Consider the following 55,397-nt stretch of genomic DNA (forward strand, 5'->3'; position numbering starts at 1 on the left):
GAACGCGGCAACGCCGGGCGAGGACCCGCAGGTGCTGGCGATCCTCGGTCGGTTGTCCGCGGGGGCGTTCACCGCGCGGTCGCTCGTCGTCGCTGCCGCGGGGCTGCTCGACCAGGTCGTCGCGACGAACGAGCCGGGGGTCGGGGTCGAACACGCACTGCTGGACGCCGCCGAGAACGCGGTCTACCAGGCGCAGGTCGAGATCGGGCCGCGGGTACTGCGGTCGTGCTCCGAGCTGTTCGAGGTCGGCGGGGCGTCCGCTGCCGACCGGACGCGCGCGCTGGACCGGCACTGGCGGAACGCCCGCGTCGTGGCGTCGCACAACCCGGCCGTCTACAAGGAGCGGCTCGTGGGGGAGTACGCGCTCCACGGGCGGGGGCCGGTGGACGCATGGGAGAAGTACCACGAGGTCGGGCCGACGCGGTTCTGAGGGGCGCTGCCGCGCGCGGCGCGACTTTTCGCGGTGAGCGACAATTCTCGCGCTCGTGGGCCCGAGGAATGTCGCTGAGCCCGAAACTCGGGCGCCACCCGCCACCCGCCACCCGCCACCCGCCACCCGCCACCCGCCACCCGCCACCCGCCGGGTGCGCCGGGTGGGCGCCTACGCCCAGCCGAGCTCGTGCAGGCGCTCGTCGTCGATGCCGTAGAAGTGCCCGATCTCGTGCACGAGGGTGGTGTGCACCTCGTCCTTGAGCTCCTCGACGGTGTCGCACTCGGCCAGGTGCTGCTTGCGGAAGACGACGATCCGATCGGGTAGCTCACCGAAGCCGTACTGCCCGCGCTCGGTCGCTGCGATGCCGTCGTACACGCCGAAGAGCTCTTCGCCGTTCTCCGGTTCGTCCTCGACGACGAACACCACGTTGTCGAGCCCGTCGACCATCTCGTCGGGGAGCAGGTCGAGTTCGTCGGTCACGAGCTGCTCGAAGTCGTCGGCGGACATCTCCATCACGCAGGGATCGTCCCACACCGCCCTGACCACTCGCGGCGAAGCCGCACGGCGCCGGAGGCGCCCAGACAAACACAGAGGGAGAGCCCCGGTTGCGTCACACGCAACTGGGGCTCTCCCTCGACTGGGGTGAATAACGGGTCTCGAACCCGCGACCTCCTAGACCACAACCAGGCGCTCTACCAACTGAGCTATATCCACCATGCACACACCGGCGGACCGGCGCGACCACTCAATAGTAGTACATGCTGCGGGCGGTGCCGACCACCCGTGTCGTCACTCGGCCGCAGGCTGGGTCAGGCGCGGTTCCCACTTCTCGACGACCTCGGCCTGGACGGCGCGCACCTCGTCGGTGGTCGGCCCCGGCTCGGCGACGAAGCCCGCGCGGCGGTAGTACTCGAGCTCGCGGATCGACTCGAGGATGTCCGCGAGGGCCCGGTGCCCGCCGTGCTTCTCCGGCGAGTTGAAGTACACGCGCGGGAACCAGCGGCGGCAGAGCTCCTTGATGCTCGACACGTCGACGCTGCGGTAGTGCAGGTGGCCGTCGACGCGGGGCATGTACTTGGACAGGAACGCGCGGTCGGTGCCGATGGTGTTGCCGGCCAGGGGAGCGGTGCCCTCGGCGGGGACGTGCTCGAGGATGTACTCGAGCACCTGGTACTCGGCGTCCGCCAGGCTGACGCCGTTCGGGATCTCCTCGATGAGTCCCGACGTGACGTGCATGTTCGTCACGAACTCGTTCATGTTGTCGAGCGCGGACTGGTCTGGCTTGATCACGATGTCGAATCCGGGGTGCACGGGCTCGAGGTCGAAGTCGGTGATGACCACGGCCACTTCGACGAGTTCGTCGACCTCGAGGTCGAGGCCGGTCATCTCGCAGTCGATCCAGACGAGGCGGTCATTCGCGGTTGCCATGTGCACGATCCTATTCCCGGCCCGCGCGCGCCCCGTGCGCAGGTGGTGCGCGGCCGGTGCGCGGCCGCGTCCGCGGCTGCGTCCGCGGCTGGTGCGCGCTGGTGCGCGGTCGCGTCCCCGAACCCGCGAGCGGGCGAAATGCCCGGGCCGCGTCGCGAGGCACCCTGGTGTTTCGCCCGCTCGCGGGCGCGGCGGTGCCGGAGGCGCGTGGGGCGGTGGTGGTGACGGCCTGGAGGCCCGATGGCGGTCCGTCGGGCGGGTGTCGGGCCTCCCGGCTGGTCGCGTCCAGCGCGCGCACCGTGAGCGGGCGAAATGCCGGGGTTGCGCGGCGGGGTGGCGGGGTATTTCGCCCGCTCGGCGAGACGCTCGGGAGGGGGCTGCGCTCCGGCCACTCCGCGCTTCCGCGAGCGGGCGGAATGCCACGGCCACGGCGGGAGGCACCCGGGCATTTCGCCCGCTCGCGGAGGCGGAGGCGGAGGGGACCGTGGTGGTGACTGCCTGGAGGCCCGGTGGCGGTCCGTCGGACTGGCGCCGCGCCTCCAGGCTGGTCGCGCCCAGTGCGCAGAGCGCGAGCGGGCGAAATACCCGGGCCACGTTGCAGGGGACTCAGGCATTCCGCCCGCTCGCGGCCAGCTGGGCGGACGACGGAGGGCGGACGTGCGTGCGCCCAGTGCGCAGAGCGCGAGCGGGCGAAATACCCGGGCCGCGTCTGGAGGCACCCGGGTGTTTCGCCCGCTCGCGCAGGAGGGGGGCGGGGCGGGAAGGTGTGCGGCTAGGACATCTCGCCGGCGCCGATCGCCTCGGCCTCGACGCGCTCCGGCTCGGCACCGTCGTCCACGCGGCGCAGGACCTTCGTGGTGCAGAGGATCACGACGAACGCGACGGCGACGGACGCTCCGGCGAAGACGTAGGCGGCCGAGGGGGCGTACGCGTCGGCGAGCAGGGTCGCGACGGGCGGGGCGATGGCGCCGCCGATGAAGCGGACGGCGGAGTAGGCGCTCGAGGCGACCGAGCGGGGCAGGTCCGTGGCCTCCATGACGCACTCCGTGAGCACCGTGTTCAGCACACCGAGCACGAGTCCACCGATGATGACGCAGATGATGAGGCCGACCTGCGAGTCCACGACGACGGCCGCGGCGAAGAGGTCGAGTGCCAGCAGGGGCAGCGCGATCTTCAGCACCGTCGTCCTGCGGAGACGGGCGGTGAGCATCGGGGCGACCCAGACGGAGGTGATCGCGAGACCGAGGCCCCAGCCGAAGAACGTGAAGCCGATGCCGAGCGCACCGAAGCCGAGCGGGAACGGCGTGTAGGCGAGCAGGACGAAGAAGCCGATGTTGTAGAACAGCGCGGTCGCGGCGAGTGCGGCGAGCGCGGGACGGCCGAGGGCGCGGAAGGGCGCCGAGAGCTTCGTGGGCGTGGGCTTCTCGAGGCTGCCGGTCTTGAGGAGCGCCACGATCGCGATGAACGCGACGGCCATCAGGGTGGTGACACCGAAGAACGGGCCGCGCCAGCTCACCGACCCCAGCAGCCCGCCGACGAGGGGGCCGACGGCGATGCCGAGCCCGAGCGCTGCCTCGTACAGGATGATCGCCGAGGCGGTCCCGCCCGACGCTGCACCGACGATGGTCGCCAGGGCGGTGGAGATGAAGAGCGCGTTGCCGAGGCCCCAGCCGGCGCGGAAGTCGATGATGCTCCACACGCTGTTCGACGTCGCGGCGAGGACCGAGAACACGACGATGAGCGCCAGACCGATGAGCAGGGTGCGCTTCGCGCCGATGCGGCTCGAGACCCAGCTCGTGAAGAACATCGCGACGCCGGTGACGGCCAGGTAGCTCGTGAAGAGCAGTTCGGTCTGCGCCGGGGTCGCCTTGAGCGATCCAGCGATCGCGGGGAGGATCGGGTCGACGAGGCCGATGCCCATGAAGGCGACGACGCAGGCGAAGGCGATCGCCCAGACCGCTGAGGACTGCTTGAGGATGGAGCCGGACTGGCCGGCAGGTGCGTGGGCGTTCACGCGGTGGTCTCCGTTCTGGTGGTCGTACGCTGGGCGATCAGGACGGACGCGTGGTGCAGCACGTCCCAGTCGTCGTCGGTGAGGTCGGCGAACAACGGGCCGACCGTGTCGGTGAGCGTGGCGCGCCAGGCGGTGAGCCGGGCGCGGCCCGCGTCGGTGATCTCGATGAGCTGGCCGCGGGAGTCGTCGGGGTCGACGCTCCGCGTGACCAGGCCGTCGGCGAGCATGCCCGTGACGAGCCGGGTCATCGTGGGTTGCGCCACGCGCGAGGCGGCCGCCAGCTCACCGAGCCGGAGCGGCTCGTCGGACTCGAGGATGCCGAGCGTGCGCCAGACCGCGGCCGACGTGGTGTTGCCCGTCGACTGCGCGGCGCTGCGGATCAGGCGGTTGACGGAGACGAGGAGCGTCTCGATCGTCTGCGCACGCGTTGTTTCCATAGCTGAACTATATAGCAATGCTATGCATTGCGCAACAGGCCGCACCAGGCCGCAACAGGCACCGCCTGGTAGAAGGGATGCATGAGCGACATCACCATCCACGAAGGCGACGAGTACACCGCGATCTTCCACGGCGGACCCTTCGACGGCACGACCGACACCCGCACCGCGACGAGCGACGCGCTGGACGACGAGGTCACGGTGTTCGCTGACGTCGAGGGCCTGCAGACGGCCTTCACCTACCGCGCCACCAAGTCCCGTCAGGTCCTCGACCAGACCTCGGTCGAGTTCACCTACGAGCCGGGGGAGTCCGACCCGGTGGACGACCTCGCCGACCGTGGCGACCGCAGCGGCGAGTTCGACCGGGAGTAGAACCCCGCGCCGCCGCGTTGCACGGTCACATGCAGCTCGACCTCTGGACGTCCGCCTTCTGTGCGCCGTGCGCCGCCGCCCGCCGGGTGTCGGCCGAGGCGTCGGCGCTCGTCCCCGGGCTCGCCGTGACCGAACGCGACGTGGCGTCGTACCCCGACGACGCAGAGGACCTCGGCATCCGTTCCACGCCCACGATCATCGTGCGGCGGGATGACGGTGCCGAGGTCTTCCGTTCACCCGGGGTCCCCACCCGCGACCAGCTCCTGCTGGCGATCGCCAAGGCCCTCTGACCCGGCGCCCGCAGTGCGGTCGCCGCCCGCCGCGCTGACGGCGGCCGCCACGCGCTCGCCGCCCGCGCCGCCCGCCACCCGCTGCGACGTCGGCGCCGCCACCACGACCGGCTCCGGCGGGTCGACCAGCGCCCTGGCCTTCCGCGCCAGCCGCTTCGTCGTCCGGATCGGCGCCCCGATCAGGAGCGCGAGCCAGCCCAGCGCTGAGCGATCCGCTCCGCCCAGGGCGTTCTTCCGCTCCCAGGCCCGGCGCAGCACACCGCCCCGGCTGCGGCGTGCGGGTTCCCGGTCGAAGAGCGTCCCGGCGTCCCGCCGCACCATGAGCTCCGTGAGTCGGCGCTGCCAGTCGTCGTCCGACGCCGGGTGGAAGTAGTTGTCCTGCATCCAGCTCGGTCGGACCGTGCCGAACCGGCCGTCCACCAGGTCGACCGAGTCGCCCTCGAGGCCGCTCGACACGAACACCTCGTTGATGAGGTGGCGGCCGATGCCGAAGTCCGTCAGCGTCAGCGCGGGCACACCACGTGCGGCCGCTTCGAGCACCGCGGTCGAGCTGATCGTCACGAGGGCCACCGCACGGTCGAGGTGTTCGGCCATCGGCCCGCTCTCGACCACCAGGTTCGCCGGTGCGTCGGCCGGCACGAGGTCGGGGTAGGGGTGTTCCTCGCGGTGCGTCTGGTGTTCGCCGGCGGCCGCGCGGGTCTTGACCACGATGCGCCACTCCGGGTGCTGCCGTGCGGTCGCGACGAGCCACTGCACGACGAGGGCCCGGTCGACGCGCTCCAGCGGGACGCTCGGCTGGGCGGCGAAGACGACGGCGTCGCGGACGTGTGCGCCGGGCGCACCGGGCGCGCCCGTACTGGCGATCGCAGTCGCGCCCGTACTGGCGATCGCAGTCGCGCCCGTGCTGGCGCTGGCGCTGGCGCTCGCGCTCCGGGCGAAGGGCAGCGTGGCGAGCGCGAAGTGCGGCTCGACACCGCCCTCGATGGCCATCTCCTCGTACGCCTGCACCTCGCGGTGGCTGTGCAGCACGAACAGGTCGGCCCGCGCACGGAAGAAGATGCCCTTCCACTTCGCCGGGAACGAGATGCCCGGCAGGCCGGACACCAGCACCGGCCGGTCCGGGATCCGGCGGTGCACCTCGTCGATGACGAGTTCGGCGACCGGGCCGATCAGGGACACGAGGACGGCGTCGGGCGGATCGACGCGGAGCTCCTCGACGACGGCGTCGACGTCCTTCGGCGTCGGCGGATCCGTCCGCAGGTGCGCGAGTCGTGCGTCGAGCCCGCGGAACGCCGAGCGCAGCTGCTTCGCGCTGGCCGAACGCGGCGTCGCGACGGTCCGCAGGTCGAGGTCCCAGCCGGCCGGTGCCGCCGCGAGCAGGTGGGCGCCCCACTTGGCGAACGAGTCGGTGTCGACCAGGGCGACCACACGTCGGCCGCGGGGTGACGGGCCGGACGGGAGGCGCGCCTCCCGTCCGACGGTCGACGCACCCCCGTCAGCCGGCACGTCCAGGGCGCCGGTCTCGTCGACCGGGCCGCTCACGTGCCCTCTGCTCACGTGGTCTCCGCTCACGCGCCGACGCGGCGCAGCTTCGCGAGCGGCGCCCGCTCGCCGGCGGTCGGATGGGTGCTGCATACGCTCACGCGCCGACGCGGCGCAGCTTCGCGAGCGGCGCCCGCTCGCCGGGGAAGATCCGCTTCACCCCGTCACCGAGCGCGGTCTCGATGATCCGGATGTCCCGCGCCAGGGTCTTCAGGCCGTGCGGCTCGAGCGAGGCCGCGTGGTCCGAGCCCCACATCGTGCGGTCGAGCGTGATGTGCCGTTCGACCGCGGTGGCGCCGAGGGCGACGGCGGCGATCGAGATCTGCAGGCCCGGCTCGTGGCCGGAGTACCCGACGGGCACGCCCGAGTACCGGTGCGCGAGGGTGTCGATCATGCGCAGGTTCGCCTCCTCGGCGGGGAGCGGGTACGTCGACGTGGCGTGCATGAGCACGAGGCGGTCGGTTCCGAGGGCGTCGACGGCGGCGTCGATCTGCTCGAGCGTCGACATGCCCGTCGACAGGATGACGGGCTTGCCGGTCGCGGCGACGGCCGCGAGCATCCCGAGGTCGGTCACCGACGCCGAGGCGATCTTGTACGCGACGACGTTGAGGTCCTCGAGGAAGTCCACCGACGGCTCGTCCCAGGGGGAGGCGAACCAGTCCAGGCCGCGCAGCGTCGCGTGGTCGCCGATCTCGATGTACTGGTCGCGGTCGAACTCGACGCGGTAGCGGTACTCCAGGTAGGTCATCTCGCCCCACGGGGTGCTGCGGGGCGTGTTCTTCATGTGCTCGGGCGTGGAGATGGCCGGGGTGCGCTTCTGGAACTTGACGGCCTGCAGTCCGGCGTCGGCGGCGACGTCGATGAGCTGCTTGGCGATGTCGACGTCACCGTTGTGGTTGAGGCCGATCTCGCCGATGAGGTACGCGGGGTGGCCCGCGCCGATCGTGGACGTGCCGATGGTGACGGTCATGGTGCTCCGTTCAGTGCGGGGGCTGCCCGCGTCGGGGATGGGTCGTGGTCCGGGATCTGGGGAGCGACGACGTCGGCCGTGGCTTCGGCCGTGGCGTCCGCCGTGACTTCGGCCGCGATCAGGTCGGTCTCGTCGTCGATGTCGATCGCGCCGGCGGGGTCGACGGCGATGAGTTCGACGCGGCCGTGGAAGCGGTGCCGGTGCTGCCGGAAGCCGTCGGTCCGCATGACGTACGAGGCGCCGGTCTCGCGGTACTCGGCCACGCGGTCCTGACGACGCGGACGGGTGGCCGCGTCGTGGTTCACGGCGATGGCGGAACCGTCGTCGGCGATCCGCCACAGGAACGCGTGCGACGACGCTGCGGCGAACACGACGTCGGCGTGCCCCTCCGAGACGCGCCGGATCGCCGTGTCGAGGTCGTCCGGGTCGATGAACGGCGAGGTTGCCTGCAGGAACACCAGGACCTCAGGCAGCGCATCGCCGGCGGCCTCGAGCTCGTCGAGCACGTGGAGCAGCGCGGACTCCGACGACGCCTGGTCGCCCGCGAGGTCGGCCGGCCGCCGGACCACGTCGGCACCGGCCGCGCGGGCCTCGGCGGCGATGGCGTCACCGTCGGTCGTGACGACCACGGCGTCGATCAGTGCTGCGCTGCGTGCCGACTCCACGGCCCGGCGGACGAGCGACCGACCTCCGACCGTCCGGAGGTTCTTGCCCGGGATGCCCTTCGAGCCGGCGCGTGCGGGGACGACGGCGAGGACGGTGGCAGAGGAGTGCATCTCCCGGACGGTACGAAGCGCGGGTGTCCCGGAGGCGAACTGCGGGCAGACGACGGCCGAACCGTTCCGGAACCGCTCGAGCGGCGGGTCCCGGTTAGAATCGACGTCGCTCGCCTCCGTAGCTCAGTGGATAGAGCAGGTGGTTTCTACCCACCGTGCCGCGGGTTCGATTCCTGCCGGGGGCACGACGCGAACGGGCCGCCATCCGATCGGATGGCGGCCCGTTGCTCGTTCGTGGGGGTGCTGGATGCTGCGTGCTGCGTGCTGCTTGTCCGCGCCCGCTACTCGTCGTCGTCCGCGGCGCGGCGGCGGAGTTCGGAGGCGCTGATCGGCTGAGTGTGCGTCGCCTCGGACGTCTCGTCCGCGTCCGTGGGCTCTGCCGGCGCCTGGGTGATGCGGGTCGGGATCGACGTCGTGTTCGTCGTGCCCGGGGTCTCGACCCTCGGAGCAGGAGCGGACGCCGGGGTCGTCGGTGCGCCCGGGGTCGTCGGGACGTCGTTGGCGGGCGTCCGGTTGACGTGGGCGTCGGCCGAGGTCGGCGCCGGTGTCGCGACGGTGGACGGTGCGGGACGGTCGGTGCCGCGGGCCGGGGTCACCCGATCGGTGTCGCCGAAGGCCTTGGTGACGGCGTCGTCGTCCACCACCTCGGTGTCGTCGGTGCCGCGGCTCGGGGTCGAGCGTGCGGGTGACGTGGGCGTTCCGAGTGCCGGGCGCACGGGCGGTGCGGCCTCGTCACCGTAGACGCGGGTGGTGTTCTCGCCGTACGAGCGGGTGGCGTTGGCGTCCGACCCACCGCGGTTCACCGAGAACCCGGGTCCTGCGGTAGGAGCGGCGGCAGTGGGGGCGGACCCGGCGGCGGCAGCTGCGGCAGCGGGGGCGCCACCGGCGGGCGCCGACCCGGCGTTCGCCGGAGCCGACGGCGCGGAGGCGGGCGTGATTCCCGGACGCTGTGCCGGACGCAAGGAAGTCGTCGTCGGCGTCGGGCGCTCGACGGGAGCCGCCGGGGCGGGAGCAGCCTGGGTCGGGGTCTGCGGTCGGGCGGCCCCGTTCTGGTCGGCGTTCCAGTCCTGCTGGCGCTTGATCAGGTCGGCGTCCGGGTCGGGGGACTCGAACTTCCAGCGCTCGAGGTCGGCCTTGAAGAGCTTGCGAGCGCGGCCCGGACGGGCCTGCCACTCGAGCAGGCGGTCGCGGAACTCGGCGAGCGACTGGTCGGCCTGGAAGCTGAAGGTCGACGAGTTCTTCTTGATGTCGGCGATCTCGTGTTGCGCCCAGCTGGCGGCGAGGGGCGCACCCTGCACGGGGAGCAGCCGGAGCCGGATGTCGGCGTCCTCTGCCAGGTGGTCCGCGTACCCGCGTTCGTCGTGCCCGAGCGAGCCCCAGGCAGCGGCCTTGCGCGCCGCGGAGATGATCGCGGCGACGGCGGCGTTCTTCGACTCGCGCTCCTGCAGGGCGACGACCCGCTTGGTCGCACCCCGTCCGATGAGTGCCGCTATGACGCCGGCGACGACGATGGCGACGAAGGGGATCACGGCACCCGATATCACCCGCCACCCGTCGTCGGACGAAGTCCAGTCGGTCAGGTCGTTCCACCAGTCCATGCGCGCACCATACTCACGAAACGGTCAGGCCCCGGGGAGGACGAACGGCGTTCCGCGCATCCGACCCGAGATGATTCCAATCTGGAACATCATGACCAACGGAGGCAGTCCACGGCGTCGTCGGCGGACCACACGTTCGGCAGCTCGACGAACCGACGCTCGGTGGCGACGTAGCGACGGGCGCGGTAGGCGGTGTCACCGGCGACGTCGATGCGGTCGACGTAGCCGACGATCTCGCCGTTGGCGCGGGTCACGCGGCTCAGGTCATCGCGGACGTCGAGGATGCGGTAGTCGCCGCGCGACCGGGAGAGCGGGACGGTGCGGATCCGCAGTGCGGGTTCGGTCGTGGTCTGCATCGTGGCCTCCTGGTCGGTGTGGTCTCGACGCTACGGGCCACCACCGACACGCCGGGGCTCTGTCGACGCATCGTGGACGGCGGGACGAGCGGTGCGTGCTGTGGAGGGGGTGTCCCCTGTCCAACCCCGCACGGATGTCGGGGAGGTAGGTTGTGGCCATGACCACATTCGTGCTCGCAGGTGGGTGTTTCTGGTGTCTCGATGCCGTGTACCGCACGCTCCAGGGCGTGCAGGACGTGGAGTCCGGCTACATCGGCGGTCGGGTGGAGAACCCGTCGTACGAGCTGGTGTGCACGGGTTCGACCGGTCACGCCGAGGCCGTCGCGGTCACCTTCGACGAGACGGTGATCCCGGCCGAGGTCATCCTCGACGTCTTCTTCACGCTGCACGACCCGCGGCAGCTGAACCGGCAGGGCGCTGACGTCGGCACGCAGTACCGCTCGGCGATGTTCCCGGCGGACGACGCGCAGCGCGCGCTCTTCGAGCAGGCGATCCAGCGCGCATCCGACATCTGGGACGGCGGGATCGTCACCACGATCGAGCCGCTCACGACGTTCTACGCGGCGGAGGAGTACCACCAGGACTTCTTCGCGAAGAACCCCGGTCAGGGCTACTGCCTCGCAGTGGCGCTGCCGAAGGTGAACAAGGTCCGCAAGGCCTACAGTCAGTACATCCTGGCGTCCTGATCCTCGGGCGTCGGGGCCACAAGGAGGTGGTCGAACGATGACGAACAACACCGGGACCTGGGTCGCGATCGGTCCGGCGGGTGCGGTGGGCAGCATCCACCGTGCCGCGGACGGCTTCCAGGTCGAGCTCTACGGACGAGGGCGCACCGGCGGGCTCTACCCGTCGCTCGAGTCGGCGAAGGGCGCGGTCCACGCCGCGCTCGGCCCGCTCGCGGCGCGGCCCGAGTTCCGAGCGCACTAGCGGTCCAGGGCCGGACAGGAGGCCCGGGGGACTCGTCCTCCACAGGTCGCCTGATCGGGTCCACACGCCACAGATCGAGCCCGGGGCTGCTTCGACAGCCCCGGGCTCGATGACGATCGACGCATGAACGACATCATCACCGTCTGCGGAATCGTCGCCACGGAACCCCGTCACCTCGTCACCGAGACCGGCATCGCCATCACGAGCCTCCGGCTCGCCTCACCGTCACGTCGATGGGACCGGGCCAGCGCGGCCTGGGTCAACGGTGCGACCAACTGGTACACGCGTCACCGCGTTCCGCTCCCTCGCGTCGAACGTGTTCAAGTCCCTGAAGAAGGGCGACCGCATCGTCGTCTCCGGCCGCGTCCGGATCCGCACCTGGGAGCGCGACGGCCGTGGTGGAACGTCGGTCGAGATCGACGCCGACGGCATCGGGCACGACCTGGCGTGGGGCATCAGCAACTGGGTCCGGGTGCCGCGCCAGGTGAACGACACGACGTCGGGGCACGGCGGGGTGCGGGGCGTCGATCCCCGGACCGGCGAGGTGCACGGCGGCGGGCTGGGCGCGGCTCCTGCGCTCGACGGTCAGGCGCACGAGCACGAGTCCGACCCCGGGGCCGGAGCCGGCCACGAAGACGGTGACGCACCCGGGAGCGACCACGGGACCGGGGCCGGGATCGACGACGGACTCGACGAAGCCGACCCGGTCGGGCCGTCGGAGCGCATGCTCGAACAGGACGGTGCCGCGTTCGACCCCGAGTCGCCGGACGACGACGGACCCCTCGCCCGGGTCGCCGCGTGAGTCCGGTCAGACCCGCCGGACGGTCACCACTTCTGCGCGATCATCGCGATGCCGGACACCTGCTCGGTGTCCCAGTTCCCACCGCGCGGCAGCCCGGCGACCCGGCCGTCGATCTTGAAGGTCGCGCCCTGGATCCTCGGCTTGTTCGTCTGCGTCGCCTTCAGCCCGCGGAACGAGAAGCTCGTGTTCCACGTGCCGTTCAGGCCGGTCTGGCCCTTCCGGTCGCCGACGGTGATGCGCGTGTTCTGCACGGTCGAGTGCACGACGTCGCCATTGAGTCGGGCGTTCGCCTCGGCGTTGAAGAACAGCCGGCCGTCCAGGTTGAGCTCGAGGGTGCCGATCGTCTTGTGGTTCACGATCATCGTCGCGACGTCGTTCTTGTACCAGCGCATCCCGATCGGCGTGAGCTTGTTCGTCGCCGGACCGAGGTAGCCGTAGGTGAACTTGCCGTTCTGCACGCGCTCCCAGATGTAGCGCGGCTTGCCCTTGCTCTCGGGGGACCCCTTGTCCGACTGGATGCCGAAGGAGTAGGCGTTGTTGTGGGCGTCGTGGACGTTGATGTACGACGAGTAGCCCGTGCCGGACCCGTTGGCGCTGATGCTCGCCGTGTAGAGCAGGTACGGGTTCCCCTTCGGGACGGCACCGGCGGCCGATGCCGGCGCGGCCGGTGCGACGAGGGCGACGGTGAGCGCGATCGCTCCGACGAAGGGGAGCGCGAGTCGGCGCAGTCGTGTGGCGTGCCTGGTCATGGTTGTCATCCCGTCCGTGATCCTGGATCGGTCCGCGTCGTGGTGAGCGACGGTCCCCGAGGTGGTTGGCGAGGACAACCTACGTCGTCGCCAGGGATCCCGACAGACCCCCGTCCCGCCGGGTGCGCGAAGCGGCGATCCCGTTCCGGGCGCGCGACGCACCGACGGGGTCACTACACTTGGGGCCGATATGGCTGAGTACATCTACCAGATGGTCCGCGCCCGCAAGGCGGTCGGCGACAAGCTGATCCTCGACGACGTCACGATGTCGTTCCTCCCCGGCGCCAAGATCGGCGTCGTGGGACCGAACGGTGCGGGCAAGTCGACGATCCTGAAGATCATGGCCGGTCTCGACCAGCCGTCGAACGGTGAGGCGAAGCTCACGCCGGGCTTCACCGTCGGCATCCTCATGCAGGAGCCGGAGCTCGACGAGACGAAGACCGTCCTCGAGAACGTCCAGGAAGGCGTCGGCGAGATCCACGCGAAGCTCGCCCGCTTCAACGAGATCTCCGCGCTGATGGCCGAGCCCGACGCCGACTTCGACGCGCTCCTCGCCGAGATGGGCACGCTGCAGGAAGAGATCGACGCCGCCGACGCGTGGGACCTCGACTCGCAGCTCGAGCAGGCCATGGCCGCGCTCCAGTGCCCCCCGGGGGACGAGCTCGTCACGCACCTGTCCGGCGGTGAGAAGCGTCGCGTCGCGCTCTGCAAGCTCCTGCTCCAGAAGCCCGACCTGCTCCTGCTCGACGAGCCCACCAACCACCTGGACGCCGAGAGCGTGCAGTGGCTCGAGCAGCACCTGCAGCAGTACCACGGTGCCGTCCTCGCCGTGACCCACGACCGGTACTTCCTGGACCACGTCGCCCAGTGGATCGCCGAGGTCGACCGTGGTCGCCTCTACCCGTACGAGGGCAACTACTCGACGTACCTCGAGAAGAAGCGTGCGCGCCTCGAGGTGCAGGGCAAGAAGGACGCGAAGCTCGCGAAGCGCCTGTCCTCCGAGCTCGACTGGGTCCGCAGCAACACCAAGGGTCGTCAGGCGAAGTCGAAGGCCCGTCTCGCCCGGTACGAAGAGATGGTCACCGAGGCCGAGCGCACCCGCAAGCTCGACTTCGAGGAGATCGTGATCCCCGTGGGCCCGCGTCTGGGCTCGCAGGTCATCGACGCCGAGAAGCTGCACAAGCAGTTCGGTGAGCGCGTCATCATCGGTGACCTGTCGTTCACGCTGCCCCGCAACGGCATCGTCGGCGTCATCGGCCCGAACGGTGTCGGCAAGACGACGCTGTTCAAGACGATCGTCGGGCTCGAACCCCTCGACGGCGGCACGCTGAAGATCGGCGACACGGTCGACATCTCGTACGTCGACCAGAGCCGTGGCGGCATCGACCCGAACAAGAACCTGTGGGAGGTCGTGTCCGACGGGCTCGACTACATCCAGGTCGGCAAGACCGAGATCCCGTCCCGCGCGTACGTCTCGCAGTTCGGGTTCAAGGGCCCGGACCAGCAGAAGCGGGCCGGCATCCTGTCCGGTGGCGAGCGCAACCGTCTGAACCTCGCGCTGACGCTCAAGCAGGGCGGCAACCTGCTGCTCCTCGACGAGCCGACGAACGACCTGGACGTCGAGACCCTCGGCAGCCTCGAGAACGCCCTGCTCGAGTACCCCGGTTGCGCCGTGGTCATCACCCACGACCGGTGGTTCCTCGACCGCATCGCGACCCACATCCTGGCGTGGGAAGGCCTCAACGAGGACGGCACGCCGAACTGGTACTGGTTCGAGGGCAACTTCGAGGCGTACGAGGAGAACAAGATCGAGCGCCTCGGTGCCGATGCCGCGAAGCCCGGGCGCGCGACGTACCGCAAGCTCACCCGCGACTGACCCGCGTGGCGAGACTGCACGCTCCCATCCGCATGCGGTGGAGCGACATCGACGCCTACGGCCACGTCAACAACTCCGCGATGCTGCGCCTGCTCGAAGAGGCGCGCATCGTGGGGTTCTGGGGTCCGGACGCGGGTGAGCTGACGGCGGACGGCAGCCTGCCCGAGCCGATCATCGACGGTCGGCCGGGCTCCGGCACGATGACGGTGATCGCCGGACAGCGCCTCGAGTACCTCGCGTCGATCCCGTACCTGCGCCAGCCGCTCGACATCCAGATGTGGATCGGGCGGCTCGGTGGGGCGAGCGTCGACGTGTCGTACGAGGTCTGGTCGCCGGTCGGGCAGCAGCCGGCCGAGCTCTACACCCGGGCGACGACCGCGCTCGTCATGGTGGACGCCGCCACGAACCGTCCTCGGCGGCTGACCGCGGCCGAGCGTGCGGCGTGCGAGCAGTACCTCGAGGCCCCGGTGGAGTTCAGCCGCCCGTAGGGACCCGCATCATGCCCTCCTGCGCCACGGTCGCCAGCAGGCGTCCGTCGCGGGAGAACATCCGACCGAACGCGAGCCCCCGGCCGCCCTGGGCGCTGGGGGACTCCTGCGTGTACAGGATCCACTCGTCGGCCCGACCGTCGCGGTGCCACCACATCGCGTGGTCGAGGCTGGCGCTCTTCACGCCGGGCGTGCCCCAGGCGACGCCGTGCCGCCGCATGATCGGTTCGAGGATCGACAGGTCGCTGGCGTACCCGAGGACCGCACGGTGCAGCGCCGGGTCGTCCGGCAGGTCGCCCTGCACACGGAACCAGACCGCCTGGTGCGGCACGTGCTCGCCCTGCACGTCGACGAACACCGGTCCCTCGACGTGCCGCAGGTCGATCGAGCGCTCGGCCCAGGCCTTGGCGACGGGGTGGTCGATGGTGGACAGGATCGACGCGGCGGACGGCAGCGACTCCGGTGACGGCGTGTCCACCGGGTACGGGTCCTGGTGCTCGACCCCGGTGTCCGGCACCTGGAACGACGCGATCATCGAGAAGATCGGAACTCCGCGCTGGTAGGCCTGCACGCGACGTGTCGCGAAGGACCGACCGTCGTGGATGCGTTCGACGCCAAAGGTGATCGGCACGTCGATGTCGCCGGGACGCAGGAAGTACCCGTGCATCGAGTGGATGTCACGCCCCTCGATGGTGGCCTGCGCAGCGACGATGCACTGGGCGAGCACCTGGCCGCCGAACACCCGCCCGCCGGGGGACCAGTGGTTCGCGCCGGTGAGGATCGTCTCACCCGTGCTCGCACCGGTGTCCTCGAGTCGGAGTGTCCGCAGGAAGTCGGGTTCGCCGTTCACGTGGTGCAGTCTACGAACACAGGGTGCGCCGGTAGGATCGGTTCGACATGGGCACCTCGTTCACGCTTCCCGACGCCGCCTCCCTAGGGGACCTCCGCACGTACCTCGGACGTGCCGCTCGGATCGAGGACGGTTCGGTCCGGTTCATCGCCGACTCCGGTGTCCTCGCGGTCTACACGGCGATCCTGTACCCCCTCGGACTCCTCGACGAGCTGCCGACGGTGCTCGGCCTCCGCACGTTCTCGCTCACCGAGCCCGCGACGATCGACGCCGTGGTGCCGCTGCAGTCCCTGCTCGAGCGGCTCCGGCTCCTCGCCGAGGAACAGGACGCCGAGCACGCCGACGGCGCCGACCCGACGCGGGCCACACCGATCGAGGTCGAGCTCCCGCACGAGGTCCACACCGTGACGTGGGCGGCGATCTCCCCGCCCCGTGGCGGATGGGTGCCGCTGCCCGACGTCTCGCCGGAGCTGCTGCGCCGCGCCACCCGTGACGGCATCGCCGAGGTCGCCGACGCCGTCCCGACCAACGCGGGTGAGGCGATCATCCGCAAGGTGCGATCCGAGGTCTGGGGCCGTCCGGTGCCGGGCATCGAGCACCTGCCCGCTGGTGCAGGCTTCGCGGGGGAGAGCCTCGGCTTCCTCGGGCACGACCCGGTCCGCCTGTTCGAGACCGGTCCGTGGAGCCGTCTGACGACGTCGCGCGGGCACGTGCTCGTCAAACGCCGCGCCTGGACCCTGAACCTGTAGCGAACGTCCCGTCCTGGCCAGGTGGTTGGCTGGCCGCATGCACGTCTTGCTCACCGGTGCGTCCGGGTACATCGGCTCTTCCGTCCTCCGCGCCCTCGTCGCCCACGGGCACGAGGTGACCGCCATCGTCCGCTCCGACGAGAAGGCGCAGCACGTGCGTGACGCCGGTGGGCACGCCCTCGTCGGGGACGTCACCGACACCGAGGTCGTCGAACGACTGGTGCACGAGACCGACGGCGTCGTCCACACGGCGTCCGCGCCCGACGTCGACCCGGACTTCACCGCGACGGTCCTGCGCGCGTCCGCCGGCACACCGAAGCCGTTCGTGCACACCGGCGGCATCTTCACCTTCGGCAACTCGACGGACATCTCCGAGCAGTCGCCGATCGATCCGCCCGAGCTGACGTCGTGGCGCACGGCGAACGAGGCTGCCGTGCGGGCGAGCGACGTGCGGACCACGATCGTCGCCCCGGGCATCGTGTACGGGCGGGGTGCCGGCATCCCCGCGATGTTCGTCAGCGACGGCACCCAGCCGGTCACGCTGGTCGGTGACGGCTCGCAGCGCTGGACCACGGTGCACGTCGACGACCTCGGCGAGCTCTACGTCCTCGCGCTGGAGCGTGCCGAGCAGGACGGGTACATCGTCGCCGCGACCGGGGACAACCCGACGGTGCGCGAACTCGCCGAAGCGGGAGCGCACGGCGCACCGGTCGTCGCCGAGAGCGTCGATGCTTCGCGCGAGCGACTCGGCGGGGACTTCGCCGACGCGCTGCTCCTGCACCAGGAGGCGTCCGGAGCCCACGCCCGCTCCGCCTTCGGGTGGAAGCCGACGCACCCGTCCCTGGTCCAGGACCTCGCCACCGGCTCGTACGCGCGCTGAGGACGACGAACGGCCCTCGACGACGGCGTCAGCGCCGTCGAGGTTCCACAACACGCCGCGCGTCGTTCGCCGAGGTTCCACGAACGGCACGAGGCGGCGCCGAGATGTGCAGATTTCGGAACCTGGGCGGCAGTCGGAACCTGGGCGGCAGTCGGAACCTGGACGGCTGAAGACCAGGCGTCAGTCGAAGGTGTTCGTCATGGCGTGCGCGGCGCGGTCGAGGTACGCCCAGAGCTCGGCCTCGTCGAGGGGTGCGAGCTGCAGGGACTCGACGGCCTCACGCATGTGGTGCAGCCAGCGCTCGCGGGCCTCGGACGTGATGCGGAACGGGTTGTGCCGCATCCGGAGCCGGGGGTGTCCGCGCTCCTCGCTGTAGGTGCCCGGCCCGCCCCAGTACTGCTGCAGGAAGGCCGACAGGCGCCAGATCGCGCCCTCGAGGTCGTCGGCCGGGTACATCGGCCAGATGACGTCGTCCTGCTGCACGCCCTCGTAGAACCGGCGGACGAGCCGGTCGAAGGTCGGGGCGCCGCCAATGCGGTCGAAGAGCGAGCCGGTGGCCGAGACGCCGTGCTCGCCGACGCGAAGCGTGATGGGCTGCGCCGGAACACCCGACACGCCAGGCACGCCGAGACCAGCCCCGCCGGGACCGCTGCTCGGAGGTGTGGGATCGGTCACTGGGGGTCCTTCCCGCCGTCGTGGTGGTCGTCGGTCCGGATGGGTTGCCCGAGCACGTTGCGCTTGGGGCGGCGCGGCTTGGTCGGCGCCGGGGTGGGCCGCGTCTGCACCGACCGCAGCCCGTTGATCGAGGTCGCGTTCTCCCAGCCCTCGGGCATGATCATCGCCATCGCCGGCAGGGTGACTCCGATCTCGTCGACGGCGTGCTTCAGGCGGGCGCGGAGTTCGCGGCCGACGACGTCGAGTTCGGAGGCGCGGGTCTTCACGACGAGCCGGAACACCATGCCGTCGGGGGAGACCGACTGCAGCCCCCAGATCTCGGGCTTCTCGACGATGCGCTGGCGCCAGCGGGGCTCCTGCGACATGGTGACGGCGGCCGCGAGCAGGGCGTCCTGCACGGCGTCGATGTCGGTGTCGTAGGGGACGGTGATGTCGACGAGGACGCGCGACCAGCCCTGGGACAGGTTGCCGACGCGCAGGATCTGCCCGTTCGGCACGAACCACAGGATCCCGTTGACGTCGCGCACCTGCATGACACGGAGTCCGACGTTCTCGACGACGCCCGTGGCCTGCCCGGTGTCGACGACGTCGCCGACGCCGGCCTGGTCCTCGAGGATCATGAAGATGCCGGACAGCAGGTCCTTCACGATCGACTGCGCGCCGACGGCGAGGCCCGCAGCGACGAGCGACGCGCCACCGACGATGCCGACGGCGGCGTTCGGGATCGCCACGGGGATGATGATCGCAAGGGCCACCACCACGACGATGACCGTCGCGAGGTTCTCGAGCACGCTGCCCAGGGTGCGGGTCCGCTGCACCACGCGCGCGGTCTGGACCGGCGACGCGATGAGTGCCTGCGTGTCCTCGGCGCCCTGACGCTTCTTCACGCCGTTCACGACACGGTCGACGATCTGTTTGATCATCCGGCGGAGGATCACGCGCAGGATGATCGCCGCGATGATCGTGATCACGATCGTGATCGGAATGTGCCAGGCGTCGACGAACTGGGTGAACGCGTTGGATGCCCACTTCGGGACGTCGGAGGTCTCTGCAGCCAAGGTCATATCCGGTCGATGCTAAGGGCGGGGCCTCGGCGTTCCATGAGGAACGCCAAGACCCCGCCGATCAGTCACTCGAGCTCAGGCGTCGGCAGCCTGCACCCGGAGCGCACGCTCCGTGCCCGCGACGCTCTCGGACACGATGCGCCGCAGCGCCGGGGTCTCCGGGTGCGCCTCGAGCCACGCGTGGGCGGCGTCGCGGAGCTCGGCCGACGCGAGCGGCGCCGGGTAGAGGCCCGAGACGATGGTGTCGGCCATGTGGTAGCTGCGCTCGGCCCAGATACGGGTGAGCACCTCGAAGTACTTCGGCACGAGGCCTTCGAGCACGACGGGGCTGTTCACGTGCTGGAACCCGACCGTGGTCTGGCGCACGATCGCGTTCGGCAGCTCGGAGGAGTCGACGAGCGACGCGAAGGCGGCCAGCTTGCCCTCGGCGGTCGGGATCGTCGCACGGGCGCGGGCCGCGGCCTGCTCACCCGACGCGGTCTTGTCGGCCGCGAGTTCGGCGTCGACCTCGGCATCGGAGGCGGCACCGGCGAGCACGAGGCCCTCGAGCAGCTCCCAGCGCAGGTCGGTGTCGATCTCGAGCCCGTTCAGTGTGACCGAACCGTCGCGCAGCCCCTGCAGGGTGGCGACGTGCTCGGGTGTCGACGCGATCTGCGCGAAGAACTTCACGAACTGGAACTGGGCGTCCGAGCCGGCCTCGGCCGAGGCCGCGAGCTGCCAGAGCGTCTCGCCCACCGTGCGGACCGTGGCGTCGACCTTCGACGGCGCCACGTAGTTGCGCGTCGTCAGGAGCAGCTGCGACAGGGTCGTGCGGATGGTCGTCGACTCGGACTCGGTCGCGATGTTGCCGAGCGCGAGCCGGACGTAGTCGCTGGCGGGCGATTCGGCGTCGCGCGTGGCGTCCCACATCGCACCCCACACGATGGAGCGGGCGAGCGGGTTCGCGATGGCCGCGAGGTGCTCGATCGCCGTCGTGCGGGACTGCTCGTCGAGACGGATCTTGGCGTAGGCCAGGTCGTCGTCGTTGAGGAGCACGAGGTCGCCGCGCTGCACGCCGACGAGCTCGGGGACCTCGGTGCGTGCGCCGTCGACGTCGATCTCGACGCGGTGCACGCGCTCGAGCTTGCCGCCGGACGACGCGGTGTCGGCACCGAACGGCGCGGAGTCGTCCGTCCCGAAGGAGTAGACGCCGATGGCCAGGCGGTGCGGGCGGAGCGTCGGGTAGTCGGCCGGCGCTTCCTGCAGGACGGCGAACGCGGTGATCGCGCCGGACGCGTCGACCTCGATCTCCGGGCGGAGCGTGTTGACGCCCGCGGTCTCGAGCCAGAGCTTCGACCACTCGGACAGGTCGCGGCCGCTGGTGGCCTCGAGCTCGACGAGCAGGTCACGCAGCTCGGTGTTCGAGTGGTGGTGCTTCTTGAAGTAGGCCGAGACACCGGCGAAGAACGCGTCGATGCCGACCCACGCCACGAGCTGCTTCAGGACGGAGCCGCCCTTGGCGTACGTGATGCCGTCGAAGTTGACCTGGACGTCCTCGAGGTCGTTGATCGTCGCGACGATCGGGTGGGTCGAGGGCAGCTGGTCCTGGCGGTAGGCCCAGGACTTCTCCATCGCCTGGAACGTGGTCCAGGCCTCGGTCCACTCGGTGGCCTCGGCGGTGGCGATCGTGGAGGCCCACTCGGCGAACGACTCGTTCAGCCACAGGTCGTTCCACCACTTCATGGTGACGAGGTCGCCGAACCACATGTGGGCGAGCTCGTGCAGGATCGTGACGACCCGGCGCTCCTTGATGGCGTCGGTCACCTTCGAGCGGAAGACGTAGGTCTCGGTGAACGTGACCGCGCCCGCGTTCTCCATCGCGCCGGCGTTGAACTCCGGCACGAAGAGCTGGTCGTACTTCTCGAACGGGTACGGGACGTCGAACTTCTCCTCGTAGTAGGCGAAGCCCTTCTTCGTGGTCTCGAACACGTACTCGGGGTCGAGGTACTCGGCCAGCGACTTGCGCGCGAAGACGCCGAGCGGGACGGTCCGGCCGTCGCTGCTCGTCAGTTCGTCGCGGACGACCTCGTACGGGCCGGCGATGAGCGCCGTGATGTAGCTCGAGATGGTCGCGGTGGGCGGGAAGGCCCAGGTCGCGTTCTCACCGTCGACGTGGGGCTCGGGCGTCGGGGAGTTCGACACGACCTGCCACCGTGACGGCGCCGTCACGGTGAAGGAGAACTGTGCCTTGAGGTCGGGCTGCTCGAACACCGCGAACATGCGGCGCGAGTCGGGGACCTCGAACTGGGAGTACAGGTACACCTCGTCGTCCACGGGGTCGACGAAGCGGTGCAGGCCTTCGCCGGTGTTCGTGTACAGCGCGTCGCTGACGACCACGAGCTCGTTCTGCTCCTGCAGGTCGTCGAGCTGGATGCGGACGCCGTCGTTCACCGCGGCGACGTCGAGCGCCGTGCCGTTCAGGGTGACGGAGTGCACGGTCTTCGTGATCGCGTCGATGAACGTGGACGCACCGGCGGTCGCGGTGAAGCGCACGCGGGTGGTGCTGCCGAACGTCTCGGCGCCGCGGGTCAGGTCGAGCTCGACGTCGTACGTCTGCACGCTGACGATGCCGGCACGTTCCTGGGCTTCGGTTCTGGTGAGGTTCTCTCCGGGCACGCAACGCTCCATCTTCGCTGAGGACGCGGACGATCGTGGTCCGCGAGGGGGAGTCCCGGCACGGCGTCGTGCACCGGCGGGACGGTCATCCCCAGCCTAGCGACGCCGCGTACGCTCGGAGCGTGAGCGAGACGACTGTGGACAAGACGACGGAACACACGACGGAACACCCGACCGAACGCACCACCGTGGAGTTCTGGTTCGACCCGAACTGCCCCTGGGCCTGGATGACGAGCCGCTGGGTGGGCGAGGTCGCTGAGCACCGCGACCTCGACGTCACGTGGAAGGTGATGAGCCTGTTCGTCCTGAACGAGGACCAGGACATCCCCGACGAGTACCGCGAGCGCATCCACAAGGGGCAGCTCTACCCGCGCATCGTCACGGCGGCGCGGCTCCGGCTCGGCCAGGACATCGTGAAGCCGCTCTACGACGCCCTCGGTGAGCACATCCACCACCGCCAGGAGCAGGACCCCGACCAGGTGGTCCCCGCCGTGCTCGCGGAACTCGGCCTCGACGCCGACCTGCTCGAGTACGCCTGGACGGACGAGGTCGACGCCGCCGTGCGCGTCAGCCACCAGGACGGCATCGACCGCGTCGGACAGGACGTCGGCACGCCCGTCATCGCCGTCGCCGGCACCGCGTTCTTCGGCCCGGTCATCTCCCCGGCCCCCAAGGGCCAGGAGGCGCTCGACCTGTGGGACGGCGTCGTCGCCGTGGCGAAGTACCCCGGCTTCTTCGAGCTCAAGCGCTCGCGTACCGTCGGCCCGATCTTCGACACCACCGCCTGACGCTCCGGCAAGCGGACGGGAGGCGCGGCTCGCCCCCGCCCCTCGGCTCGCGTCAGGCGAGCGGCAGGCGCATGAGCGTCAGGTCCAGCCAGCGGTCGAACTTGCGTCCGACCTCGGGCACGACCGCGACCGTGCTGAACCCGAGTTTCTCGTGCAGGGCGATCGACCCGGTGTTCGTGCTGCAGATCCCGGCCATCATGACGTGCCGGCCCTCGGCGGTCGCCCGCTCGACGAGCGACCGCATCAGGGTCGAGGCGATCCCCCGACCGCGGAACGACTCGACCACGTAGACGCTGTGCTCGACGGTCAGCCGATACCCGTGGTGCGGCCGCCACTGCGAGTACGTGGCGTACCCGGCCACGGTGCCGTCGACCTCGGCGACGAGCACCGGGTACCCATTGCCCTGCCGTTCGGCCAGCCAGCCGTCGAAGTACGCGCGAGGGTGCGGGGTCTCCTGCCAGATGGCGGTGGAGTGCAGCACGGCGTCGACGTGCAGGGCGTGCACGACGTCGAGGTCACGGGGTCCACAATCGCGCACCACGACCGGATCCGTCCCGTTCGTCGCATATGCTGTCGTCATGTCTCACATCGTAGACGACGAGCCGGGTCTCGCGGAACGGGCCCTCGGCGAGCGTCTCCAGCGCCTACGCACCGAACGGAAGTGGAGCCTCACCGAGCTCGCCGAGGAGTCCGGTGTCTCCCGCGCGATGATCAACCGCGTCGAGCGCGGGGTGTCGAGCCCCACCGCGACGATCCTCGGCCGGCTCTCCGGCGCCTTCGGCCTGACGATCTCGCAGCTCCTCGACGAAGCCCTCGAGCACGAGGTGCCCAGGGCGACCGACCCCGACGACGCACGTGGCATCCAACGCGGCGCGACCGCGGAGTCCTGGACCGATCCCGACACCGGGTACCGCCGCCGTCCGGTCTCGAGTGCGGCGTTCCCCGCGGACGTCACCGAGGTGCGCCTCCCGGCCGGCCGCGAAGTGGCCTACCCGGCGTCCGCCTACGCGTTCCTGCGGCACTGCATCTGGGTGGTCGACGGCGTGCTCGAGCTCGTCGTCGGCGGCGAGCCGACGCGGCTCGCCGCGGGGGACCGGATCGAGCTCGGTGACCCCGCCGACGTGGTCTACCGGAACCCGGGCGAGGGGCTCACGCGGTACGTCGTCGTGGTGGTCCGGGGGCAGTAGTCGCAGGAATAGGATCGGTTCCATGCGCATCCACCTCGGAACGGACCACGCCGGCCTCGAGTTCAACCAGACCCTCGCAACGCACCTGACCGAAGCCGGGCACGAGGTCGTGGACCACGGACCGACCGAGTACGACGCGCTCGACGACTACCCCTCGTTCTGCATCAACGCCGCGCACGCCGTGGTGCAGGACCAGCGTGCCGGCGTCCAGGCGCTCGGTGTCGTGTTCGGCGGCTCCGGCAACGGTGAGCAGATCGCCGCGAACAAGGTCGAGGGCGTCCGCGCAGCGCTCGTCTGGAACGAGTCGACCGCACTCCTCGCACGCCAGCACAACGACGCGAACGTCATCTCGATCGGTGCGCGCCAGCACACCGAGGACGAAGCGATCCGCTTCGTCGACCTGTTCATCGCCGAGCCGTTCTCGGGCGAGGAGCGTCACGCGCGCCGCATCGCGCAGCTGGCCGAGTACGAGCAGACGGGGCACATCGCCGGCAAGCAGATCGACGGCTCGGCCGAGTAGACAGGTCCCATGCCCGAGGGTCACTCCGTCCACCGAATCGCCAACCAGTTCACCCGGCACTTCGTCGGCAAGCGCTGCGAGGTGTCCAGTCCGCAGGGGCGGTTCGCCGCCGGGGCCGCCCAGATCGACGGCAAGCGCATGATCGCTGCCCGTGCGGTGGCGAAGCAGACGTTCCTCGAGTTCGAGGGTGATCTGTTCCTGCGCGTCCACCTCGGGCTCTACGGTGCGTGGGACTTCGCCGGCGACCTGTCGACCGCCACGGCGCTGTCGGCCGACGACGACGGCGAGGAATCGCTCACCTCCATCGGTGCTCCACGCCTGGCGCGGTACCGGATGGCCGAGCAGGAGAAGGTCGAGGACCCGATCGAGTCGTTCCCGCCGGACCCCGTCGGCCAGGTGCGCGTCCGCATCCTGACCGAGGACACCGTCGCCGACCTGCGCGGCCCGACGGCCTGCGTGGTGGAGACCCCGGCCGAGGTGCAGCGTGCCCTCGACAAGCTCGGCCCCGACCCGATGAACGACGACGGTCCCGAGGCCGAGAAGACGTTCGTGGACAACGTCCGGAAGCGGAACGTCGCCATCGGCCAGCTGCTCATGGACCAGTCCGTGGTGAGCGGCATCGGCAACATCTACCGGGCCGAGCTGCTGTTCCGGCAGCGCATCGACCCGTACAAGGTCGGCAAGAAGATCACCGTCAAGCAGGCGAAGGCGCTGTGGGCGGACTGGTCGAAGCTGCTGCACGACGGCGTCCGCGACGGCCTGATGATGACGATGGACGGCCTGTCCGACGCCGAGTACAAGAAGGCGCAGCGGTCGCGCAAGGACCGGCACTGGGTCTACCACCGCCAGGGTGAGCCCTGTCGGGTGTGCGGCACCGAGATCCGGGTGGCCGACATGGCCGGCCGGAAGCTCTACTGGTGCCCGAAGGACCAGAAGTAGCGCGCTTCAGAGCTCTGAGTACGTGAACCGTCCGGCGATCGCGGTCGCGAGCACGCGCATCGACCGCAACGAGGACGACGACGCTGCCAGCGGGTCCGACCCGACGAGCACCAGGTCCGCGACGTCACCGACCGCGACGCTGACCCGACCGTCCGTCGACCCCTGCCACGCGGCGAGCGCCGAGAGTCGTTCGGCGGGGTGCCACGGGTCGCGGCCGTCCCGGTCGCGTCCCACGGCCGCCGCCATCGAGATCCACGGGTCGAGCGGCGCGACGGGGGCGTCCGACCCGAGCAGCAGCCGGGCACCGGCTCGGGCGAGCGACGCGAACGCGAAGGCACGGTCGGTGCGGCCCGCCCAGTGCCGGTCGGCGATGTCGCGGTCGTCCATGGCGTGCTCGGGCTGCACCGAGGCGGCCACCCCGAGCCTGGCGAACCGGTCGACGTCGGTGTCGACGAGCAGCTGTGCGTGCTCGATGGTGCCGCGGGCGCCGACGGCTTCGAAGACGTCGAGCGCGAGGGTGTTCGCCCGGTCGCCGATGGCGTGGATGGCGGGCACGAGTCCGGCGTCGACGGCTCGGCGGGTGATCGCGACGAGGTCGTCGAACTCCCACGCCAGCACGCCGGATCCGTCGGCCATGGCCGCGGTCCGGGTGCCGAGCGAGCCGTCCGTGACGACCTTGAACGGCCCCATCGTGAGGAGGCCGCGGGTCCGGTCGACGACGTCACCGGTGCGGAGTCCGCGGTCGATCGCCGCGTCGAGTTCGGCCGGGTAGACGCCGGACGCCACCCGGAGGGCGTCGGTGCCGGCGTGGATCCGGCGCGCCCAGCGGTCGAGGCCGAAGCGCATCTCGAGGTCGACGATGCCCGTCACACCGCGCGCGGCAGCGGCCTCCACGGCGTCGGCGACGTACCCGTCGAGCAGGTCGTCCGGCACCTGCGAGAGCGCACCGGTCACGTCGAAGGCGTCCTGCTCGCGCAGGATCCCGTCGTCACCCGCCTCGAGCGAGCGGCCGACGAGTGCGGAGAAGTGCGCGAGCGCGAGGGCGTTGCACCAGACCGCGTGCAGGTCACCGCTGATGACGACGGCCGGGAGGCCCGGTGCGGCCTGGTCGAGCAGCTCGCGTCGTGCGGGGGTCGGCCACAACCCGTCGCGGTAGCCGTGGCCGATCAGCACGCGGTCCGGCACCCCGGTCCGCGCGACCGCGGCGAGGAGGTCGGCGGTCGACTCCGCGGAGTCGCAGCCGGAGACGTCGACGCGGCGGCGCACGAGGGCCCACTGGTCGAAGTGCGTGTGGTGGTCGCGGAGGCCGGGGCCGAGCCAGGCGCCGGCCGCCTCGACGACCTCGGTGTCGGGACCGGCGGGGTCGAGCGTGCCGGCAGGCGCGATCTCGGTGACCAGGCCGTCGGCGATGCGGACGTCGGCAGGGGCCCCGGAGGTGCCCACCCTGCGGACGGTGCGGAGCAGGATCTCCATCACCGAGCCTCCCGGTCGTCGGCGCGCGCAGCGTGCGCTCGCTCCATCTCGTCGGCGAGCGCCGGCGACGCGTAGGGGCCGTCGCCGCGCAGACCGGCGATGATGCGGTCGACGACCTCGGGGGCCTTGTTCTGGGAGAGCTTCGCACGGGCGTCGAACCGGGTGACCCGGATCCGGATGCCCACGGTGCCCTTCGCCATCCGGCGTGCGGTCTCCTCGTCGATCTCGAGCGAGACCGGCTCCGGCATGACGCGCTCGAAGTGGTCGACGAGCTCGCCGAGCACCCGGAAGTTCTCGTCGTCGGACAGCAGCTCGGGCGTGCCCCACAGGTGGGCGGTCACGTGGTTCCAGGTCGGGACGAACTGCTCGGGCGGATACCAGGCGGGGGAGACGTAGCCGTGCGGACCCTGCACCACGACCAGGACCTCGTGGCGGCCGAGTTCGTGCGCGAGTTCGTCGGGGCGGCCGACGTGCGAGACGAGGACGACCTGGTCGGGGTCGTCGTCCGGCCCGGGTGTCTCGAGCAGGAACGGGTAGTGCGACGCGACGATCCCGGCGTCGGTGTGCGACACGATCGTGGCCCACGGGTTGCCGGCGACGAGGCGCTTGACCTCGTCGACGTCCGTCATCAGGAAGTGGGGTGTGTGCCGCATGGTCCGAGCGTGGCACACGGCCCCGGTCGAGCGCGACACCTGTCGTTTCGCCAGTGTTTCAGAACGGTAAAAGTTTCAGAGTTCATTGAAAGAAGCATTGTGCCGGGGGCTCGAACGGGCCTAGCTTCACTCATCAACGACGACCCGAGGAGACCCCCATGCGACGCAGGACCATCGCCGCCCTGGCCACGGCAGCCACACTGGCGCTCGTGGTGACCGGCTGTTCGGCGAGCGGCACGGCCGACTCCGCCGGCGGATCGAGCCTGGTGTACGCCACCGGCGAGCCCGACCACCTGACGCCCGGACGACAGACCGTCGCGTTCGACCAGGTGCAGAGCCTGTTCGCGCCGCTGACGCAGACCGACGCGAAGGGCGAGCTCCACGACGTCGCCGCGAAGAGCGTCGAGAGCGACGACGCCACCACGTGGACCATCACCCTCCGGGACGGCTGGACGTTCCAGAACGGCGAGGCCGTCACCCCGGAGAGCTACGTGAAGGCCTGGAACCACGTCGCCTACGGCCCCAACGCGTGGGAGAACAGCGGGCAGCTCGCCGCGATCGTCGGGTACACGGACCTCAACCCGGCGAAGGGCACCCCGAAGACGAAGGAGATGTCGGGGCTGCAGGTCACCGGCAAGGACACCTTCACGGTCACGCTCACCCACGCCGACAGCCAGTTCCCGCTCCAGCTCAGCCAGGCCCAGACGGCGTTCTACCCGATGCCCGAGGCCGCCTACGACGACCTGAAGGCGTACGACAAGAAGCCGATCGGGAACGGCCCCTACGAGATGCAGTCGGCGTGGAAGGCGGACAAGGAGTTCACCGTCACCGCGTGGAAGGACTACGAGGGCACGAAGCCGGTCACGAAGGACGTCACGTTCCGGAGCTACTCCGACATGAACACCGCCTACACCGACGTCCTCGCGGGCAACGCCGACGTGCTGTTCCTGCCGACCGACAAGATGACGAGCGCGAAGGCCGACTTCGGTGACCGCCTGCACTCCTTCGACGCCCCGGGCATCGACTACCTCGGCTTCCCGCTCTGGGACGACCGGTACTCCGACCCCGATGTCCGTCGGGCGATCTCGATGTCGATCGACCGTGACGAGGTGAACACGGCAATCTACGGCGGCCTGTACGAACCGGCCACCGCACTCACGCCCCCGTCGATGTCCGGCACCGAAGAGGGCATCTGCGGCGACGCGTGCGAGTTCGACGCCGCGGCTGCGAAGAAGCTCCTGGCGAAGTCCGGCGGCTTCGACGGCACGATCACGCTCGTCTACCCCGGTGGCAGCGGCCTCGACTCGCTCTACGAGGCGTACGCCAACCAGATCCGGCAGAACCTGGGCGTCGACACCGTCGCGAAGGCCACCACCGACTGGGCCTCGTACTACTCCGAGCTGACGGACAAGAAGGTCGCCGGCCCGCACTTCGGTCACTGGGGTGCGCTGTACATCAGTCAGCAGAACACCCTCCGCGCCCTGTTCACCCTGGCCGGCGGCTGCTCGCCCTGCACCGGGTACTACCAGTCCGACACCGTCGACGCGCTGCTCGCGAAGGCCGACTCGGCCGGCTCGCAGGACGAGGCGAACGAGTACTACACGAAGACGCAGGAGGCCGTCCTCGAGGACTTCCCCGTCGTCCCGACCTTCTTCGACAAGTACTCGTACGTCACGAGTGACAAGGTCACGAAGCTCCCCGCGGTCGCCGGCAGCCCGGTCGTCGCGCAGATCGCCGTGAAGTAGGGCACCGCCACATGGACCAGCGCACCATCCTCCGCCTGGCGGCCGAGGTCCCCGACCACGACGGCTTCCCGCTCGTCGACGACCTGCACGCCCGGTTCGACGCGCTCGCAGCGTCCCACCCGGACCAGGTCACGGTCACCCGGATCGGCACCAGCCGCCTCGGCGAACCACTGCACTCCTACCGGATCGGCACCGGGTCGCACGCCGCCGTCGTGGTCGGCGGCGTGCACCCGAACGAACCGATCGGTTCGTGGACGGCCCTGCACCTCGCCCAGACGGTGCTCACCGACGACGACGCCCGTGCGCTCGACGTCACCTGGCACATCGTCCCGACGATCGACCCGGACGGCATGCGGCTCAACGAGGCGTGGTTCCACGACCCGCACGACCGGGTGTTCTACTCGCGGCACTTCTACCGCCCGGCACCCGACAGCCAGGTGGAGTGGACGTTCCCGAACAGCCACAAGTCGGTGTACTTCGACCAGGTGCTGCCGGAGACGCTCGCGTTCATGCGGCTCATCGACGACACCGAGCCGGACCTGCTGGTGTCGCTGCACAACGGCGAGATGGGCGGGGTCTACTACTACCTGTCCGAGGACCTGCCCGACGTCGTCGACACCCTGCACGCGGTCCCCGCCGCGCTCGGGCTGCCGCTCGACACCGGGGAGCCCGAGTCGCCGTTCCTGCGCGAACTCGCCCCCGCGGTGTTCGCGATGGACGGGATCGAGACCGCGTACGACTACCTCGAAGGACTCGGGGTCGACCCGGGCGAGCACATCCACGGTGCGTCGAGTGCGGCGTGGGCGATGCGGCACGGAGCATTGTGCATGGTGGCCGAACTGCCGTACTGGAGCCACCCGGACGCCGACGACCAGACCTCGACCGACGAGTCGTACGCCGACCTGCTGCGGCGCTGCTCCGCCGAGCTCGGTGCCTCGGGCGAGGAACTCCAGCAGCTGCTCGACGAGGCGTCGCCGATGCTGTCGATCGAGTCGCCGTTCCTCGAGGCGTCGCGGGCCTTCGTGCCGATGCTCGTCGGCACGGCGGACACCGACCGCCGCCGGGCCGACCGCGAGCCGGCCGACCGGCGGGCCACCGTCGCGGAGCGCTTCGGCTGCGAGGACCTGGTCCGCTGCTTCCGGCTGCGCTACGGCGGCATGCTGCTGCGCGCGTTCGAGGCGGAGACCACCGCCGGTACGGCGTCCGCGCCGCTCCGGCGCCTGCGCGACCGCCTGGCGGAGCGCTACGCGCACTGGCAGGCCGACGCCGCCACCGAGGCGGACCCGATCCCGGTGCGGAAACTGGTGGGGGTGCAGTACGGGGCGATCCTCGCCTGCGCGGCGCACGTGGCGGACCCGACCCGCGCCTCCCGTCCGGTGTCGGCGGCCGTGTCGGGAGGCGCGTGATGCGTCCCACGCTCGCCGTCGGTCGCCGGCTCGGCGGCCTGGCCATCGTGTTCCTCGGGGTGACGTTCCTCATCTACGCGATGACGTTCGCGCTGCCCGGTGACCCGATCCGGGCGCTCGGCGGCGACCGGCCGCTCAGCGACGCGGTCGTCCGCACGCTCCGGGCCGAGTACCACCTGGACCAGCCGCTCTGGCTGCAGTACGTGCAGTACGTCGGCGGGCTGTTCCGCGGCGACTTCGGCACCGACTTCAACGGGCAGTCCGTCGGCGAGCAGATGGCCTCGCGGTGGCCCGTCACGATCACCCTGGCGCTCACCGCGTGGGCCCTCGAGATCGTCCTGGGCATCGGGCTCGGGGTGCTCTCCGCCCTGAAGCGCGGGACCGCCCTCGACAAGACGGTCCTCGTCGGCACCATCGTCGTCGGTGCGATCCCCGTGTTCGTCCTCGGCGTCGCCCTGCAGCTCGTGTTCTCGGTGCGGCTGCACTGGTTCCCGGTCGCCGGCGTCACCGCGGGCTGGCCGACGGCGTACATCCTGCCGGCGTTCGTCATCGCGCTCTTCGGCCTCGCAGCGGTGTCCCGGCTCACCCGCACCTCGATGATCGAGACCCTCGACGCCGACTACGTCCGGACCGCACGGGCCAAGGGGCTCGCACCCGGTCGGATCGTCGGCGTGCACGTGATGCGGAACTCGCTCATCCCCACCGCCACCTACCTGGCGACCGACCTCGGGTACCTGATGGGTGGCACCGTGATCATCGAGGGCATCTTCAACCTGCCCGGCGTCGGCAACCTGCTGTTCCAGGGCATCCGGTCGCACGAGGGCGCCGTCGTCGTCGGCATCTCGACCGCGCTCATCCTGGTGTTCCTCGTCACGAGCGTGCTCGTCGACCTGCTGCACGCCGCCCTCGACCCCCGCGTCCGGACCGGAGCAGCCGCATGACCACCTCAGCGCTCAGTGCCACCGTCGAACCCGTCGTCGGCGGCCGACGACGACCCCTGCTGGCCGCGGCCCGCACCCCGGGCTTCTGGGTGCCGGCATCGGTCCTGGTCGTCGTGCTGCTCATCGCGTCGTTCCCGCAGCTGTTCGCCGGACTGTTCGGCCACGGCGACCCCCGGGTGTGCGACCTCGGGCAGAGCGGCGCCTCGCCGACCAGCGGGCACCCGTTCGGCTTCGACCTGCAGGGCTGCGACGTGTACGCCAACGTCGTCTACGGCACCCGGTCGTCGATCGCCGTCGCGGTGCTCACCACCGTGCTCGCCGGCATGGTCGCCGTCGTCGTCGGGACGATCGCCGGCATGGTCGGCGGCTGGGTCGACGCCGTGCTCGGTCGCCTGACCGACGTGTTCCTCGGCTTCCCGTTCCTGCTCGGCGCCGTCGTGGTGCTCAACAGCGTGGGGGAGCGGTCCGTGCTGACGGTGTCGCTCGTGCTCGCGCTGTTCGGGTGGCCGACGATGGCCCGGCTCGTGCGGTCGAGCGTCCGCAGCGTGCGGAACGCCGAGTTCGTGCTCGCCGCCCGCACGATGGGGCTGTCCACCTGGCGGATCACCACCCGGTACGTGCTGCCGTCGTCGATCTCGCCGCTGCTCGTGCTCGCGACCATCACCGTCGGCGGCGTCATCGTGTCCGAGTCGTCGCTGACCTACCTCGGCATCGGGCTCGAGAGCCCGGCGATCTCGTGGGGACTGCAGCTCTCCGCCGCGACGTCGCAGTTCCTCCGCGCCCCGCACATGCTCATCGCACCCGCGGCGTTCCTCGCCGTCACGGTGCTCTCCGTCATCGCGCTCGGCGACACGCTGCGCGCCGCGCTCGACCCGCGTCGGCGCTGACCTGCACGGTGCACGCCGCGTCGCGGTGGGCACCGTCGCGACCGACGCGCCAGACTCGAACCACCGCCCTTCGAAAGGACCACCGTGACCGACACCCTCTCCGCGTACCGGAAGACCCTGCCCTACATCCACGAGTGGGTGTCGTACAAGGTCTGGCAGCTGCGGGTGCCGGGCGTGCAGGTCGCCATCGGGTTCGGCGGCGAGGTGCTGTTCGACGAGGCCTGGGGCTACGCCGACGTCGAGGCCGGGCGCCGCCTGACCACCACCGACCTGTTCCGCATCGCCTCGCACTCGAAGACCTTCACCGCGACGGCACTGCTCCAGCTCGCCGAGCGCGGGTCGCTCCGGCTCGACGACACCGTCGGCACGTACGTCCCGGCGCTGGTCGACGGCGGCTCCCCGCTCGCCGACGCCACGATCCGTGAGCTCATGGAGATGGGTGCCGGGGTCATCCGCGACGGCCACGACGGCGACTACTGGTCGCTCCTGCGCCCGTTCCCCGACGAGCAGGAGCTTTTGGCACTCGTGCTCGACCGCGGGCAGAAGGTCCCCACCGGGTCGTCGTTCAACTACTCGAACCTCGGCTACTCGCTGCTCGGGCTCGTCATCGCCGCGGTCTCCGGGCAGTCCTACAACGACTTCGTCCGCGAGTCGATCACCGAACCCCTGGGCCTGCGGAACACCGGCCCCGACTGGGACCCCACGCGCGCCGACGACTTCGTGGTCGGCTACACCGGGTTCCACACCGCGCGGCAGCGGCAGCGCATCGACCACGTGGACACCCACGCCATGGCCGCCGCCACCGGGTTCCACGGCACCGCCTCCGACCTGGTCAAGTACTTCTCGCAGCACGTCATCGGGGCCGGCAGCCTGCTCGACGACCACTCGAAGCGACTCGCGCAGCGCAAGGCCTGGAGCGCCACCGACGACCCGGCCGCCCGCGGCTACGGCGCCGGGTTCATCGTCGACCGCATCGGAGGCCGCGACGTCCGCGGCCACTCGGGCGGGTTCCCCGGGCACATCACGCAGTCGCTGTTCGACCCGGCATCCGGACTCGTCGTGTCCGTCATGACGAGCGCCGCCGCCGGGCCCGCCACCCTCATCGCCACCGCCGTCGTGCAGATGCTCGACGCCGCGGCGGACACGTCCGCGCCGGGCACCCCCGTGCCCGACGACGTCGACACCGCCGCGTACACCGGACGCTTCGCCAACCCGTGGGGCGTCAGCGACATCGCCCGCATCGGCGACCGGCTCGTCGAGGTCGACCCGTCCGGACCCGAACCGCTCGACACCCCCACCCGGCTCGAGGTCGTCGACGCGGACACGCTCCGGATGACGCACGGCAACCGCTTCGGCTCGGTCGACGAGGACATCACCTTCACGCGCGACGCCGACGGCGCCGTCCGGTCGATCCGCGCCGGCGGTGGCATGACCGAGGAACCGTGGACGATCCCGACCGAGTCGCCCGAGGTCGCGGCAGGGCTGGCACCGTGAGCGACGACGGTGTCGGGCGCGACGACGTCGTGCTCGAACCCGAGCGTCAGGCGTTCGTCGAGGAGTTCGCCCTCATGCTCAACGACGGTGCGGGCATGGCGCTCACCGACGCCCGCGTGCTCGGCTACCTCATGATGACCCGCGCGCCGCACTCGTCGTCCGCCGATCTCCAACGCGCGCTCGGCGCCAGCTCGGGTTCGGTCTCGATGGCGACGCGCCGGCTCGTCGACTCCGGGTTCGTGAAGCGGCAGATCGTCGCCGGCGAGCGCAGCCACTACTTCCGCGCCGAGGCCGACGTCTGGGGCTCCTGGCTCGCCGGGGAACGGAAGTACCTCGACCGGCAGCGCGACATCATCGGACACGGCCTGGCGGTGGTCGAGCACGCCGGCCGCACCGGGGCGGGCGACGTCGACGCCGAGGTCCGCGAGCGCCTGCTCAACGGCCGCGACTACATGCAGTGGTTGCAGGGCCACCACCACAAGATGCTCGAGGACTGGGAGGCGTTCAAGGCCGCCCGCGACCGCACCGACCGCTCGGAGACCCCATGACCGACGTCCTGACCGTCGACCACCTGTCCGTGACCTTCGACGTCGACGGCGCCGAGGTCCGCGCGGTCGACGACGCCTCGTTCACCGTCGGCCGCGGCGAGGTCGTCGCCGTCGTCGGGGAGTCCGGATCCGGCAAGAGCATGACCGCGATGACGGCGATGGGGATCGCGCCGGACGGCGCGCGGTCCTCCGGCAGCATCCGGCTCGGCGACCTCGAGGTGCTCGGCACCGACGAACGCACCCTGCGCGGGGTCCGCGGCCGCAGCGTGTCGATGATCTTCCAGGACCCGTCGGCCGCGCTCAACCCGGTGTTCACGGTCGGGTTCCAGCTGGCCGAGGCCGTCCGCCGCGCCGACGCCTCGCACGACCGCGCCGCCGTCCGGCACCGTTCGCTCGAGCTCCTGCGTGCCGTCGAGGTGCCGGAACCCGAACGCCGGCTCGGCCAGTACCCGCACGAGCTCTCCGGCGGACAGGCGCAGCGGGTGATGATCGCGATGGCGCTCGCCGCCGACCCCGACCTGCTCATCGCCGACGAGCCGACGACCGCACTCGACGTCACGGTGCAGGCCGAGGTGCTCGACGTCCTGCGTGCGCTGCGCGAACGCACCGGCACCGCGATCCTCCTCATCACCCACGACATGGGCGTCGTCGCCGACATCGCCGACCGCGTGGTCGTCATGCGCCGCGGTCGCGTCGTCGAGACGGGCACCGTCGCCGCGGTCTTCGCCGCACCGTCCGCCGACTACACCCGTGACCTGCTCGCTGCGGTCCCACGCATGGGCACCGAGGTCGGCCGGGAGGCGCGGGTCGACCCCGTCACGGAGGCCCCGTCGGTCGTCCTCGACGTCCGGCACCTCGTGGTCGAGTACGGCGGTGCACTGCGCGGGCGGTTCCGCGCGGTCGACGACGTGTCGTTCACGGTCGGTCGCGGTGAGATCGTCGGACTCGTGGGCGAGTCCGGCAGCGGCAAGACCACCATCGGCCGCGCCGCCGTGGGGCTCGCACCGATCACGTCCGGTTCGGTCGTCGTCGAGGGCACCGACGTGGCAGTCGCCCGGCGAGCAGCGCGCCGGGAGATGCGGCGACACGTCGGCGTGGTCTTCCAGAACCCGCTCCGGTCGCTCAACCCGCGCTACACGGTCGGACAGACCGTCGCCGAGCCGCTCCGGCAGATCCTGCGCCTGCCGTCGGCCCAGATCGACGAACGGGTGGACCGGCTGCTCGCCGACGTCGGCCTGGACGGCGGGTACCGCGAGCGCTTCCCGCACGAGCTCTCCGGCGGACAACGGCAGCGCGTCGCGATCGCACGCGCCGTCGCACTCGACCCCGCACTGCTCATCGCCGACGAGCCGACGAGCGCCCTCGACGTCTCGGTGCAGGCGCGGGTGCTCGACGTCTTCCGCGAGCTGCAGGAACGTCTCGGCTTCGCGTGCCTGTTCGTCACCCACGACCTGGCCGTGGTCGACACGCTGTGCGACCGGGTCGTCGTGCTGCACGGCGGGAAGGTCGCCGAGCAGGGGAGTCGCGACGCCATCCTCCGGTCGCCGCAGGACCCCTACACGCGTCGACTCATCCAGGCCGCGCCGGTGCCGGACCCGGACGAGCAGGCAGTGCGCCGATCCGAGCGCCTGGCGGCACGGGCCGGCTGAGGGGCGCTCGCCGGCTCAGCGTCGTTGCGGGCTCAGCGTCGTTGCGGAGTCAGCGCACCTCGGCCGAGGCCCAGAGCGCGTTCACGCCCCGGCCCACCGGACGCAGGAGCGGGACGGCGACGAGCACCGTCGCCGCCAGGTAGGCCACGGTCTGCAGCAGCCCCGGGACGGAGAACGCGATGCCGAGTGCCTCCTGCGGCAGCGCCGTGAGGAGCACCGCGTTCGACAGCAGCGCGGTGACGAACCACAGCGACGCCCCCACGGTGACGACCCAGCCGACGGCCCGCTGCACGCCGTCCTCGTTCCGGACGGTCAGCACGCCGAACGCCACGAGTGCACCCTGCGCGACGACGAGGAGCACCGCGGTGGCCCAACCCGGCGCGGGCCACAAGAGCGCGAACGCCAGGACCGACACCGCGAACGCGAGCGCCCGACGGTCCCGAGCGCGCACCGCGGCGACGAGCACGACCGCACCCGCCAGCCCGGCGAGCGCCGTGGCGACGAGGAGCAGTCCGTTCGGCAGGTCCCACGGCGCGAGCCAGATCGTCCCGACCAGTCCGCGCGCCCCGAACACGACCGCTGCGACGACCGCCGCGGCCGAGACCACCCGAACCCCCGTGATGTTCTGCATGCCCGCACACTACGCGCAGCCCGCGCGGCGGGGAAAGCATGTTCTGTCCGGGCGGCTGACGGTCCTGGTTCGCGAACCGCGGGATTCGTGAACCAGAACCGTCAGAACCTCCGAGGGAGGTCGGTCTCCGGTGCGGGGACCCGCTGCAGCGCGCGTCGCATGGAGGCGGTGGTGCTGAAGCCGAAGCGTGCAGCGACCTCGGCGGGACGGTCACCCCGGGTGAGTGCACTCCGGACGCCGAGGCTCCGGAACCACCGCCCGAGCTGGGCCGGCGTGCAGCCCGTGGTCTCGGTGCACCGACGCTCGAGGGTGCGCGGAGACATGCCGACGCCGTCGAGCAGGTCCGCAGTCGAGTGCCCGCCCGCCGGGTCGAAGAGCCGGTCGAGGACCCTCGCCAGGCTGTTGTCGCGCAGCAAGGGCGGTGGGTTGTCGTGGAGCACGGTCGTGACCACGAGTCGCGCGAGCGCATCCTGCTGCACGCCGTGCCACCGGCCGCCGTCGAGGTGACCGACGTGACGCAGCGCCAGCACGACGTCCGCCGACGGGAAGCCCGCGGGCTGGGTGGTGGCGATCGACGGGAGCGCGAGGACCTCGGCAGCGAGTGGCCCCAGCGTCGCCGATCCGACGACGACGCCGGTGTCGGCGAACAGGGCCTCGTGCGGGAAGTCGTACGAAGGAGCAGTTCGAGGCGGACCGTGCCGCTCGGGGTCGGAGCCGATCGACGTCGTCGGGTGCTGCTCGACCAGTGCGGCTCCACCAGCCTCGATGAACACGAGTGTGTCGTCGCGGTGGAGCCAGACCGGCCGGTGCCGGGTCGCAACCCAGGCGTGCGTACCGTCCGGATCGAGATCGAGCGTCCAGCGGTCGTCGTCGGATCGGATCTCCTCGCCGGGCCCGACCTCGAGGCCGACGGCGTCGATCAGTGCTCGGAGTGCGTCGCCCATCACCACGAGCATGTCCTGCGGGCCGTCCCGCGACGATCGGCCTCGGGAGATCTGTGGAGAGGGGGGATAACCCCACCCGGGGTGGGGAGGGGGCAGGATGGGGGAACGGCCCCTCGATCGCGAGGCTGGAGTCATGACCGACACCGACCGCCTCGACCAGGCGCGAACCGTCCCGCTGGACGACGTCACGCCCTCGCCCGACCAGGCCCAGACCGTCCCGTTGGGCGACTCCGTCCCACCTGGAGCCACCAAGCCGATGCCGCAGTACCCGCGACAGCACGACCAGCAGACGCCGCCGGCGTCGTGGGGAGCGACCCCGCCGAACGGATCGGCGCCGGGTGGCGGCCGGGGCGGTAGTGCGGGCTCCGGCATGACCGCCGGCGCGTTCTACCGCGAGTCGTGGAAGCGCCTGCCGCGCGACTTCGGCTACATGGCCCTGACCGGGGTGCTGCTCTGCACGCTCTACTTCGCGTTCCCCGCGGCGATCTTCGGCGGCGGCTTCCGCGACCTGTTCAACCCGTTCGTGCTGCTGATGTTCTTCATCGCGCTGTTCGTGGCGCGGTGGCTCGGACAGTTCGAGAAGCTCCGCATCGGATGGGCCGACCGGCGTCCGATCCGCCCGGTGGACTGGACGCCCCGCTGGCAGCAGAACTGGTGGACGCGCACCGGTTCCGCGGTCGCCAACCCGCACTACTGGCTCTACCTGCTGCACGCAGCGGTCGTCTACCCGCTCGTCGCGCTCTTCACCGTGAGCGCCGGCGTCCTGTTGCTCGCCGGGTTCCTCTGGCCCGTCGGGCTCGCGGTGGTCGCGTTCGCGAACGGACTGAGTGCTCAGTACTTCGGGTGGGACATGACCTCCGTCGTCGGGTTCGGGTTCCTCGGGTTGCTGTCGATGGCCGCCTCGGTCGTGCTGTTCCCGCTCTGGGCCCGTGGCTCGGTCATCGCGCACTACTGGGTGGACTTCGGTCTGCTCGGCGGGTTCCGTGCCGAGCAGCTCGAGCAGCGCGTCGCCGGACTCCAGGCCTCCCGTGCCGGTGCCGTGACCGCCGAGGGTCAGGCCCTGCGCCAGATCGAGCGCGACCTCCACGACGGCCCTCAGCAGCGCCTGGTGCGGCTCCGGATGGACCTGTCGGCAGCGGAACGCGCGTTCGAGAAGGACCCGCAGAAGGCGAAGCAGCTGATCGGCGAGGCCTCCGAGCACGCGCAGGACGCCCTCGACGAACTGCGTGCGCTGTCCCGCGGGTTCGCCCCGCCGATCCTGCTCGACCGCGGGCTCGTGGCGGCCCTCGAAGCGCTCGTCGCCCGCACCCCGATCCCGGTCGGCCTCGACGTCCGCCTGCCGGAGGGCCTCGAGCTCGCGACGGAGATCCAGCGCAACGTGTACTTCACGGTGAGCGAGCTCCTGACGAACACCATGAAGCACGCCGGTGCCACGACCGCCGGGGTGTACCTCGGCCTCGTGGTCGACGCCTCCGGGCTCTGGTACCTGACCGTCAGCGTGACCGACGACGGCCGCGGCGGAGCACGACCCCAGCAGGGCCACGGCATCGAGGGCCTGATCGGCCGGATGCGCGCGCTCGACGGCGACCTGGTCGTCGCGAGCCCCGAGGGCGGCCCGACCGAGGCCACGGCGCGGATCCCGCTCGGTGCCCTGAACGGCGTCCCCACGACGGCGAACCCGCGGTCGTGACCCGACGGGAGCGCCCGCGCTCCCACTAGGCTGGTCGGCATGACAGACGGCCCGGATGCAGCACGCATCCGGGCCGTCGTCGTCGACGACGCCGTCCTGCTGCGCGAGGGCCTGGCCCGCGTGCTCGACGAAGCCGGCATCGACGTCATCGGTCAGTACGCGGACGCCCGTGCGTTCCTCGCGACGCTGCCGGACGGCGCTCCCGACGTCGTCGTCATGGACGTCCGGATGCCGCCGACCTTCACCGACGAAGGCGTCCGCGCCGCCGTCGAGACCCGTCGGATCGCCCCGCGCACCGGGGTCCTGCTCCTCTCGCAGTACGTCGAGGCCACCTACGCCGAAGACGTCCTCGCCGCCGGTGCGACGGGCATCGGCTACCTGCTCAAGGACCGCGTCACCCGGCTCGAGGAGATCGACGACGCCGTTCGTCGGATCGCGGCCGGTGGCACCGTGCTCGACCCCGAGGTCGTCACGCAGCTGATGAGCCGGCGGCGCGACCCACTCGCCGCGCTCACCCCGCGCGAACGCGACGTGCTCGGCTTGATGGCCGAGGGGCGCACGAACGCGGCCATCGCCCGCGCCCTCGTCATCGGCACCGGCGCCGTCGAGAAGCACGTGTCGAGCATCTTCGGCAAGCTCGCGCTCGAGGACACCGGCGAGGACCACCGCCGCGTCCTCGCCGTGCTCGCCTACCTCGGATGAGCCGGTCCCGCGGATGAACCAGGCCCGCGGCACCGACCGGATCCCGGCTCCGCTGCTCGCCCTCACCGCGATGGTGTCCGTCCAGCTCGGTGCCGCGATCGCGAAGACCCACTTCGACGACGTCGGCGCGGTCGGGGCCGCGACGCTCCGGCTCGTGATCGGCGCAGTGGTGCTCGCGCTGGTCGTCCGTCCCCGCGTCGGGCACTGGACCCGCGCGCAGTGGCTCGGCGCGGTCGGCCTCGGGCTGGCGCTCGGCGGTATGAACGTCTTCATCTACCTGGCCTTCGCGACCATCCCGATCGGGGTCGCGGTGACGATCGAGTTCCTCGGTCCGCTCGCCCTGTCCCTCGTGCACACCCGGCGGTGGCGGGACGCGCTCTGGGCCGCCCTGGCGCTCGCCGGCGTCGTGCTGCTCGGGGTCGGCCCGAGCGCCGTGACCGAGGTCGGCGGCGTGGTCTGGGCCGTGCTCGCGGCGGCGTGCTGGGCGGGCTACATCGTGATGAACCGGCACGTCGGCGCCGCGATCCCGGGTGTCGACGGCCTGGTGGTGTCGATGGTGGTCGCGATGCTCGTGTCGCTGCCGTTCGGGCTCCCGTCCGCGATCGACGGCGTGGCCCGCGAACCCGTGCTCCTGCTCGTCTTCGGCGCGGTCGCGGTGCTGTCGAGCGTGCTGCCCTACGCCCTCGAGATGCTGGCGCTGCGGCGGATGCCGACGCGGGTGTTCGGCGTGCTGCAGAGTCTCGGCCCGGCGATCGCCGCGCTGGCCGGTCTCGTGGTGCTCAGCGAGGGGCTGTCCGTGCTGGAGACGGTGGCGCTGGTGTGCGTCACCGCTGCGAGCGTCGGCGTCACGCTGTCCGCGCGCCGCCGACGCCGCTGAACGACCGTCTACTCGTCGCCGAGGAAGTCGGCGTACGTGGGTTCCGTGTGCTCGCCCGACAGCAGGGCCGGATCGTTGACCCGGGCCTCGACGTAGGCGCTGATGACCTCGGGCGGGGTGAGCACGTGGGCGACCCAGGACGGCACCGCTGTGTTCTTCATGGTGCCTCCTCGTCCCGGAGCGACACTCGAACGAATGCCTCGATCAGTGAGTTACTTGCCGAACCGGTGTTCGACAAACCATCCTCGGGGTGCGAGCAGAAGTCAACGCGCTGCGTTCTGCGGACTCCGCATCGCGCGCTCCGCCTGGTCGGCGCGCAGGGTGCGGTGCTTCACGGCGGACCGCCACACCCACGCGTCCGCCTGCTGTCCGAACTGGGCCCACTCGACCATGACGGCATCGCGGGTCCAGCTCTTCGCGAAGGCCTTCACCCGGACGTGGAATGTCGGGAACTGGATCCACGCCCAGACCGGCACGGGGGTGACGGCGTGGCAGACGTCGGGCCCGCGGGCGTCCTCTGAGAGCGAGTAGGCGCGCGGACGTTCGACCTCCGGGTGCTCCGGGGGCTGCCACCGGTTCTCGCGACGCCGTCCCACGACGGTATTCGAACGTGTGTTCGAACGGGAGTCAAGTCCGCCGCGCGCCGTGGACGGACGCCGACGTGCCGCTCGGCGTGTCGGGCAGCGGTCAGGGCTGCGCGCGCGCCGTCGATTCCCGCACGCTCAAGGTCAGTGGTGGTCCGGGCCGTGACGCCAGCGGTGCAGTGGCGTCGATCTGCGCGCGCAGGAGCGTCGCCGCACGCTGTCCGAGCTCCACGGTGTCGCGGGTCAGCGAGGTGATGGACGGCCGGACGAGCTGGATCATCGCCGAGTCGTCGAAGGACACGATCGAGACGTCGGTCGGCACCGCGACGCCCATCTCGCTCGCGACCCCGAGTCCGGCGACCGCCAGGACGTCGTTGTCGTACACGATCGCCGTCGGCCGACTGCTGCGGGACAGCAGGGTCCGGGTCGCACTCGCGCCGGCCTCGGCCGAGTAGTCGGTCGGGATCGACACGGCGTCCGTGAGCCCCTCGGTCGCCGCGAAGGCCCGGACGCGGCCGATCCGCATGGCGGTGTGCTCGAACTCGGGGCGCCCGGCGACGTGCGCGATCCGACGGTGCCCGAGCGCGTGCAGGTACCGCAGGACCGTGTCGGTCGCGTCGCCGTCGTCGATCCACACGCTCGGTGCGGAGCCCTCGGGTGAGGGATGGGAGCCGACGACGACCGTGGGCATGCCGAGTTCGGCGAGCAGGGTGAGCCGGTCGTCGTCGCGCCGCGGGTCGATGACGACGACGCCGTCGACCCGGTGCCCGCGCCACCAGGCCCGGTAGGTCTCGAGTTCCTCGGCCGCGTCGCGCGCCACGAGCAGGTTCATCCCGACGTGGGTGCCGGCGAGCCCGAGTTGGATGCCGGAGATCAGGTCGCCGAAGAACGACTCGGTGCCGAGTGTGCGGGCCGGCCGGTTCAGCACGAAGCCGATCGAGCCGGCCTTCGCGCCACCCAGGGCGCGCGCTGCGGTGTGCGGTTGCCAGTCGAGTTCCCGAGCGATCGCGCGGACGCGTTCGCGCGTCTCGTCGGACACGCCGGGGCGGTCGTTGAGGGCGAACGAGACCGCACTGACGGACACGCCGGCACGCGCGGCGATGTCAGAGATCGTCGTTCGACGGTTCGTGGCCACGGGCTTGACTATAGCGTTTTAGTCCTCCATAGTCACTGCCACAAGCGGGTTCAGGGACAGGAACTGAACCGGTTCAGCACGATGACCACGCAGGATGACGAGGGAGTCAGACGCCATGAGGACCACCACACGTGCGACGAGGAGCCGCGCCGCAGCGCTGCTCGCAGGAGCTGCCGCCACGGCACTCGTCCTGACCGGCTGCTCGAGCGGCGGCAACGCGGCCGACACCGGCAGCGGGGAGATCAGCGGGTCGATCACGCTGCAGACGTGGGCGCTCACGCCGACGTACACGGGCTACCTGAACGGGGTGATCGCCGACTTCGAGAAGGCCCACCCCGACGCGAAGGTCAAGCTGCAGGACCAGCCGGGCGACGGCTACGCCGACAAGGTGCTCAGCCAGGCGTCGTCGAACTCGCTGCCCGACGTCATCAACCTGCCGCCGGACATCGCCTTGCCGCTCGCGAAGCGTGGGTTCCTGCAGGACGTCGCGAAGGACGACACGAAGCTCGCGAGCACGTACGTCGCCGGCGCGCTCGATTCCTACAAGTACAAGGGCGTCGACGGCACGTTCGGGTACCCCTGGTACCTCAACACCGACGTCGACTACTGGAACGCGACGATGTTCGCGAAGTGCGGCCTCGACGCGAAGAACCCGCCGAAGACCACCGACGAGCTGTTCACGCAGGCGAAGACCATGCACGAGAACTGCCCGACCGACTACCTGATGAGCCGGAAGCCCGGTCTCGGCGACTTCACCCTCGCCGGCGTGAAGGTCCTCAACGCGGACGGCACGAAGTTCACCTTCGCCGACTCGTCGACGGCCGCCGACCTGATCGAGCGCTACAAGGACGCGTACCAGGACGGCTACATGCCCTCGAACGTGCTGAACAGCGACTACCTCGGCAACTCGACGCTGTTCACGCAGCAGAAGGTCGCCTGGACCACGGGCGGCGCGACCTCGCTCGCCGACTTCGAGAAGAACAACCCGTCGCTCAAGGGCAAGGTCACCGTCAGCCCGGCCCTCGACACCCCGCCGCTCTACGTGCAGGGCCTGTCGGTGTCGGCCAAGTCGAAGCACCTCGCCACCGCCGAGGCGTTCGCGGAGTTCATGACGAACGCGGAGAACCAAGAGGCCTTCGCGCACAAGGTCAACATCTTCCCGTCGACCACGTCGTCGCAGTCCGACCCGTACTTCTCGAAGGACGACGGCACCGTCAACGGCGAGGCCCGTGTCCTGGCGAACGAGGCCCTGAAGACCGCGAAGGTCCTCAACCCGGTCGAGGCGAACTCCGCGATGACGGACTTCCTCGACCAGCAGATCGCCCTCGCCATGAAGGGCCAGGTGGCGCCGGAGAAGGCGCTGCAGACCGCCCAGACCAAGATGAACAGCCTGCTGGCCAACGGCTGATGCGCGCCAACCGCTGGTTCACGCCCTGGCTGCTCGTCCTGCCGGCCCTCGTCTGGCTCGTCGCGTTCAGCCTCTGGCCGTCGATCAACACCGTCCGGCTGTCGTTCACGAACGCGAGCCCGCTGGGGGGCGTGAGCCAGTGGGTCGGGCTCGAGAACTTCGAGACCCTGCTCGCCGATCCGCAGGTGTGGGAGGCGCTGCTCAACAGTGTCATCTACATGGCGATCTGCCTGCCCCTGCTGACCGTGCTGCCGCTGCTCATCGCGGTGCTCGTCCAGCAGAAACTCCCCGGGATCGCGTTCTTCCGCACGGCGTTCTACACGCCGGTCATCGCGTCGGCCGTGGTCGTCGGGCTCATCTGGACCTGGATCCTCGACGACCGCGGCGTCATCAACGAGATGGCGCAGGCGCTCGGCGTCGTGCAGGGCAGCGTCCCGTTCCTGACCGACCGGTGGCTGCTGCTCCTCAGCGCGATCAGCCTGACGGTCTGGAAGGGCCTCGGCTACTACATGATCATCTTCCTCGCGGCCCTCGGGAACGTCGGCAAGGACCTGCACGAAGCCGCCGCCCTCGACGGTGCCGGATCGGTGCGCCGGTTCTGGTCGGTCACCATGCCGGGGGTCCGCGGCACCATGACGCTCGTCGGGATCCTGGTGTGCGTCTCCGCGCTCCGGGTGTTCAGCGAGCTCTACATCCTCACCAACGGCACCGGTGGACCCGGCGGGCAGGACAACTCGCTCGTCATGCTCATCCAGCAGTACGCCCGCGGCTTCACCGGCAACCTCGGCTACGCGTCCGCCCTGAGCCTCCTGCTCTTCGTCGTGACGCTGATCCCGATGCTCGCCCTCGCGCGGATGAACAGCAAGGCGGACAAGTGACGAACACGACGACCACCGAACCCGCCCTGGGCGGGGCGCGCGGTGCAGCCAGCCCGACGCCGGACGTGACGGGCGCGACGGACGCGGGACGGGCCTCCCGGCCGAACGGACGAGACGGACGAGACGGACGCAAGCGCCGTCGCGCGGTCTGGGGTGTCATGTCCACCCGCGAGAAGGTCGTGCGCTACGTCCTGCTCATCGTGGTGCTCTTCATCACGATCGGCCCGTTCCTGTGGCAGCTGTCCACCTCGCTCAAGGGTGCCGGCGAGGACATCTACACCGCGAACCCGTCGTTCATCCCGACCGAGCCGACCATCGAGAACTACCTCAAGGTGGCCGCCGCGATCCCGGTGTGGCGCTACATCGGGAACTCGCTGCTCGTCGCCGCGATCGACGTGTTCGGCAACATCGTCTTCGCGACGCTCGCCGGCTTCGCCCTCGCGCGGCTGCAGTGGCGGCACCGCAAGCTCGTGCTCGGACTGTTCCTCGCCACCCTCGTCCTGCCCGGCGAGGCGACGATCATCTCGCAGTTCGTCACCGTCAAGGACCTCGGCCTCGCCGACAACCTGGTCGGCGTCGCCCTACCCGGCATGATCGCCGCACTCAACGTGCTGCTCATGTTCAACGCGTTCCGGCAGATCCCCGAGGAGATCGACCAGGCCGCGGTGATGGACGGTGCGAACGCGATGCAGCGGCTGCGGTACATCTCGTTGCCCGCCGTGCAGGGGACGATCGCCGTCATCGCGATCTTCTCGTTCATCGGGGCGTGGGACGACTTCCTGTGGCCACTCATCGTGCTGCAGTCGCCGGAGAACCTCACCCTGACCGTCGGGTTGCAGTACCTGCAGGGCACGTTCGCGACCGACCAGCGCATGATCGCCGCCGGCACCATGATCGCGTTCATCCCGATCGCCGTGATCTTCGCCGTCCTGCAGCGCTTCTTCTTCAAGGGCGTCGAAGAGGGCGGTGTGAAGGGCTGATGCGCTTCGGGGTCAACTACACGCCCTCGGTCGGCTGGTTCCACTCGTGGCTCGACTTCTCACCGTCGGACACCGCCAGGGACCTCGAGGCGATCGCCTCGCTCGGCGCCGACCACGTGCGGATCTTCCCGCTCTGGCCGGTGGTGCATCCGAACCGCACCCTCATCCGGGCGTCGGCACTGCAGGACGTCGCGACGGTCGTGGACATCGCCGGCTCGTTCGGACTCGACGTCAACGTCGACGCCCTGCAGGGGCACCTGTCGAGCTTCGACTTCGTGCCGTCGTGGCTGGACAGCTGGCACCGTCGGAACATGTTCACCGACCCGGACGTCGTCGCGTCGACCGCGGCGTACGTCCGGGCGCTCGCCGCAGCGGTCGCGGACAAGCCGAACCTGCTCGGCATCACCATCGGCAACGAGGTGAACCAGTTCGCGCACGAGCCGCACCCCGCCCCGCACGACATCACGGCGGACCAGGGGCACGCGTGGGCGGCGGAGATGGTCGCGGCGGCACGGTCCGGGCTCGCGTCCGGTCCGTCCGGTTCGGCAGGTCCGGACGGTTCGTCCGGCCGGGAGGCCCGGCTCGACTCGTCCGCGTCGGCTCCGTCCGGCAGCGGGTCGCGTCCACGGCCGCTGGTCACCGTCGCGCAGTACGACGCGGCCTGGTACGACGACGCGCAGCCGTTCGGACCGGAGCACGCGGCGGACCACGGTGACGCCACCGTCACGCACTCGTGGGTGTTCAACGGCTCGGCGGCCCTGCACGGCGCACTCGGACCGGGATCGGTGCGGCATGGGGAGTACCTGCTCCAGCTCGCCGCCGCGTGGAACCGCGACCCCGCACGGCCGAACTGGCTGCAGGAGGTCGGGGCGCCCACCAACGTCGTCGATCCCGCCGACGCCGCCTCGTTCACCGAGCAGACCATCCGGCACGTGCTCGGGGCGCAGCAGGTGCTCGGTGTCACGTGGTGGTGCTCGCACGACGTCGCCAGGTCGCTCGCCGACTTCCCGGAGCTCGAGTACGACCTCGGGCTCTTCACCAACGACGGCCGGATCAAGCCCGCTGGCGAGGCCTTCGCGGCCGTCGCACGGTCCGGCGCCACCGACACCGCTGCTGCGCCGCCGGCCACGGCGCTCGTGCTCGACGACGTGCTGCCCGACGGCTCGGACCGACACGGGATGCGTGCCGACTGCGCCCCCGGCGGACGGTTCGCCGCCGCCTGGCTCGCGGTCGCGTCGGCGGAACCGGACGGTCGCGGCCCGCAGGTCGTCCTGCGGTCCCGGCTCGGCGACACCGGGATGCTCGCCGCCCGTGGCATCGACCGCTGCGTCGACGTGCCCACCGAGCTCGACTCCACGTCCATCCGCGTCGCGCACCCCGCGACCACGCGCTGACCCGCGCCCACGCCCCGACCCTGGAAGGCTCCATGCACGACGACATCCCCCTCACCACCGGACGGGCCCGCCGGGTCCTCGACGAGCGCATCACGCCGGCGGTGCACGCCACCGCCGTGCCGTTGGAGACCGCCTGGCACGAGCTGCCGGGGGAGCCGATCCCGCCGGCGCAGGGACTCGCGCTCGAGTTCACGCCGTACGAGGTCGGCATGCCCTGGGGTGCGGCCTGGGGGACGACCTGGTTCCGGCTGACCGGGACGGTACCGAGCGAGTGGGCCGGACGCCGGGTGGAAGCCGTCGTCGACCTCGGCTTCGACAAGAACATGCCGGGGTTCCAGTGCGAGGCGCTCGTGTACCTGGCCGACGGCACGCCGGTGAAGTCGATCAACCCGCGCAACCAGTGGGTTCTGCTGACGGAACGGGCCGAGGGCGGCGAGACGATCGAGCTCTTCGTCGAGGCGGCGTCGAACCCGGTCCTGCTCGACTACCACCCCTTCCTCGTCACGCACGAGGGCGACATCCAGACCTCGTCGTCGAAGCGGCTGTACACCTCGCGCCGGATGGACCTCGCCGTGTTCGAGTCCGAGGTGCACGAGCTCGCGCTCGACATCGACGTCCTGCTCGAACTGCAGGCCGAGCTGCCCGAGGGACCGCGACGGATGCGGATCCTGCAAGCCCTCGACGACGCGCTGGACCGGCTCGATCTGCAGCACATCGCAGCGACCGCGGGTGACGCGCGTGCGGCGCTCGCCGAGGTGCTCGCCGCCCCGGCAGAGGCCTCGGCGCACACCATCTCGGCGATCGGCCACGCGCACATCGACTCCGCCTGGCTCTGGCCGGTCCGCGAGACGATCCGCAAGGTCGCCCGCACCACCTCGACGATGACCGAGCTCATCGACCAGACCGACGACTTCCTGTACGGCATGTCGAGCGCCCAGCAGTACGCCTGGATCAAGGAACACCGCCCCGAGGTCTACGCCCGGGTGCAGGCCGCCGTAGAGGCCGGACGGTTCCTGCCGATCGGCGGCATGTGGGTCGAGTCCGACACCGTGATGCCGACCGGCGAGAGCATCGTCCGCCAGTTCTCGCAGGGGCAGCGGTTCTTCGAGCGCGAGTTCGGCATCCGACCCAAGGGCGTCTGGCTGCCGGACAGCTTCGGGTACTCGCCGGCGCTGCCGCAGCTCATGCGCCGTGCGGGCTTCGAGTGGTTCTTCACGCAGAAGATCTCGTGGAACCAGGTCAACAAGTTCCCGCACCACACGTTCCTGTGGGAGGGCATCGACGGCTCACGGGTGTTCTCGCACTTCCCGTCGATGGACACCTACAACTCGCGCCTGTCCGGCAGCGAGGTCGCGAAGGCCTCCCGCCAGTTCCGTGAGAACCGGCTCGCCACCGGGTCGATCGCCCCGGTGGGCTGGGGCGACGGCGGTGGTGGCACCACCCGCGAGATGACCGGGACGGCCGCACGGCTCGCCGACCTCGAGGGCAGCGCGAAGGTCCGCTGGGAGCACCCCGACACGTTCTTCGACCGCGCGAAGGCCGAACTGCCGGACCCGCCGGTGTGGGTGGGGGAGCTGTACCTCGAGCTGCACCGCGCCACCCTGACCAGCCAGCACGGCACCAAGCAGGGCAACCGCCGGTGCGAACAGCTCCTCATCGAGGCCGAGCTCTGGGCCACGACCGCCGCCGCACGCAGCGACTTCGCCTACCCGTACGACGAGCTCGACGCCCTGTGGCAGCAGGTGCTGCTCCAGCAGTTCCACGACATCCTGCCGGGCACCTCGATCGCCTGGGTGCACCGCGAAGCCGAGGCGAAGTACGCCGAGACGGCCGCGGCGCTGACCGCGATCATCGGCCAGGTGCTCTCGGCGCTCGCCGGTACCGGGCAGGCAGCCGTCGTCGTGAACCCGGCCCCGTTCCTCCAGGCCGGCGCACCCGCGCAGGGCGCGGTCCTGGCGACCGACGTGGCGGAACCGACCGCTGTCACGCTGACGGAGCAGGACGGCGGGTACGTGCTGGCGAACGAGCTGGTGCGCGTGACGGTCACCGACCAGGGACTCGTCACGAGCGCCGTCGACCTGGCCAGCGGGCGCGAGGCGATCGCCGCCGGGCAGGCCGCGAACCTGCTGCAGCTGCACCAGGACTTCCCGAACATGTGGGACGCGTGGGACGTCGACCGGTACTACCGGAACCGCGTCGAGGACCTCGTGGCGGTCACTGGGTTGACAGCCTCGGTCGACGACGCCGGTGTCGCCCGGGTCGTCGTGTCGCGGTCCTTCGGTGACTCGACCGTGCGGCAGGAGATCGTCCTCGCACCGGACTCCCGCACGCTCGAGTTCGACCAGACGACCGACTGGCACGAGACCGAGAAGTTCCTCAAGGTCGCGTTCCCGCTCGACGTTCGCGCCGAGCACACCGTCGCCGAGACGCAGTTCGGGGCGCAGAAGCGGGTGACGCACACGAACACCTCGTGGGAGGCCGCGAAGTTCGAGACGTCGATGCACCGCTACGTGCTGGTGTCCGAACCGGGCTTCGGCGTCGCGCTCGTGAACGACTCGATCCACGGGTTCGACACCACCCGCGACGCCGTTGACGGGCACGTCACCACCACCGTGCGGCTGTCGCTGCTGCGCGCACCGCGGTTCCCCGACCCCGAGACGGACCAGGGCGTGCAGACGCACCGGTACGGCATCGTCATCGGGACGGACCCGCTCGGAGCCACCGCGGCCGGCGTCCGGATGAACGCCGGCGCGCGGACCGTCACCGGGACGCACGGGTTCGCGCCGCTCGTGCGGGTGTCCGGCGGGGTCGTGCTGTCGAGCGTCAAGCTCGCCGACGACCGCTCCGGCGACCTGGTCGTGCGGGTGTACGAGCCGGTGGGGCGGCGGGGGACCGGGGGGATCGCGGTCGACGGGCCCTTCGGACCGGCTGCCGAGGTCACCCTGCTCGAAGAGCCGTTGACCGACACGGATGCGTCGTCGTTCGCCGTCGACGCGTACGAGGTGCGGACCTTCCGGTTCCCGCGCGTCTGAGACCCCGGTCGGCGACCGCCGGCCGGTTCACCACTCGAAGGGGAGTGTCATGAAGAAGTCCATGAAGTTCGGGATCGTGGCGGCAATCGCCGCGATGGTGGCGGCGCCACTGGTGCCGTCAGCCGCGACCGCAGCACCGACCGCTGCTGCAGCCGCCGCCGGCACTGCCGCCGCGACGAAGTCGGGGCCGACGAGCATCGCCTACGTCGAGGTCAACAACGACCAGCTCGCGAACGTCGGCCGCTACACGCTGTCCGGCGGTGCGAACGCCTTCGACGTCGCGATCATCTTCGCGGCGAACATCAACTGGAACGGCTCCAAGGCAGTTCTGGTCAACAACGACAAGGTGCAGGCGACCCTCGACAACGCTGCCACGCAGATCAAGCCGCTGCAGGCGAAGGGCATCAAGGTGTCGCTGTCGGTCCTCGGCAACCACCAGGGTGCGGGCATCGCCAACTTCCCGACCCAGGCCGCGGCGTCGGACTTCGCGTCCCAGATCGCCGCCACCGTGTCGAAGTACGGACTCGACGGCGTCGACCTCGACGACGAGTACTCCGACTACGGCGCGAACGGCACCCCGCAGCCGAACCAGCAGTCGATCGGCTGGCTCATCACCGCGCTGCGTGCCCAGATGCCCGGCAAGCTCATCTCGTTCTACGACATCGGCCCGGCCTCGTCCTCGCTGTCGTCGTCGAGCAGCACCGTCGGCTCGAAGCTCGACTACGCCTGGAACCCCTACTACGGCACGTACTCGGCGCCGTCGATCCCGGGACTCGACAAGTCCAGGTTGTCCGCTGCCGCGGTGGACATCCAGAACACCTCGCAGTCGACGGCGGTGTCGCTCGCGCAGCGCACGAAGGCGGACGGGTACGGCGTCTTCATGACGTACAACCTGCCGGGAGGTGACAAGTCCGCCTATGTCTCCGCCCTGACGCAGAAGCTCTACGGGCAGGCCGCGTCGTACCGCTGACCCTTCCGTCCTGACGGCTGCTCGCGCCCCGTGCTCCCCGGTTCCGGCCTGGAGGCACGGGGCGCGTCCGTCGTCCACGTCCCGCTGGCTCCGGGGAGGCACCAGTTCCTCCTTGCGCTTGACGGTTCCGGTTCGCAGATCCCGGTGATCGTGAACCGGAACCGTCATGGACCGAGATCGAAGCCCGGTCCGGCGCGCTCGACGGCGCGGCCGTACGATCGCGACATGGAGCTCGAGTTCCGCGGTGAGGTGATCGAGTGGCGCGGCCCGGCGCCCTTCTTCTTCGCCGTCGTGCCGCCGGACGCCGCCGAGGTCATCGCCGACCTCGCGCCGATGCTCACCTACGGGTGGGGTGTGATCCCCGCCCGGGTGACGATCGGCCCGGTGACCTGGACGACCTCGTTGTTCCCGAAGGACGGCGGGTACCTCGTGCCGCTCCGGGCGGCCGAGCGCAAGCGTGCCCGGGTCGTACTGGGGGACGCCCCGCAGATCACGCTCGAGCTCGGCGGCCCCTGACCTGCGACCACCCCGGCGATCCCGTCAGGAGGGCGGGTCGTCCGAGGGCGCCGGAGTCCGTGGCGTCGCCGGACCGGCCCGCCGGAGGCGCTCGACCCGATCGCTGAGGTAGGAGATCATCAGCGCCGTCGCGGTCCCGACGATCGCGACACCGCCGACCATCAGGAGGACCGCGTACAGGCGCCCGAGGTCGGTCACCGGGTAGGTGTCGCCGTACCCGACGGTCGCGATGGTCACGGCAGCCCACCACAGCGCCGTGCCGAGGCTCGTGATCGTGGCACCGGGCGCATTCCGTTCCGTCTGGAGCGTGGCGAGTGCGATGAAGTACACGAAGAGTGCTCCGTACGCGGCGGCTGAGAGCAGGACCCGCATGCGGACCGCGTCGCCGGCATCGCGCAGTGCGATCCGGTCGAACAAGCGGATGGCTCGGAGGGCGCGGAACAACGGCAACGCGATCGCGAGGACGTCGGCCGGGTGGTGCACGAGGAACTCGAGCCGCTCCCCTCGCGGCGACAGCACCGCCCGGACGGCGACGTCGGCAGCGAACACGACCACGGTCGCGACGAGGAAGGCCTCCATCGCAGCGCTGAGTGGGCCGTGCGTGGTCGGGGACAGGACGACGACGGAGTAGTCGACGATGAAGACGAGGCTGATCACCGCCATCGGGAAACCGGTCGCACGCTCCCACCGAGTGCGTGCCGACGTCGACTGGCTGCGGCCTGCCCCGGGTGTCCGGCCGACGGGCGTCACCATGCGGTCGCCGACTTCCGGTCCGGGCTCGCTGGTCCGGCACCGCTGGGCACCGCGATCATCTCCGGCGCCCTCGAGACGACGAGCCACGCGGGCAGGATCGCGACGCAGAGCACGGCGAGCACGGGGACGTTGCCGGTCACGGCGACGCCGATGAAGAGCGCGATCCATCCGTCGCGTGCGACGGCGAGCACGACGCCGACGACACCGCTGGCGATCGCGACGGTGAGCGGGATGGACGGCCAGATGGTCTGTGCGAGCAGGCCGAGGGTCGTCCCGATGAAGACGGCGGGGAAGATCCGACCGCCGCGGAAGCCACTCGCGGCGGCGATGAGCAGGGCACCGCACTTCACCGCGAGGATCGTCACGAGCGCAGCGGCGTCGAGCCGCTCGTGTTCACTGACGAGTTCGCGTACTTCGTCGGCACCGTTGAACAGGGTCACCGGACCGCCGATCACCCCGAGCAGTCCGAGCGCGACGCCACCGAGCGTGACCGCGAGGACGGGTCCGGGCAGGTGGTGGACGGCTCGGTGCAGCAGCGGGAAGAGTGCGGCGAGACTGACACCGAGTCCGGCCCCGGCCGTCGTGATGCCGGCCGCGCTCCACAGGTCGGCGAGCGCGGGCGATGCGTAGTCGGGAAGCGGCACCGCGAACTGCGGATGCGCGATGAGCGTCATGGTCACGGCAGCGGTCCCCGCCGCGACCAGCGGGAGGAAGAGCCGGTCCCAGAGCGCCGTCCGTCCGACCGCGGCGCTCGCCGGTCCGGTGAAGACCAGAGCTGCCGCGACGGGCGTCCCGAACAGCGCGCCGATCGTCGCCGCCGCAGCGAGCTCGACGACGAGGGCCCGCGGGACGAGCGCACGCACGCGGTTGGTCGCGGACACGAGGACCCCGGTGGTCACGGCGATCACGGGGTTCTCCGGACCCAGGCTGACGCCGCCCCCGAGGCCGAGGACGGTGGCCAGCGCGAGCGAGGGCAGGGAGCGCGCCGGGAGCGGGTCCGCGATGAGTTCGGTCGTCGCTGAGTCTCGCCCGCCGTGCCCGGGGACGTAGCGCAGCACCAGGCCGACCAGCAGTCCGGTGGCGGCGAGCACGCCGAAGATCCACCACCCGGCGGTGGCGTCGACCCCGATCAGGTCGGGGACCACCTGCCAGGCCAACAGCTCGAGCGCCGATCCGACTGCCTCGAGGACGAAGAGGACGGCTGCCGCGACGACTCCGATCACCAACGCGGGGAGTGCCAGGACCAGGAGCCGCCGCACGGGAACGGGTTCCGGCAGCGCCGCGGGGCTGTCCGGTTCGTCAGGGCCGCGGTCCTTCGTCATCGACGGCCCCGAGGACTCATCGGGACCCAGCAGTGTCCGCGGTCGGTGCGGCTGGTGTGGCCGCTGCGACCGGAGCCGTGGTCCGTCCAGCTGACTCGTTCACTCCGAGGGCCGCGACCGCCCCGACGACCACGACGGCAGGCAGCAACCAGAGCGCCTGCTGGTAGTCGGCGAGCACGGGCTCCGCGGGCAGGAACGCGCTCGGGATGGAGGTGAGGAGACCGCCGATGATGAAGCAGACCCCGTTGACGATCGCGGACGCGCTGCCGATGAGGGACCCCGGCACGGCCTCGGCAGCGATCGTGAACCCCAGCATGTGCGCGCCGGCGAAGAACCCGATGGCGAACATGAGCACGAGTGCGGCACCGTTGCCCACCTGCGGGAAGTAGATCACGAGGACGATCGCGACCGCTTGGAGCAGGAGCCCGGTGAACGCCGGCCACTTCCGGCTGCGCCACCGGTCGGACACGACGTTCACCATCGGGGCGCCGACGGCCAGGCCGAGCCACGCGAGCGCGGTCAGGATCGTCGCGAAGTCCGTTGCAGCGCCGCGCGCCTCCATGATCCGGGGCCCCCAGAGCACCCCGACGGCCAGCATCGCTCCGAAGGACGTGCCGGCGAGGACGGACGCGAGGTCGACCTGCACACTGGCGAACGACCGGCCGAGGTCACGGAAGATCTGGCGCACCACGCCGGGCTCGCCGACGGAGCTCCGGACGTCGTCGTCCGTGCTGGCCGCTGGCGCTGGCGCCGGCGCCGGGTTCCGGACGAACACCACGAACAGCACCGCGAGGAGCACCCCGAAGGCACCGAAGGCGACGAGGAGCTCCTGCCAGTCCATCTGCCCGAGCACCGCGAGGATGAGCGGTTGGCCGACGGCTGAGCCGAGCGACGCGAACGTCTGGACGAGACCGAACATCAGCCCGTACTTGGCTGCGTCGAACCACTTGCCACCGAGGTAGCCGGCGCCGACGAACCCGAACGACGATCCGATCGCGAGCACGGTCTGCGCGATCGCGAGGGTCGCGAAGTTCGTCGTCCCGGCGTAGAGGAAGGCGCCGACGGCGACGAGGGCAACGGCGATCGCCATCAGCGGACGGCTGCCGAACCGGTCCAGGAGCGCTCCGGAGAAGAACTGCACGACCGCGAACGCCCAGGTGTAGATCGACGCGGCGAGGCCGATCTCGGCGATCGTGAGGTGCGCAGACTGCTGGATGTCCGGCGAGACGACGGCGTAACCGGTCTGGATCGCGAAGAGCCACACGACGAAGACCGTCGCGAGCACCCAGACGAGCCACGCCTCGGGGCCGCCGATCGTCCGGTGCCCCTCGAACCACCGGTGCGAACCGTGCGCGTAGGCAGTGTGACCAGATGACATCGTTCCTTCCCCTATCGTTCGTCGTTCGTGTGTGTGGTCGGA

Annotated in this window: 57 protein-coding genes and 2 tRNA genes (2 of these 59 running past the window's edge); 32 read left to right on the top strand and 27 right to left on the bottom strand. The window is 70.8% G+C overall.

Going from position 1 to position 55,397, the window contains the following annotated elements; all coding sequences use genetic code 11:
* Positions 1–430 carry the 3' portion of an acyl-CoA dehydrogenase family protein gene (locus EDF33_RS07355; protein WP_132099629.1) on the top strand. 836 nt of this gene lie to the left of the window's left edge, so 430 of the gene's 1,266 nt are visible here — the last part of the coding sequence; its start codon lies beyond the left edge, outside the window; it ends in the stop codon at positions 428–430.
* 171 nt (positions 431–601) lie between these two features.
* Here the strand turns inward: EDF33_RS07355 and EDF33_RS07360 are convergent, their stop codons facing one another.
* The 5 genes from EDF33_RS07360 to EDF33_RS07380 form a co-directional block, all read right to left on the bottom strand.
* Positions 602–946 (bottom strand): metallopeptidase family protein, encoded by a 345-nt coding sequence (locus EDF33_RS07360; protein ID WP_123341128.1) that lies wholly within the window; start codon positions 944–946, stop codon positions 602–604.
* 125 nt (positions 947–1,071) lie between these two features.
* Positions 1,072–1,147 (bottom strand) — tRNA-His (locus EDF33_RS07365).
* 75 nt (positions 1,148–1,222) lie between these two features.
* Positions 1,223–1,861, bottom strand: a complete 639-nt coding sequence (gene orn, locus EDF33_RS07370; RefSeq protein WP_123938892.1) for an oligoribonuclease — start codon at positions 1,859–1,861, stop codon at positions 1,223–1,225.
* A 772-nt stretch (positions 1,862–2,633) separates the two neighbouring features.
* Positions 2,634–3,875 (bottom strand): MFS transporter, encoded by a 1,242-nt coding sequence (locus EDF33_RS07375; protein WP_131878453.1) that lies wholly within the window; start codon positions 3,873–3,875, stop codon positions 2,634–2,636.
* The gene (locus tag EDF33_RS07380) at positions 3,872–4,312 is read right to left on the bottom strand and encodes a MarR family transcriptional regulator (protein ID WP_123294015.1); all 441 of its coding nucleotides are present in this window, start codon (positions 4,310–4,312) and stop codon (positions 3,872–3,874) included. The genes EDF33_RS07375 and EDF33_RS07380 overlap by 4 nt, the downstream gene beginning before the upstream one ends.
* 81 nt (positions 4,313–4,393) lie before the next feature.
* Here EDF33_RS07380 and EDF33_RS07385 point away from each other — a divergent pair, with 81 nt between their 5' ends.
* Together EDF33_RS07385 and EDF33_RS07390 are read left to right on the top strand one after the other, a co-directional pair.
* Positions 4,394–4,684, top strand: a complete 291-nt coding sequence (locus EDF33_RS07385) for an oligoribonuclease (RefSeq protein ID WP_111086801.1) — start codon at positions 4,394–4,396, stop codon at positions 4,682–4,684.
* A gap of 29 nt (positions 4,685–4,713) precedes the next feature.
* Positions 4,714–4,974, top strand: a complete 261-nt coding sequence (locus EDF33_RS07390; protein WP_132099630.1) for a thioredoxin family protein — start codon at positions 4,714–4,716, stop codon at positions 4,972–4,974.
* Here EDF33_RS07390 and EDF33_RS07395 read toward each other — a convergent pair.
* The 3 genes from EDF33_RS07395 to EDF33_RS07405 all read right to left on the bottom strand — a co-directional run bounded on the left by EDF33_RS07395 (position 4,918) and on the right by EDF33_RS07405 (position 8,262).
* Positions 4,918–6,516 carry a DUF6716 putative glycosyltransferase gene (locus EDF33_RS07395; protein WP_132099631.1) on the bottom strand — a complete coding sequence of 533 codons (1,599 nt, stop codon included), beginning with the start codon at positions 6,514–6,516 and terminating at the stop codon, positions 4,918–4,920. The two genes, EDF33_RS07390 and EDF33_RS07395, sit on opposite strands and share 57 nt — an antisense overlap.
* Before the next feature lie 97 nt (positions 6,517–6,613).
* Positions 6,614–7,486, bottom strand: coding sequence for an N-acetylneuraminate synthase family protein (locus tag EDF33_RS07400; protein WP_123294011.1), 873 nt, complete (start codon positions 7,484–7,486; stop codon positions 6,614–6,616).
* Complete coding sequence (locus EDF33_RS07405) at positions 7,483–8,262, bottom strand: acylneuraminate cytidylyltransferase family protein (RefSeq protein ID WP_132099632.1); 780 nt, start codon at positions 8,260–8,262, stop codon at positions 7,483–7,485. Before EDF33_RS07405 ends, EDF33_RS07400 begins: the two co-directional genes overlap by 4 nt.
* Positions 8,263–8,374: 112 nt before the next feature.
* On the opposite strand from EDF33_RS07405, the gene EDF33_RS07410 reads away from it, so the two are divergent.
* Positions 8,375–8,447, top strand: a tRNA-Arg gene (locus EDF33_RS07410).
* Positions 8,448–8,543: 96 nt separating this feature from the next.
* Here the strand turns inward: EDF33_RS07410 and EDF33_RS07415 are convergent.
* Both EDF33_RS07415 and EDF33_RS07420 read right to left on the bottom strand, forming a co-directional pair.
* On the bottom strand, positions 8,544–9,860 hold the full coding sequence (locus EDF33_RS07415; protein ID WP_132099633.1) for a hypothetical protein: 1,317 nt from the start codon (positions 9,858–9,860) through the stop codon (positions 8,544–8,546).
* Positions 9,861–9,949: 89 nt separating this feature from the next.
* Positions 9,950–10,216 (bottom strand): hypothetical protein, encoded by a 267-nt coding sequence (locus EDF33_RS07420; protein WP_111086795.1) that lies wholly within the window; start codon positions 10,214–10,216, stop codon positions 9,950–9,952.
* A gap of 158 nt (positions 10,217–10,374) precedes the next feature.
* On the opposite strand from EDF33_RS07420, the gene msrA reads away from it, so the two are divergent.
* From msrA to EDF33_RS07435, 3 genes are all read left to right on the top strand, one after another.
* Positions 10,375–10,902 (top strand): peptide-methionine (S)-S-oxide reductase MsrA, encoded by a 528-nt coding sequence (msrA, locus tag EDF33_RS07425; protein ID WP_123294007.1) that lies wholly within the window; start codon positions 10,375–10,377, stop codon positions 10,900–10,902.
* A gap of 37 nt (positions 10,903–10,939) precedes the next feature.
* Positions 10,940–11,143 (top strand): methyltransferase, encoded by a 204-nt coding sequence (locus EDF33_RS07430; RefSeq protein ID WP_111086793.1) that lies wholly within the window; start codon positions 10,940–10,942, stop codon positions 11,141–11,143.
* A gap of 265 nt (positions 11,144–11,408) precedes the next feature.
* Complete coding sequence (locus EDF33_RS07435) at positions 11,409–11,945, top strand: single-stranded DNA-binding protein (RefSeq protein WP_132099634.1); 537 nt, start codon at positions 11,409–11,411, stop codon at positions 11,943–11,945.
* A 23-nt stretch (positions 11,946–11,968) separates the two neighbouring features.
* Here EDF33_RS07435 and EDF33_RS07440 read toward each other — a convergent pair whose 3' ends face one another.
* The gene (locus EDF33_RS07440; RefSeq protein ID WP_132099635.1) at positions 11,969–12,694 is read right to left on the bottom strand and encodes a hypothetical protein; all 726 of its coding nucleotides are present in this window, start codon (positions 12,692–12,694) and stop codon (positions 11,969–11,971) included.
* Between the two features lie 190 nt (positions 12,695–12,884).
* Here EDF33_RS07440 and ettA point away from each other — a divergent pair, with 190 nt between their 5' ends.
* Positions 12,885–14,570, top strand: a complete 1,686-nt coding sequence (gene ettA / locus EDF33_RS07445) for an energy-dependent translational throttle protein EttA (RefSeq protein WP_111086790.1) — start codon at positions 12,885–12,887, stop codon at positions 14,568–14,570.
* A 32-nt stretch (positions 14,571–14,602) separates the two neighbouring features.
* On the top strand, positions 14,603–15,058 hold the full coding sequence (locus tag EDF33_RS07450) for a thioesterase family protein (RefSeq protein ID WP_131878467.1): 456 nt from the start codon (positions 14,603–14,605) through the stop codon (positions 15,056–15,058).
* Here the strand turns inward: EDF33_RS07450 and EDF33_RS07455 are convergent.
* Positions 15,045–15,908 (bottom strand): acyl-CoA thioesterase II, encoded by an 864-nt coding sequence (locus tag EDF33_RS07455; RefSeq protein ID WP_123294002.1) that lies wholly within the window; start codon positions 15,906–15,908, stop codon positions 15,045–15,047. The genes EDF33_RS07450 and EDF33_RS07455 overlap by 14 nt on opposite strands.
* A 47-nt stretch (positions 15,909–15,955) precedes the next feature.
* On the opposite strand from EDF33_RS07455, the gene EDF33_RS07460 reads away from it, so the two are divergent.
* Together EDF33_RS07460 and EDF33_RS07465 are read left to right on the top strand one after the other, a co-directional pair.
* On the top strand, positions 15,956–16,657 hold the full coding sequence (locus EDF33_RS07460) for a hypothetical protein (RefSeq protein WP_131878469.1): 702 nt from the start codon (positions 15,956–15,958) through the stop codon (positions 16,655–16,657).
* A gap of 37 nt (positions 16,658–16,694) precedes the next feature.
* Positions 16,695–17,537 (top strand): NAD-dependent epimerase/dehydratase family protein, encoded by an 843-nt coding sequence (locus EDF33_RS07465; protein WP_132099636.1) that lies wholly within the window; start codon positions 16,695–16,697, stop codon positions 17,535–17,537.
* A 180-nt stretch (positions 17,538–17,717) separates the two neighbouring features.
* On the opposite strand, the gene EDF33_RS07470 is transcribed toward EDF33_RS07465, so the two are convergent.
* From EDF33_RS07470 to pepN, 3 genes are all read right to left on the bottom strand, one after another.
* Entirely contained in the window at positions 17,718–18,212 is a 495-nt protein-coding gene (locus EDF33_RS07470; protein ID WP_132099637.1) for a globin, read from the bottom strand.
* On the bottom strand, positions 18,209–19,276 hold the full coding sequence (locus tag EDF33_RS07475) for a mechanosensitive ion channel domain-containing protein (protein WP_132099638.1): 1,068 nt from the start codon (positions 19,274–19,276) through the stop codon (positions 18,209–18,211). The genes EDF33_RS07470 and EDF33_RS07475 overlap by 4 nt, the downstream gene beginning before the upstream one ends.
* Positions 19,277–19,351: 75 nt before the next feature.
* Positions 19,352–21,931, bottom strand: coding sequence for an aminopeptidase N (gene pepN, locus EDF33_RS07480; RefSeq protein ID WP_132099639.1), 2,580 nt, complete (start codon positions 21,929–21,931; stop codon positions 19,352–19,354).
* 122 nt (positions 21,932–22,053) lie between these two features.
* Here pepN and EDF33_RS07485 point away from each other — a divergent pair, with 122 nt between their 5' ends.
* The gene (locus EDF33_RS07485) at positions 22,054–22,719 is read left to right on the top strand and encodes a DsbA family protein (protein ID WP_131878475.1); all 666 of its coding nucleotides are present in this window, start codon (positions 22,054–22,056) and stop codon (positions 22,717–22,719) included.
* A 52-nt stretch (positions 22,720–22,771) separates the two neighbouring features.
* Here EDF33_RS07485 and EDF33_RS07490 read toward each other — a convergent pair whose 3' ends face one another.
* Positions 22,772–23,299 (bottom strand): GNAT family N-acetyltransferase, encoded by a 528-nt coding sequence (locus EDF33_RS07490; RefSeq protein WP_132099640.1) that lies wholly within the window; start codon positions 23,297–23,299, stop codon positions 22,772–22,774.
* Between EDF33_RS07490 and EDF33_RS07495 the strand changes: the two genes are divergently transcribed.
* Genes EDF33_RS07495 through EDF33_RS07505 form a run of 3 tightly spaced genes read left to right on the top strand, consistent with a single transcriptional unit; the run spans position 23,298 to position 25,365 of the window.
* Positions 23,298–23,906: an XRE family transcriptional regulator gene (locus tag EDF33_RS07495; RefSeq protein WP_132099641.1), complete on the top strand. Its 609-nt coding sequence runs from the start codon at positions 23,298–23,300 to the stop codon at positions 23,904–23,906. The genes EDF33_RS07490 and EDF33_RS07495 overlap by 2 nt on opposite strands.
* A gap of 22 nt (positions 23,907–23,928) precedes the next feature.
* The gene (locus EDF33_RS07500; protein ID WP_123293994.1) at positions 23,929–24,426 is read left to right on the top strand and encodes a ribose-5-phosphate isomerase; all 498 of its coding nucleotides are present in this window, start codon (positions 23,929–23,931) and stop codon (positions 24,424–24,426) included.
* A 9-nt stretch (positions 24,427–24,435) separates the two neighbouring features.
* The gene (locus EDF33_RS07505) at positions 24,436–25,365 is read left to right on the top strand and encodes a DNA-formamidopyrimidine glycosylase family protein (RefSeq protein ID WP_132099642.1); all 930 of its coding nucleotides are present in this window, start codon (positions 24,436–24,438) and stop codon (positions 25,363–25,365) included.
* 6 nt (positions 25,366–25,371) lie between these two features.
* On the opposite strand, the gene EDF33_RS07510 is transcribed toward EDF33_RS07505, so the two are convergent.
* Together EDF33_RS07510 and EDF33_RS07515 are read right to left on the bottom strand one after the other, a co-directional pair.
* On the bottom strand, positions 25,372–26,838 hold the full coding sequence (locus EDF33_RS07510) for an amidohydrolase family protein (RefSeq protein ID WP_132099643.1): 1,467 nt from the start codon (positions 26,836–26,838) through the stop codon (positions 25,372–25,374).
* Positions 26,838–27,491, bottom strand: a complete 654-nt coding sequence (locus tag EDF33_RS07515; RefSeq protein ID WP_131878483.1) for an FMN-binding negative transcriptional regulator — start codon at positions 27,489–27,491, stop codon at positions 26,838–26,840. The genes EDF33_RS07510 and EDF33_RS07515 overlap by 1 nt, the downstream gene beginning before the upstream one ends.
* 158 nt (positions 27,492–27,649) lie before the next feature.
* Between EDF33_RS07515 and EDF33_RS07520 the strand changes: the two genes are divergently transcribed.
* The 7 genes from EDF33_RS07520 to EDF33_RS07550 all read left to right on the top strand — a co-directional run bounded on the left by EDF33_RS07520 (position 27,650) and on the right by EDF33_RS07550 (position 36,161).
* Complete coding sequence (locus EDF33_RS07520; protein WP_243692383.1) at positions 27,650–29,236, top strand: ABC transporter substrate-binding protein; 1,587 nt, start codon at positions 27,650–27,652, stop codon at positions 29,234–29,236.
* 11 nt (positions 29,237–29,247) lie between these two features.
* Positions 29,248–30,642, top strand: coding sequence for a M14 family zinc carboxypeptidase (locus tag EDF33_RS07525; RefSeq protein WP_132099644.1), 1,395 nt, complete (start codon positions 29,248–29,250; stop codon positions 30,640–30,642).
* Positions 30,642–31,583 (top strand): ABC transporter permease, encoded by a 942-nt coding sequence (locus tag EDF33_RS07530; protein WP_123293990.1) that lies wholly within the window; start codon positions 30,642–30,644, stop codon positions 31,581–31,583. Before EDF33_RS07525 ends, EDF33_RS07530 begins: the two co-directional genes overlap by 1 nt.
* The gene (locus tag EDF33_RS07535; RefSeq protein WP_132099645.1) at positions 31,580–32,470 is read left to right on the top strand and encodes an ABC transporter permease; all 891 of its coding nucleotides are present in this window, start codon (positions 31,580–31,582) and stop codon (positions 32,468–32,470) included. Before EDF33_RS07530 ends, EDF33_RS07535 begins: the two co-directional genes overlap by 4 nt.
* An 84-nt stretch (positions 32,471–32,554) precedes the next feature.
* On the top strand, positions 32,555–33,964 hold the full coding sequence (locus EDF33_RS07540) for a serine hydrolase (protein ID WP_243692384.1): 1,410 nt from the start codon (positions 32,555–32,557) through the stop codon (positions 33,962–33,964).
* Positions 33,961–34,512, top strand: a complete 552-nt coding sequence (locus EDF33_RS07545; protein ID WP_131878487.1) for a MarR family transcriptional regulator — start codon at positions 33,961–33,963, stop codon at positions 34,510–34,512. Before EDF33_RS07540 ends, EDF33_RS07545 begins: the two co-directional genes overlap by 4 nt.
* On the top strand, positions 34,509–36,161 hold the full coding sequence (locus EDF33_RS07550) for an ABC transporter ATP-binding protein (RefSeq protein WP_132099646.1): 1,653 nt from the start codon (positions 34,509–34,511) through the stop codon (positions 36,159–36,161). The genes EDF33_RS07545 and EDF33_RS07550 overlap by 4 nt, the downstream gene beginning before the upstream one ends.
* A gap of 49 nt (positions 36,162–36,210) precedes the next feature.
* On the opposite strand, the gene EDF33_RS07555 is transcribed toward EDF33_RS07550, so the two are convergent.
* Positions 36,211–36,792 (bottom strand): hypothetical protein, encoded by a 582-nt coding sequence (locus EDF33_RS07555; RefSeq protein WP_132099647.1) that lies wholly within the window; start codon positions 36,790–36,792, stop codon positions 36,211–36,213.
* Between the two features lie 101 nt (positions 36,793–36,893).
* Positions 36,894–37,736: a helix-turn-helix domain-containing protein gene (locus tag EDF33_RS07560; protein WP_165918737.1), complete on the bottom strand. Its 843-nt coding sequence runs from the start codon at positions 37,734–37,736 to the stop codon at positions 36,894–36,896.
* A 133-nt stretch (positions 37,737–37,869) separates the two neighbouring features.
* On the opposite strand from EDF33_RS07560, the gene EDF33_RS07565 reads away from it, so the two are divergent.
* Genes EDF33_RS07565 through EDF33_RS07575 form a run of 3 tightly spaced genes read left to right on the top strand, consistent with a single transcriptional unit; the run spans position 37,870 to position 41,005 of the window.
* Entirely contained in the window at positions 37,870–39,426 is a 1,557-nt protein-coding gene (locus tag EDF33_RS07565) for a sensor histidine kinase (RefSeq protein WP_132099649.1), read from the top strand.
* Between the two features lie 39 nt (positions 39,427–39,465).
* A complete protein-coding gene (locus EDF33_RS07570) occupies positions 39,466–40,128 on the top strand; it encodes a response regulator transcription factor (RefSeq protein ID WP_111084503.1) in 663 nt (220 codons plus the stop codon).
* A gap of 13 nt (positions 40,129–40,141) precedes the next feature.
* Positions 40,142–41,005 (top strand): EamA family transporter, encoded by an 864-nt coding sequence (locus tag EDF33_RS07575; RefSeq protein ID WP_132099650.1) that lies wholly within the window; start codon positions 40,142–40,144, stop codon positions 41,003–41,005.
* An 8-nt stretch (positions 41,006–41,013) separates the two neighbouring features.
* Here the strand turns inward: EDF33_RS07575 and EDF33_RS20105 are convergent, their stop codons facing one another.
* From EDF33_RS20105 to EDF33_RS07585, 3 genes are all read right to left on the bottom strand, one after another.
* Positions 41,014–41,166, bottom strand: a complete 153-nt coding sequence (locus EDF33_RS20105; protein ID WP_159572741.1) for a hypothetical protein — start codon at positions 41,164–41,166, stop codon at positions 41,014–41,016.
* A 102-nt stretch (positions 41,167–41,268) separates the two neighbouring features.
* Positions 41,269–41,601 carry a hypothetical protein gene (locus tag EDF33_RS07580; RefSeq protein ID WP_123293983.1) on the bottom strand — a complete coding sequence of 111 codons (333 nt, stop codon included), beginning with the start codon at positions 41,599–41,601 and terminating at the stop codon, positions 41,269–41,271.
* A gap of 91 nt (positions 41,602–41,692) precedes the next feature.
* Positions 41,693–42,724: a LacI family DNA-binding transcriptional regulator gene (locus EDF33_RS07585; RefSeq protein ID WP_123938866.1), complete on the bottom strand. Its 1,032-nt coding sequence runs from the start codon at positions 42,722–42,724 to the stop codon at positions 41,693–41,695.
* A 115-nt stretch (positions 42,725–42,839) separates the two neighbouring features.
* On the opposite strand from EDF33_RS07585, the gene EDF33_RS07590 reads away from it, so the two are divergent.
* From EDF33_RS07590 to EDF33_RS07620, 7 genes are all read left to right on the top strand, one after another.
* Positions 42,840–44,132 (top strand): sugar ABC transporter substrate-binding protein, encoded by a 1,293-nt coding sequence (locus EDF33_RS07590; RefSeq protein ID WP_132099651.1) that lies wholly within the window; start codon positions 42,840–42,842, stop codon positions 44,130–44,132.
* The gene (locus tag EDF33_RS07595; protein WP_131878500.1) at positions 44,132–45,010 is read left to right on the top strand and encodes a sugar ABC transporter permease; all 879 of its coding nucleotides are present in this window, start codon (positions 44,132–44,134) and stop codon (positions 45,008–45,010) included. Before EDF33_RS07590 ends, EDF33_RS07595 begins: the two co-directional genes overlap by 1 nt.
* Positions 45,007–45,990, top strand: coding sequence for a carbohydrate ABC transporter permease (locus EDF33_RS07600; protein ID WP_207906643.1), 984 nt, complete (start codon positions 45,007–45,009; stop codon positions 45,988–45,990). The genes EDF33_RS07595 and EDF33_RS07600 overlap by 4 nt, the downstream gene beginning before the upstream one ends.
* On the top strand, positions 45,990–47,384 hold the full coding sequence (locus tag EDF33_RS07605; RefSeq protein ID WP_132099652.1) for a cellulase family glycosylhydrolase: 1,395 nt from the start codon (positions 45,990–45,992) through the stop codon (positions 47,382–47,384). Before EDF33_RS07600 ends, EDF33_RS07605 begins: the two co-directional genes overlap by 1 nt.
* 32 nt (positions 47,385–47,416) lie before the next feature.
* Positions 47,417–50,416, top strand: coding sequence for a glycoside hydrolase family 38 C-terminal domain-containing protein (locus EDF33_RS07610; protein WP_132099653.1), 3,000 nt, complete (start codon positions 47,417–47,419; stop codon positions 50,414–50,416).
* A 49-nt stretch (positions 50,417–50,465) separates the two neighbouring features.
* Positions 50,466–51,386 carry an endo-beta-N-acetylglucosaminidase H gene (locus tag EDF33_RS07615; RefSeq protein ID WP_131878506.1) on the top strand — a complete coding sequence of 307 codons (921 nt, stop codon included), beginning with the start codon at positions 50,466–50,468 and terminating at the stop codon, positions 51,384–51,386.
* A gap of 225 nt (positions 51,387–51,611) precedes the next feature.
* Complete coding sequence (locus EDF33_RS07620; protein ID WP_131878508.1) at positions 51,612–51,902, top strand: DUF1905 domain-containing protein; 291 nt, start codon at positions 51,612–51,614, stop codon at positions 51,900–51,902.
* Positions 51,903–51,926: 24 nt separating this feature from the next.
* On the opposite strand, the gene EDF33_RS07625 is transcribed toward EDF33_RS07620, so the two are convergent.
* From EDF33_RS07625 to guaD, 4 genes are all read right to left on the bottom strand, one after another.
* Entirely contained in the window at positions 51,927–52,565 is a 639-nt protein-coding gene (locus EDF33_RS07625) for a potassium channel family protein (protein WP_165918738.1), read from the bottom strand.
* An 83-nt stretch (positions 52,566–52,648) separates the two neighbouring features.
* Positions 52,649–53,977, bottom strand: coding sequence for an ion channel protein (locus EDF33_RS07630; protein ID WP_132099654.1), 1,329 nt, complete (start codon positions 53,975–53,977; stop codon positions 52,649–52,651).
* A 16-nt stretch (positions 53,978–53,993) separates the two neighbouring features.
* Entirely contained in the window at positions 53,994–55,355 is a 1,362-nt protein-coding gene (locus tag EDF33_RS07635) for an MFS transporter (RefSeq protein WP_131878514.1), read from the bottom strand.
* An 11-nt stretch (positions 55,356–55,366) separates the two neighbouring features.
* Positions 55,367–55,397, bottom strand: the end of a protein-coding gene (guaD, locus tag EDF33_RS07640) for a guanine deaminase (protein ID WP_131878516.1). The gene runs 1,325 nt beyond the window's last position; only the last 31 of its 1,356 coding nucleotides appear in the window; its start codon lies off the right edge, out of view — the gene reads right to left on this strand; it ends in the stop codon at positions 55,367–55,369.

Origin of the sequence: Curtobacterium sp. PhB146, from assembly GCF_004342995.1 — a bacterium.
Lineage (GTDB): Bacteria > Actinomycetota > Actinomycetes > Actinomycetales > Microbacteriaceae > Curtobacterium.

Coding starts and splice junctions, on each gene's coding strand:
- EDF33_RS07360 (WP_123341128.1), bottom strand. CDS start 946: ATGGAGATGTCCGCCGACGACTTCGAGCAGCTCGTGACCGACGAACTC.
- orn (WP_123938892.1), bottom strand. CDS start 1,861: ATGGCAACCGCGAATGACCGCCTCGTCTGGATCGACTGCGAGATGACC.
- EDF33_RS07380 (WP_123294015.1), bottom strand. CDS start 4,312: ATGGAAACAACGCGTGCGCAGACGATCGAGACGCTCCTCGTCTCCGTC.
- EDF33_RS07385 (WP_111086801.1), top strand. CDS start 4,394: ATGAGCGACATCACCATCCACGAAGGCGACGAGTACACCGCGATCTTC.
- EDF33_RS07390 (WP_132099630.1), top strand. CDS start 4,714: ATGCAGCTCGACCTCTGGACGTCCGCCTTCTGTGCGCCGTGCGCCGCC.
- EDF33_RS07400 (WP_123294011.1), bottom strand. CDS start 7,486: ATGACCGTCACCATCGGCACGTCCACGATCGGCGCGGGCCACCCCGCG.
- EDF33_RS07405 (WP_132099632.1), bottom strand. CDS start 8,262: ATGCACTCCTCTGCCACCGTCCTCGCCGTCGTCCCCGCACGCGCCGGC.
- EDF33_RS07415 (WP_132099633.1), bottom strand. CDS start 9,860: ATGGACTGGTGGAACGACCTGACCGACTGGACTTCGTCCGACGACGGG.
- EDF33_RS07420 (WP_111086795.1), bottom strand. CDS start 10,216: ATGCAGACCACGACCGAACCCGCACTGCGGATCCGCACCGTCCCGCTC.
- msrA (WP_123294007.1), top strand. CDS start 10,375: ATGACCACATTCGTGCTCGCAGGTGGGTGTTTCTGGTGTCTCGATGCC.
- EDF33_RS07430 (WP_111086793.1), top strand. CDS start 10,940: ATGACGAACAACACCGGGACCTGGGTCGCGATCGGTCCGGCGGGTGCG.
- EDF33_RS07440 (WP_132099635.1), bottom strand. CDS start 12,694: ATGACCAGGCACGCCACACGACTGCGCCGACTCGCGCTCCCCTTCGTC.
- ettA (WP_111086790.1), top strand. CDS start 12,885: ATGGCTGAGTACATCTACCAGATGGTCCGCGCCCGCAAGGCGGTCGGC.
- EDF33_RS07450 (WP_131878467.1), top strand. CDS start 14,603: ATGCGGTGGAGCGACATCGACGCCTACGGCCACGTCAACAACTCCGCG.
- EDF33_RS07460 (WP_131878469.1), top strand. CDS start 15,956: ATGGGCACCTCGTTCACGCTTCCCGACGCCGCCTCCCTAGGGGACCTC.
- EDF33_RS07465 (WP_132099636.1), top strand. CDS start 16,695: ATGCACGTCTTGCTCACCGGTGCGTCCGGGTACATCGGCTCTTCCGTC.
- EDF33_RS07475 (WP_132099638.1), bottom strand. CDS start 19,276: ATGACCTTGGCTGCAGAGACCTCCGACGTCCCGAAGTGGGCATCCAAC.
- EDF33_RS07495 (WP_132099641.1), top strand. CDS start 23,298: ATGTCTCACATCGTAGACGACGAGCCGGGTCTCGCGGAACGGGCCCTC.
- EDF33_RS07490 (WP_132099640.1), bottom strand. CDS start 23,299: ATGACGACAGCATATGCGACGAACGGGACGGATCCGGTCGTGGTGCGC.
- EDF33_RS07500 (WP_123293994.1), top strand. CDS start 23,929: ATGCGCATCCACCTCGGAACGGACCACGCCGGCCTCGAGTTCAACCAG.
- EDF33_RS07505 (WP_132099642.1), top strand. CDS start 24,436: ATGCCCGAGGGTCACTCCGTCCACCGAATCGCCAACCAGTTCACCCGG.
- EDF33_RS07510 (WP_132099643.1), bottom strand. CDS start 26,838: ATGGAGATCCTGCTCCGCACCGTCCGCAGGGTGGGCACCTCCGGGGCC.
- EDF33_RS07515 (WP_131878483.1), bottom strand. CDS start 27,491: ATGCGGCACACACCCCACTTCCTGATGACGGACGTCGACGAGGTCAAG.
- EDF33_RS07520 (WP_243692383.1), top strand. CDS start 27,650: ATGCGACGCAGGACCATCGCCGCCCTGGCCACGGCAGCCACACTGGCG.
- EDF33_RS07525 (WP_132099644.1), top strand. CDS start 29,248: ATGGACCAGCGCACCATCCTCCGCCTGGCGGCCGAGGTCCCCGACCAC.
- EDF33_RS07530 (WP_123293990.1), top strand. CDS start 30,642: ATGCGTCCCACGCTCGCCGTCGGTCGCCGGCTCGGCGGCCTGGCCATC.
- EDF33_RS07535 (WP_132099645.1), top strand. CDS start 31,580: ATGACCACCTCAGCGCTCAGTGCCACCGTCGAACCCGTCGTCGGCGGC.
- EDF33_RS07550 (WP_132099646.1), top strand. CDS start 34,509: ATGACCGACGTCCTGACCGTCGACCACCTGTCCGTGACCTTCGACGTC.
- EDF33_RS07555 (WP_132099647.1), bottom strand. CDS start 36,792: ATGCAGAACATCACGGGGGTTCGGGTGGTCTCGGCCGCGGCGGTCGTC.
- EDF33_RS07560 (WP_165918737.1), bottom strand. CDS start 37,736: ATGGGCGACGCACTCCGAGCACTGATCGACGCCGTCGGCCTCGAGGTC.
- EDF33_RS07565 (WP_132099649.1), top strand. CDS start 37,870: ATGACCGACACCGACCGCCTCGACCAGGCGCGAACCGTCCCGCTGGAC.
- EDF33_RS07570 (WP_111084503.1), top strand. CDS start 39,466: ATGACAGACGGCCCGGATGCAGCACGCATCCGGGCCGTCGTCGTCGAC.
- EDF33_RS07575 (WP_132099650.1), top strand. CDS start 40,142: ATGAACCAGGCCCGCGGCACCGACCGGATCCCGGCTCCGCTGCTCGCC.
- EDF33_RS20105 (WP_159572741.1), bottom strand. CDS start 41,166: ATGAAGAACACAGCGGTGCCGTCCTGGGTCGCCCACGTGCTCACCCCG.
- EDF33_RS07590 (WP_132099651.1), top strand. CDS start 42,840: ATGAGGACCACCACACGTGCGACGAGGAGCCGCGCCGCAGCGCTGCTC.
- EDF33_RS07595 (WP_131878500.1), top strand. CDS start 44,132: ATGCGCGCCAACCGCTGGTTCACGCCCTGGCTGCTCGTCCTGCCGGCC.
- EDF33_RS07605 (WP_132099652.1), top strand. CDS start 45,990: ATGCGCTTCGGGGTCAACTACACGCCCTCGGTCGGCTGGTTCCACTCG.
- EDF33_RS07610 (WP_132099653.1), top strand. CDS start 47,417: ATGCACGACGACATCCCCCTCACCACCGGACGGGCCCGCCGGGTCCTC.
- EDF33_RS07615 (WP_131878506.1), top strand. CDS start 50,466: ATGAAGAAGTCCATGAAGTTCGGGATCGTGGCGGCAATCGCCGCGATG.
- EDF33_RS07620 (WP_131878508.1), top strand. CDS start 51,612: ATGGAGCTCGAGTTCCGCGGTGAGGTGATCGAGTGGCGCGGCCCGGCG.
- EDF33_RS07625 (WP_165918738.1), bottom strand. CDS start 52,565: ATGGCGGTGATCAGCCTCGTCTTCATCGTCGACTACTCCGTCGTCGTC.
- EDF33_RS07630 (WP_132099654.1), bottom strand. CDS start 53,977: ATGACGAAGGACCGCGGCCCTGACGAACCGGACAGCCCCGCGGCGCTG.
- EDF33_RS07635 (WP_131878514.1), bottom strand. CDS start 55,355: ATGTCATCTGGTCACACTGCCTACGCGCACGGTTCGCACCGGTGGTTC.